General features: G+C 67.0%; 49 protein-coding genes and 1 tRNA gene (2 of these 50 cut by a window edge). 27 read left to right on the plus strand and 23 right to left on the minus strand.

All coding sequences use genetic code 11. The features are described 5' to 3' along the window. Window positions 1-259, plus strand: partial view of a ribose-phosphate diphosphokinase gene (prs, locus tag GC150_07935; GenBank protein ID MBI1384823.1) — the end only. 674 nt of this gene lie to the left of the window's left edge; 259 of the gene's 933 nt are visible here — the last part of the coding sequence; the start codon falls outside the window, past its left edge; it ends in the stop codon at window positions 257-259. 10 nt (window positions 260-269) lie between these two features. Beyond that, window positions 270-872: a DUF1989 domain-containing protein gene (locus GC150_07940; protein MBI1384824.1), complete on the plus strand. Its 603-nt coding sequence runs from the start codon at window positions 270-272 to the stop codon at window positions 870-872. A 20-nt stretch (window positions 873-892) separates the two neighbouring features. Here the strand turns inward: GC150_07940 and GC150_07945 are convergent, their stop codons facing one another. The 5 genes from GC150_07945 to GC150_07965 all read right to left on the minus strand — a co-directional run bounded on the left by GC150_07945 (window position 893) and on the right by GC150_07965 (window position 6,695). After that, window positions 893-1,366: a sensory protein TspO gene (locus tag GC150_07945; GenBank protein ID MBI1384825.1), complete on the minus strand. Its 474-nt coding sequence runs from the start codon at window positions 1,364-1,366 to the stop codon at window positions 893-895. Window positions 1,367-1,504: 138 nt separating this feature from the next. Further along, complete coding sequence (locus GC150_07950) at window positions 1,505-2,794, minus strand: MFS transporter (protein MBI1384826.1); 1,290 nt, start codon at window positions 2,792-2,794, stop codon at window positions 1,505-1,507. 64 nt (window positions 2,795-2,858) lie between these two features. After that, window positions 2,859-4,346, minus strand: coding sequence for an IMP dehydrogenase (gene guaB / locus GC150_07955; GenBank protein MBI1384827.1), 1,488 nt, complete (start codon window positions 4,344-4,346; stop codon window positions 2,859-2,861). A gap of 118 nt (window positions 4,347-4,464) precedes the next feature. Then, window positions 4,465-5,274 (minus strand): 23S rRNA methyltransferase, encoded by an 810-nt coding sequence (locus GC150_07960; GenBank protein ID MBI1384828.1) that lies wholly within the window; start codon window positions 5,272-5,274, stop codon window positions 4,465-4,467. Then, complete coding sequence (locus GC150_07965) at window positions 5,271-6,695, minus strand: Ppx/GppA family phosphatase (protein ID MBI1384829.1); 1,425 nt, start codon at window positions 6,693-6,695, stop codon at window positions 5,271-5,273. Before GC150_07965 ends, GC150_07960 begins: the two co-directional genes overlap by 4 nt. 372 nt (window positions 6,696-7,067) lie before the next feature. Here GC150_07965 and GC150_07970 point away from each other — a divergent pair. The 7 genes from GC150_07970 (at window position 7,068) to GC150_08000 (ending at window position 14,819) form a co-directional block, all read left to right on the plus strand. Beyond that, a tRNA-Gln gene (locus GC150_07970) sits at window positions 7,068-7,141 on the plus strand. A gap of 383 nt (window positions 7,142-7,524) precedes the next feature. Beyond that, window positions 7,525-9,081 (plus strand): peptide ABC transporter substrate-binding protein, encoded by a 1,557-nt coding sequence (locus GC150_07975; GenBank protein ID MBI1384830.1) that lies wholly within the window; start codon window positions 7,525-7,527, stop codon window positions 9,079-9,081. Window positions 9,082-9,087: 6 nt separating this feature from the next. Beyond that, window positions 9,088-10,044 (plus strand): ABC transporter permease subunit, encoded by a 957-nt coding sequence (locus GC150_07980; protein ID MBI1384831.1) that lies wholly within the window; start codon window positions 9,088-9,090, stop codon window positions 10,042-10,044. Further along, the gene (locus tag GC150_07985) at window positions 10,041-10,865 is read left to right on the plus strand and encodes an ABC transporter permease subunit (protein ID MBI1384832.1); all 825 of its coding nucleotides are present in this window, start codon (window positions 10,041-10,043) and stop codon (window positions 10,863-10,865) included. Before GC150_07980 ends, GC150_07985 begins: the two co-directional genes overlap by 4 nt. Beyond that, window positions 10,862-12,496, plus strand: a complete 1,635-nt coding sequence (locus GC150_07990; protein MBI1384833.1) for a nickel ABC transporter ATP-binding protein NikE — start codon at window positions 10,862-10,864, stop codon at window positions 12,494-12,496. The genes GC150_07985 and GC150_07990 overlap by 4 nt, the downstream gene beginning before the upstream one ends. An 80-nt stretch (window positions 12,497-12,576) precedes the next feature. Continuing rightward, window positions 12,577-14,109, plus strand: a complete 1,533-nt coding sequence (locus GC150_07995) for a methyltransferase (protein MBI1384834.1) — start codon at window positions 12,577-12,579, stop codon at window positions 14,107-14,109. Window positions 14,110-14,204: 95 nt separating this feature from the next. Next, entirely contained in the window at window positions 14,205-14,819 is a 615-nt protein-coding gene (locus GC150_08000) for a helix-turn-helix domain-containing protein (protein MBI1384835.1), read from the plus strand. On the opposite strand, the gene GC150_08005 is transcribed toward GC150_08000, so the two are convergent. The 4 genes from GC150_08005 to GC150_08020 form a co-directional block, all read right to left on the minus strand. Then, window positions 14,816-15,769, minus strand: coding sequence for a dihydrodipicolinate synthase family protein (locus GC150_08005; GenBank protein ID MBI1384836.1), 954 nt, complete (start codon window positions 15,767-15,769; stop codon window positions 14,816-14,818). The genes GC150_08000 and GC150_08005 overlap by 4 nt on opposite strands. An 11-nt stretch (window positions 15,770-15,780) precedes the next feature. Further along, window positions 15,781-16,953, minus strand: a complete 1,173-nt coding sequence (locus GC150_08010) for a M24 family metallopeptidase (protein MBI1384837.1) — start codon at window positions 16,951-16,953, stop codon at window positions 15,781-15,783. Between the two features lie 88 nt (window positions 16,954-17,041). Beyond that, window positions 17,042-18,214 (minus strand): ArgE/DapE family deacylase, encoded by a 1,173-nt coding sequence (locus tag GC150_08015; GenBank protein ID MBI1384838.1) that lies wholly within the window; start codon window positions 18,212-18,214, stop codon window positions 17,042-17,044. 38 nt (window positions 18,215-18,252) lie between these two features. Continuing rightward, complete coding sequence (locus tag GC150_08020; protein MBI1384839.1) at window positions 18,253-19,302, minus strand: GntR family transcriptional regulator; 1,050 nt, start codon at window positions 19,300-19,302, stop codon at window positions 18,253-18,255. Between the two features lie 147 nt (window positions 19,303-19,449). Between GC150_08020 and GC150_08025 the strand changes: the two genes are divergently transcribed. The 5 genes from GC150_08025 to GC150_08045 all read left to right on the plus strand — a co-directional run bounded on the left by GC150_08025 (window position 19,450) and on the right by GC150_08045 (window position 24,282). Beyond that, window positions 19,450-20,274 (plus strand): transporter substrate-binding domain-containing protein, encoded by an 825-nt coding sequence (locus GC150_08025; protein MBI1384840.1) that lies wholly within the window; start codon window positions 19,450-19,452, stop codon window positions 20,272-20,274. Window positions 20,275-20,521: 247 nt separating this feature from the next. Then, the gene (locus GC150_08030) at window positions 20,522-21,250 is read left to right on the plus strand and encodes an ABC transporter permease subunit (GenBank protein ID MBI1384841.1); all 729 of its coding nucleotides are present in this window, start codon (window positions 20,522-20,524) and stop codon (window positions 21,248-21,250) included. A gap of 14 nt (window positions 21,251-21,264) precedes the next feature. After that, on the plus strand, window positions 21,265-21,993 hold the full coding sequence (locus GC150_08035) for an ATP-binding cassette domain-containing protein (GenBank protein MBI1384842.1): 729 nt from the start codon (window positions 21,265-21,267) through the stop codon (window positions 21,991-21,993). Window positions 21,994-22,018: 25 nt separating this feature from the next. Then, entirely contained in the window at window positions 22,019-23,137 is a 1,119-nt protein-coding gene (locus GC150_08040; GenBank protein MBI1384843.1) for a mandelate racemase, read from the plus strand. Further along, window positions 23,134-24,282, plus strand: coding sequence for a hypothetical protein (locus GC150_08045; GenBank protein MBI1384844.1), 1,149 nt, complete (start codon window positions 23,134-23,136; stop codon window positions 24,280-24,282). The genes GC150_08040 and GC150_08045 overlap by 4 nt, the downstream gene beginning before the upstream one ends. 17 nt (window positions 24,283-24,299) lie before the next feature. Here GC150_08045 and GC150_08050 read toward each other — a convergent pair whose 3' ends face one another. Further along, window positions 24,300-25,508, minus strand: a complete 1,209-nt coding sequence (locus GC150_08050) for an acetate/propionate family kinase (GenBank protein MBI1384845.1) — start codon at window positions 25,506-25,508, stop codon at window positions 24,300-24,302. 240 nt (window positions 25,509-25,748) lie between these two features. On the opposite strand from GC150_08050, the gene GC150_08055 reads away from it, so the two are divergent. The 3 genes from GC150_08055 to GC150_08065 all read left to right on the plus strand — a co-directional run bounded on the left by GC150_08055 (window position 25,749) and on the right by GC150_08065 (window position 30,022). Next, window positions 25,749-26,699, plus strand: coding sequence for a hypothetical protein (locus tag GC150_08055; protein MBI1384846.1), 951 nt, complete (start codon window positions 25,749-25,751; stop codon window positions 26,697-26,699). A gap of 204 nt (window positions 26,700-26,903) precedes the next feature. Then, complete coding sequence (locus GC150_08060) at window positions 26,904-28,646, plus strand: type I secretion system permease/ATPase (GenBank protein ID MBI1384847.1); 1,743 nt, start codon at window positions 26,904-26,906, stop codon at window positions 28,644-28,646. Window positions 28,647-28,666: 20 nt separating this feature from the next. Further along, window positions 28,667-30,022 (plus strand): HlyD family type I secretion periplasmic adaptor subunit, encoded by a 1,356-nt coding sequence (locus GC150_08065; GenBank protein MBI1384848.1) that lies wholly within the window; start codon window positions 28,667-28,669, stop codon window positions 30,020-30,022. A 28-nt stretch (window positions 30,023-30,050) separates the two neighbouring features. On the opposite strand, the gene GC150_08070 is transcribed toward GC150_08065, so the two are convergent. After that, a complete protein-coding gene (locus tag GC150_08070) occupies window positions 30,051-31,139 on the minus strand; it encodes a carbohydrate kinase family protein (protein MBI1384849.1) in 1,089 nt (362 codons plus the stop codon). A gap of 244 nt (window positions 31,140-31,383) precedes the next feature. Here GC150_08070 and GC150_08075 point away from each other — a divergent pair, with 244 nt between their 5' ends. Next, complete coding sequence (locus tag GC150_08075; GenBank protein ID MBI1384850.1) at window positions 31,384-32,487, plus strand: mandelate racemase; 1,104 nt, start codon at window positions 31,384-31,386, stop codon at window positions 32,485-32,487. 23 nt (window positions 32,488-32,510) lie between these two features. Here GC150_08075 and GC150_08080 read toward each other — a convergent pair whose 3' ends face one another. After that, window positions 32,511-33,542 (minus strand): hypothetical protein, encoded by a 1,032-nt coding sequence (locus GC150_08080; protein ID MBI1384851.1) that lies wholly within the window; start codon window positions 33,540-33,542, stop codon window positions 32,511-32,513. Between the two features lie 35 nt (window positions 33,543-33,577). Beyond that, on the minus strand, window positions 33,578-34,480 hold the full coding sequence (locus tag GC150_08085; protein MBI1384852.1) for an enoyl-CoA hydratase/isomerase family protein: 903 nt from the start codon (window positions 34,478-34,480) through the stop codon (window positions 33,578-33,580). Here GC150_08085 and GC150_08090 point away from each other — a divergent pair. Then, window positions 34,399-35,397 carry a Rieske 2Fe-2S domain-containing protein gene (locus tag GC150_08090; GenBank protein ID MBI1384853.1) on the plus strand — a complete coding sequence of 333 codons (999 nt, stop codon included), beginning with the start codon at window positions 34,399-34,401 and terminating at the stop codon, window positions 35,395-35,397. The two genes, GC150_08085 and GC150_08090, sit on opposite strands and share 82 nt — an antisense overlap. A 42-nt stretch (window positions 35,398-35,439) precedes the next feature. Here GC150_08090 and GC150_08095 read toward each other — a convergent pair whose 3' ends face one another. Genes GC150_08095 through GC150_08110 form a run of 4 tightly spaced genes read right to left on the minus strand, consistent with a single transcriptional unit; the run spans window position 35,440 to window position 40,070 of the window. After that, on the minus strand, window positions 35,440-37,116 hold the full coding sequence (locus tag GC150_08095) for an AMP-binding protein (protein ID MBI1384854.1): 1,677 nt from the start codon (window positions 37,114-37,116) through the stop codon (window positions 35,440-35,442). Window positions 37,117-37,137: 21 nt separating this feature from the next. Further along, complete coding sequence (locus GC150_08100) at window positions 37,138-38,298, minus strand: acyl-CoA dehydrogenase (GenBank protein ID MBI1384855.1); 1,161 nt, start codon at window positions 38,296-38,298, stop codon at window positions 37,138-37,140. A 29-nt stretch (window positions 38,299-38,327) separates the two neighbouring features. After that, the gene (locus tag GC150_08105) at window positions 38,328-38,852 is read right to left on the minus strand and encodes a hypothetical protein (protein ID MBI1384856.1); all 525 of its coding nucleotides are present in this window, start codon (window positions 38,850-38,852) and stop codon (window positions 38,328-38,330) included. Window positions 38,853-38,855: 3 nt separating this feature from the next. Next, window positions 38,856-40,070: a thiolase domain-containing protein gene (locus tag GC150_08110; GenBank protein MBI1384857.1), complete on the minus strand. Its 1,215-nt coding sequence runs from the start codon at window positions 40,068-40,070 to the stop codon at window positions 38,856-38,858. Window positions 40,071-40,292: 222 nt separating this feature from the next. Between GC150_08110 and GC150_08115 the strand changes: the two genes are divergently transcribed. The 4 genes from GC150_08115 (at window position 40,293) to GC150_08130 (ending at window position 44,406) form a co-directional block, all read left to right on the plus strand. Continuing rightward, window positions 40,293-41,414: an extracellular solute-binding protein gene (locus tag GC150_08115; protein ID MBI1384858.1), complete on the plus strand. Its 1,122-nt coding sequence runs from the start codon at window positions 40,293-40,295 to the stop codon at window positions 41,412-41,414. 172 nt (window positions 41,415-41,586) lie between these two features. Next, a complete protein-coding gene (locus GC150_08120) occupies window positions 41,587-42,678 on the plus strand; it encodes an ATP-binding cassette domain-containing protein (GenBank protein MBI1384859.1) in 1,092 nt (363 codons plus the stop codon). Further along, window positions 42,671-43,615 carry an ABC transporter permease subunit gene (locus tag GC150_08125; protein ID MBI1384860.1) on the plus strand — a complete coding sequence of 315 codons (945 nt, stop codon included), beginning with the start codon at window positions 42,671-42,673 and terminating at the stop codon, window positions 43,613-43,615. The genes GC150_08120 and GC150_08125 overlap by 8 nt, the downstream gene beginning before the upstream one ends. Further along, the gene (locus tag GC150_08130) at window positions 43,612-44,406 is read left to right on the plus strand and encodes an ABC transporter permease subunit (GenBank protein MBI1384861.1); all 795 of its coding nucleotides are present in this window, start codon (window positions 43,612-43,614) and stop codon (window positions 44,404-44,406) included. Before GC150_08125 ends, GC150_08130 begins: the two co-directional genes overlap by 4 nt. A gap of 66 nt (window positions 44,407-44,472) precedes the next feature. Here GC150_08130 and mgtE read toward each other — a convergent pair whose 3' ends face one another. Then, on the minus strand, window positions 44,473-45,864 hold the full coding sequence (gene mgtE, locus GC150_08135) for a magnesium transporter (GenBank protein ID MBI1384862.1): 1,392 nt from the start codon (window positions 45,862-45,864) through the stop codon (window positions 44,473-44,475). Between the two features lie 232 nt (window positions 45,865-46,096). Here mgtE and GC150_08140 point away from each other — a divergent pair, with 232 nt between their 5' ends. Further along, window positions 46,097-48,310, plus strand: coding sequence for a polysaccharide deacetylase family protein (locus GC150_08140; protein MBI1384863.1), 2,214 nt, complete (start codon window positions 46,097-46,099; stop codon window positions 48,308-48,310). A gap of 115 nt (window positions 48,311-48,425) precedes the next feature. On the opposite strand, the gene GC150_08145 is transcribed toward GC150_08140, so the two are convergent. Continuing rightward, window positions 48,426-49,670 carry a beta-ketoacyl-ACP synthase II gene (locus GC150_08145; protein MBI1384864.1) on the minus strand — a complete coding sequence of 415 codons (1,245 nt, stop codon included), beginning with the start codon at window positions 49,668-49,670 and terminating at the stop codon, window positions 48,426-48,428. A 92-nt stretch (window positions 49,671-49,762) separates the two neighbouring features. After that, complete coding sequence (locus GC150_08150; GenBank protein MBI1384865.1) at window positions 49,763-50,026, minus strand: acyl carrier protein; 264 nt, start codon at window positions 50,024-50,026, stop codon at window positions 49,763-49,765. A gap of 356 nt (window positions 50,027-50,382) precedes the next feature. On the opposite strand from GC150_08150, the gene GC150_08155 reads away from it, so the two are divergent. The 3 genes from GC150_08155 (at window position 50,383) to GC150_08165 (ending at window position 53,147) form a co-directional block, all read left to right on the plus strand. Next, window positions 50,383-52,119, plus strand: a complete 1,737-nt coding sequence (locus tag GC150_08155) for an AMP-binding protein (GenBank protein MBI1384866.1) — start codon at window positions 50,383-50,385, stop codon at window positions 52,117-52,119. Window positions 52,120-52,195: 76 nt separating this feature from the next. Continuing rightward, entirely contained in the window at window positions 52,196-52,633 is a 438-nt protein-coding gene (locus GC150_08160; protein ID MBI1384867.1) for a MerR family transcriptional regulator, read from the plus strand. A gap of 76 nt (window positions 52,634-52,709) precedes the next feature. Next, window positions 52,710-53,147 (plus strand): DUF4399 domain-containing protein, encoded by a 438-nt coding sequence (locus GC150_08165; GenBank protein ID MBI1384868.1) that lies wholly within the window; start codon window positions 52,710-52,712, stop codon window positions 53,145-53,147. Between the two features lie 59 nt (window positions 53,148-53,206). On the opposite strand, the gene GC150_08170 is transcribed toward GC150_08165, so the two are convergent. The 3 genes from GC150_08170 to GC150_08180 form a co-directional block, all read right to left on the minus strand. Beyond that, the gene (locus GC150_08170) at window positions 53,207-54,490 is read right to left on the minus strand and encodes an acetyl-CoA C-acetyltransferase (protein MBI1384869.1); all 1,284 of its coding nucleotides are present in this window, start codon (window positions 54,488-54,490) and stop codon (window positions 53,207-53,209) included. Between the two features lie 79 nt (window positions 54,491-54,569). Beyond that, complete coding sequence (locus GC150_08175; protein ID MBI1384870.1) at window positions 54,570-56,603, minus strand: 3-hydroxyacyl-CoA dehydrogenase; 2,034 nt, start codon at window positions 56,601-56,603, stop codon at window positions 54,570-54,572. A gap of 72 nt (window positions 56,604-56,675) precedes the next feature. After that, window positions 56,676-57,671 carry the 3' end of an acyl-CoA dehydrogenase gene (locus GC150_08180; protein MBI1384871.1) on the minus strand. 1,509 nt of this gene lie beyond the right edge of the window, so 996 of the gene's 2,505 nt are visible here — the last part of the coding sequence; its start codon lies beyond the right edge, outside the window; it ends in the stop codon at window positions 56,676-56,678.

The following is a 57,671-nucleotide window of genomic DNA, read 5'->3' on the forward strand; positions in this document are numbered from 1 at the left end:
GATCAACGCCGCCATCGCCCTCATGGAGCGGGGCGCCCTCAGCGTGATGGGCTACATCACGCACGGCGTTCTTTCGGGTGAGGCCCTGAAAAGGATCGAGAAGTCGCCACTCGATCCGCTCGTCGTCACCGATTCGATCTATTCGAGCGAACCGCGCGAGCTGCCGGCCAACCTGCGTTTCCTCTCCATCTCTGCCCTGATGGGCGAGGCCATCCAGCGCACCGCCAACGAAGAGTCGGTCTCCAGCCTCTTCGACTAGGAGGTGCGCCATGGCCGAGCCGGCCCGGATCGATCAGGTGATACCGCCACGCGGGCATTGGAGTTCGGTCATCGAGGCCGGCGAAGTGCTCACCATCGTCGATCTCGAAGGTCAGCAGGCGGTCGATTTCCTGGTCTACGGGGCGGACGATCCGCTCGAGCGCTACCACGCGCCGAACACCTTGAAGGCCGCGGGCACGGTGATGCTGACCACCGGGCACGTGCTCTATTCCGATATCGCCCGCCCGCTCATGACGATCGTCGAGGACAGCTTCGGAGGTCACGACACGATCGGCGGTTGCTGCTCGGCGCCCAGCAACCGGATGCTCTATGGCACCGCCAACACGGGCTGTCGGGAAAACTTCCTTTCCGCACTTTCGGCCCATGGCCTCGGTCGGCGCGACATCGTGCCCAACGTCAATTGGTTCATGCGGGTGCCGGTCGGGGCGGCAGGGGATGCGGCGATCGCGCTCGGGGCATCCAAACCCGGTGATCGCGTGCGCCTGCGGGCCGACCAGAAAGTGATCGCCGTACTCTCGAACTGCCCGCAGGTGCTCAACCCCTGCAACAACTTCAACCCGACCGCGATCCGCGTCCTCGTCGGCTCGGAGTGAGTTGCAGGGATCGATGTCGCTCAGGGATTGAGGCGCACGATCTCGCTGTTGAGGCAAATCGCAAAGCTCACCCAGACCCAGTAGGGAACATAGAGCCAGCTCGCGAGGCGCGAATGCCGCCAGCTCGCGAACTGGAATGCGCCGATCACGGCCCACAGGACCCAGAGTTCGGCGAGCGCGAGCGTCATCAGGCGCTGGTCGAAGAAGAGATAGACCCAATAGGGATTGAGGACGAGCTGGGCGACCCAGAACAGCACCGCCCAGGACCCGGGCGAGCGGATCACGACGAGCCAGCCGGCAAGCGCACTCAAAACATAGAGTACCGGCCAGACGATGCCGAAGGCAGCGGGGTTCGGCATCCACGACGGCTTGACGAGAGCATCGTACCAGTCGCTCGCGCCGCCGGCAGGGCCGAGCATCGCGGCGAAGTAGGCCGAAGCCAGGGTCAGAGCAAAAAAGACGATGAACCACAGTATGTTGGCGAGTGTGCGCATGTCGTTCTCCCAGCGCGCCGGCCGGCGCGATCGGCGTGCGTCGCCGGAGTCGATTAGCACAGCGATGATCGGCTCACAGCTCGCGAGGAACGCGATACTCTGATTCCCTTGCAGCACATTTGCAGGGATCACGCACCGCTACGACCGGCGCTCGAGCACGGTGATGAAGAACCCGTCGGTCGCGGTTCGCGCCGGCGTCAGCAGCAGGCCATCGTGCGGACGCGGCCAGGCCGAAGGCGCCGCCCCGGCCATCGCACGCCACGCCCCTTCCAGGGGCAGCGGCGTGAACGTCGGATGCCGTTCGAGGAATGCCGCGATCCGCCCCTCGTTCTCCTCGCCAAGCACCGAGCAGGTGATGTAGCAGAGCCGACCGCCCGGCCGCACATGGCGGGCCGCCTCGGCTAGGATGGACGACTGCTCGGCGAGCCGCGCCGCGAGCGCTTCCGGCGTCAGGCGCCACTTGGCATCCGGCCGGCGACGCCAGACACCAGAACCGGTGCAGGGCGCGTCCACCACGACCCGGTGCATCCGGCCCGCGAGATCATCGAGGGCGCCATCGCCCGGCGCCCGCACCTGGACGTTGCGCGCCCCAGCGCGTTGGAGGCGTTCGTAGATGGGTTGCAGGCGCAGGCGATCGCTGTCATAGGCGAAAATCTGGCCTTTATTCTCCATGGCGGCAGCGAGCGCGAGGGTCTTGCCGCCGCCCCCGGCGCAAAGGTCGAGAACCTGCATGCCCGGCAATGCCTCGACAAGGGCCGCCACCGCCTGCGAACCCTGGTCCTGAACCTCGAAGTGGCCACGCTGGAAACCGGCCTCGGCCTGGACATTCGGTGTGCGGCCGCCGCCGTCCGGTGGCGCGATGCGAATGGCGGTCGAGACCAGGCCAGCGGGCGCGGCGCCGAAGCGCTCGAGAGTGCGCAGCACCTTTTCGGGTGTGCTCTTCAACGTATTGCAGCGCAGATCGAGCGGCGCGCGACGCGCCAGAGCCTCGCCCTCGGCGGACGCAGCAGCGCCGAACGCTTCAGTAAAGGCCGGCCAGAGCCAGCCCGGCACGTTGGCCCTCTCGTGATCGGCGATATGGAGCGGTTCCGTCGGCTCGAGGGCGCGCTGTTCACCCGCCGACAATGGCTCCGGGGCATGGTCAGTGCCAATGCACAAGGCGGCGATCGCCCCGACATCGAGGCCCCAGGTGTCGCGCAATGTCGCGAGCACCAACGCGCGGGGACTGTCGCTGCCCATACGGGCGGCCGCCGAGAGCCTGCGCCGCAAGGCATCGTAGACGAGATTGCCGATGGCGGAGCGGTCGCCAGCGCCGGCGAAGCGGTGCGCCCGGCCCCAGTCGGCGAGTGCGATCGCAGCCGGACGGTGGCGGTCGGCGACCTCCGCGAGGACCTCGATGGCAGCCGCGATGCGGCCGGCGGGTTTCATCTCTCGACCGCTCCGGGAGGCAACAGGGTTGTAGGGGCCGCGCGCGGGTGCAACGCCGAGCTGCTCAACTGACACCCGGATAGTTCGGACTTTCGCGGGTGATCGCGACGTCGTGGACGTGGCTCTCCCTCAGCGAGGCCGAGGAGATCCGAATGAAGCGTGCTTTTTCGTGCATTTGCCCGATGTTGGCGGCGCCGACATAGCCCATCGACGAGCGCAGGCCACCGACCAGCTGATGCAGAACGCTGCCGACCGGTCCCTTGTAGGGGACCTGCCCCTCGATGCCCTCGGGCACCAGCTTGAGCTCGTCCGAGACCTCCTTCTGGAAGTAGCGATCCGCCGAGCCGCGTGCCATGGCGCCGACCGAGCCCATCCCGCGATAGGCCTTGTAGGAGCGTCCGTGGTGCAAATAGACCTCGCCCGGGCTCTCGTCCGTGCCGGCGAGGAGCGAGCCGATCATGACCGCGTCGGCGCCTGCCGCGATCGCCTTGGCGAGATCGCCCGAAAACTTGATGCCGCCGTCGGCGATGACCGGAACGCCGGCCGCGCGTGCCACCGAGACGGCCTCGAGGATGGCTGTCAATTGCGGAACGCCGACGCCGGCGACAATGCGCGTCGTACAGATGGAGCCGGGCCCGATGCCAACCTTGACCGCATCGGCGCCGGCATCGATGAGCGCCTTGGTTCCTTCCGCGGTCGCCACGTTGCCCGCCATCACCTGGGTCGCGTTCGACAGACGCTTGATCGCCTCGACGGTCGCGAGCACGCGCGAGGAATGGCCGTGGGCGGTGTCGACGACGATGAGGTCCGTGCCTGCGTCGATCAAGCGGCGGGAGCGCTCGAGGCCGTCTTCCCCGACGGTGGTGGCGGCGGCGACGCGCAGCCGGCCCTGCTCGTCCTTGCAGGCATTGGGGTTGAGGGCCGCCTTCTCGATGTCCTTGACGGTGATGAGGCCGATGCAGCGGAAATCGTCGTCGACCACCAGCAGCTTCTCGATGCGGTGCTTGTGCAGGAGGCGTTGCGCCTCCTCGCTGTCGACCCCTTCGCGCACGGTCACCAGATTCTCGTGCGTCATGAGCTCGGAAACCGGCTGCTCGAGGCGGCTCGCAAAGCGTACATCGCGGTTGGTGAGAATGCCGACGAGGCGGCCGCGCCGCTTGGGATCGACCACGGGGATGCCCGAGATGTGGTTCTCCTGCATCATGGCGAGGGCATCGGCGAGGGTGGCATCCGGCGCGATGGTCAGGGGATCGATGACCATCCCGCTCTCGAACTTCTTGACCTGACTGACCTGGGCCGCCTGCTTTTCAGGGCTGAGATTGCGATGGACGACGCCGATCCCGCCGGCCTGGGCCATGGCGATGGCAAGGCGCGCCTCGGTCACGGTATCCATCGCGGACGAGATGATCGGAATGTTGACGGCGATGGTGCGGGTCACCCGCGAAGCGACGTTGGCCTCGCCGGGCATGACGTCGGAGGGGCCGGGCCGCAACAGAACATCGTCGAAGGTCAGCCCCATCGAGCCATCGAGGCCTCGCAGTGTATCGCTCATGGTGCGATCTCCTCTTGCCGGATGCCGACGCCCGGAGCCACTGCCGTGCGTGGCCCAAATACACGCGATCCATGGCTGCTGGCAATCTTGCCCCGCGCGCACCCCACGAGACGGTTACTCAAGCGGCTGTTTCGCCACTGCCTTCCAGAGCCGGCCCGCGAAAACCTGTGGCCAGGACATAGAGCTCGGCCGAATCGGCCCTGCTGGATGGCGGCTTGACGTGGCGCACGGTCCGGAAATGCCGTTTCATCGTTGCCAACAGTTCGCCTTCCGTGCCCCCCTGCAGCACCTTGGCGAGAAAAAAGCCGCCCGGCGCGAGAATTTGCAGGGCGAACGCGAGCGCAACCTCGCAGAGCGCCATGATGCGCAGGTGATCGGTGGCGCGGTGGCCGGTGGCGGGAGCGGCCATGTCCGTCAGCACCCCATCGGCCCGCTCGCCCCCGAGCGCGTCCAGGAGCGCCCGTTCGGCCCCGTCGGCCATGAAATCCATGGTCAGGATCGTGACACCCGGGATCGGCTCCATCGGCGAGATGTCGAGGGCGATCACCCGCCCCGCCCCCGCCTCCCCATCTGCCCCGGTGCCAGCGGCCGCCACGCGCGCGGCCGCCACCACACTCCAGCCACCCGGCGCGGCCCCGAGGTCGACTATGCGCATGCCCGGCTTCAAGAGGCGATGACGCTCGTCGATCTGCATGAGCTTGTATGCGGCGCGCGAGCGCAACCCCTCACGCTGGGCAGCCTCGACATAAGGGTCGTTGAGCTGGCGCTCGAGCCAGAGCTTGGACGAGAGCTTTCGCCCGCGTGCCGACTTGACGCGTGTCGTCAGCTGGCGGTTCGCGCCACTGGCCGCGCCTCGACCCGAGGTCTTGCCGGTGCCCTTGGCCGGCCCCTTGCCCCGGCCACCGCCGGCCCCACCCGCCGCGTTCATCTTCCGCCTCCACGGCGCGAGCGGCGGCGGCGTTGCTCGATGTTGAAGAGACCGTCCTCACTCATCAGGGTGGTCAGTATGCCCTCCCGAAGCCCGCGATCCGCCACCCGGAGGCGCTCGGCGGGCCACATCCGCAAAAGGGCCTCGAGGATGGCGCAGCCCGCCATCACGAGGTCCGCACGATCGCGGCCAATGCACGGCTGGGCGATGCGCTCGCCGTGGGTCATGTCGACCAGGGCGCTCGAGACGCGCGCAACGTCGGCAACGTTCATCCAATAGCCGTCGACGCGCTGGCGCTCGTAGCGCGGCAGCCCCATGTGCACACCGGCGACGGTGGTGACCGTACCGGAGGTGCCGAGGTGGTGGAAGCGGGCGCCGGCCAAGCGCCGACGAAGCTCGTGATCGCGCTCGAACGGCTCGAGCATGGCGAGGACGTCGCCAACCATCTCCTCGAACACGGGCCGCGTCACCGGGCGATCGACGTAGCGCTCGGCCAGCGTGACGACGCCGACGGGAAGCGACGTCCAGGCGGCGATGCTGTCCTGCAATGCATGGCGCAGGGCTGGACCGCGACGCTCGCGCGCCGCGCCGCCGGCGACCCCGTCCGATAGATCGAGCCAGATGATTTCCGTGGAGCCGCCGCCGATGTCGAAGACGAGCGCCCAGTCGCATCCCGCATCGATCAACGAGGCACAGCCAGAGACCGCCAGCCGGGCCTCGGCCTCGCGCGAGAGGATTTCGAGACGCAGCCCGGTCTCCTCGGCGACCCGTTCAATGAAAGCTTCGCCGTTGACCGCGATCCGGCATGCCTCGGTCGCCACCAGACGAGCGCGGCGGACACCACGGCGTTCGAGCTTGTCCGAACAGATCCGGAGCGCCTCGATCGTGCGTCGCATTGCCTCGTCCGAGAGGAACCGGCTCTGGGCGACGCCCTCGCCAAGGCGAATGACCCGCGAAAAGGCGTCGATCACGTAGAAGCCGCGACGGGTCGGTCGAGCAACGAGGAGGCGGCAGTTGTTCGTGCCGAGGTCGAGAGCACCATAGAGGTGCTCGGCCTCGGGCAATCGGGGCCCCGACCTGCGAAAGGTTGGCGAGCCGGCTAGGGGTTCGGCGGGCTTGGAGGCGGCGGGGCCGGAGGGGCCGGTTTCAGCGCGGTGAGCGGAACCGGTCGGCAAGGAACGCGACTGGGGCGAAAGAGCCTCGGCCTGCACGTCATTCTGGGGGGGTGGCGGGGCAGCGATGCTCGCTCCATTCTCTGCCTCGGGTGCACGGGAGCGCCCATTGCCGCGTCGGCGGCCGCGACGCCGTCTTTTCCTTCGCCCCTCGCCTGCCCCCTCCGCGCCCGCCTGCCTCGCGTCGCCGCGCCCCGCCCCGAGAGGAGGGCCGCCCGTGAGGCCGGCCGGGGGAGCGCCATCGCCCATCCCTTGCACTTCACATCATCCTCGGCACCTGGAATCCATTCCCTCGGGGATGGGCGGCAAGCCGCGTCATCAGGCGCTGCAAATCGAAGTCTTGGCATGAGAATAACAAAACCGAGGCCGCGGTAAAGCACGCGATCGCAGCACCCACAGGGCGGGCACCGCGCCGGTCTCGAGCAGGCTGCAATGTGTGGTGCGGAACGATGGGGCGACCGGGGGACGCGCTGGAGCGCAAGCGCGAGGCGCGCTGGGGCGCGGCGCTTGAAGTCGGCAGCGAATGTGGCTAAGAGCAGGGGTCCTACCATGGACTGTCGTTCCTGCGGGCCATCGAGGCCGGGCGCGACGGTGGCGACCACCGCGTCGGAATGCCGATGCTGGGGAATAGGTTAATGGTAGACCAGCGGACTCTGACTCCGTTAGTCCTGGTTCGAGTCCAGGTTCCCCAGCCAAACACCCATCGCCAAACGTCGCACACTCGAGTGCCGGCGGCCAGCCGACGCCGCCGATGGGCGAACGTGTTCTCCGAACCTCTCCCAGAGGCGCCTTGCACCCTGCGCCATTGCCACCGAACCAGGGGGCCATGCCAGCGGCTTTGACCACACGAACCCTGTCGCGACCCCGACGAGCAGGTGCCCTGCAGTGCATCCAACGCACCCGGAGAACGATTCTTCGCTCGCGGAGGCCCAACTTGGCATTGCCAAACTGAATTGCCGGGGTTTACTCTGACGCAATTATGTTCCGGACGCACAACCCTCCGCCTGCCACACAGGCCGGTGCCGTGCCCGGCGCGAGACCTTTCAGTACCGTCGACCGTCGCTTGGGAGAGAACGCAATGTCGGGTCAATACACAGGTCTGCCACTCGGGCGGCGCACGCTGCTCAAAGGCGCCTTCGCCGCCGGGCTGGTTTCGGCGACAGGGTTCGCCTCAGCGCGCGCGGCCAGCCCCAAGAAGGGAGGCAAAATCGTCATTGCGACGATCGGCGGGGCGGCGAGCGACACACTCGATCCGCGCACCATCACGTCGATCGGTCACGGCGTCATGGGCTTCACGCTCGGCAACTGCCTGACCGAGATCGGGCGGAACAACGCCCTGGTCGGCGAACTGGCCGAAAGCTGGGAGCACTCCGCCAATGCGACCGTCTGGAAATTCCAGCTGCGCAAGGGCGTGACCTTCCACAGCGGCAAGTCGATGACGTCGGAGGATGTCGTCTACTCCCTCAACCTGCATCGCGGCGAGGCCTCGACGTCCGGGGCGAAAGGCCTGCTGAGCGGGATTTCCGACATCGCGGCCGACGGCCCGAACGCCATCGTCATCACCATGAGCGGGCCGAACGCGGACGTGCCGCAGCTGCTCTCGGATTTCCATCTCCTCATCGTTCCGGCGGGGACCACCGACTTTGCCGCCGCAGATTTCACCGGTCCTTACAAGTTGCAGCGCTTCGAGCCGGGCGACCGGCTGCATGCCGTGCGCAACCCCAATTATTGGAAGGCGGATGCCGCGCACGTCGATGAGGTCGAGATCCTGTTCGTTGCCGATGTCACGGCGCGCACCAGCGGGCTGCTGACCGGCGAAATTCACATTGCCGGACGGATGGATCCGAAATCGGTTGGTCTCGTCAATGCGGCACCAGGGGTCCATGTCGAAGCGCATCCCGGACCCGGCCATCGGCCGCTGCTGATGGCCTGCGACCGCGCTCCTTTCGACAACCTCGACCTGCGCCTCGCGGTGAAATACTCCCTCGACAGGGTGGAAATCCTCGACAAGGTGATGGCCGGCCTCGGCTCGATCGCAAACGACCACCCCATCCCGCCGTTCGATCCGTTCCATGCGGCCGACATCCCGCAGCGCTCGTTCGACCCGGACAAGGCGAAGTTCCACTTGAAGAAATCCGGCTTCGACGGCGTGCTGCCACTCAGCACTTCGAACGTCGTCTTTTCCGGCGCCGAGACCATGGCGGCGCTCTTCCAGCAGTCCGCCGCCAAGGCGGGGCTCAAGGTCGAAATCATCCGCGAGCCGTCCGACGGCTTCTGGAAGAACGTCTGGCTCAAGAAGCCATTCGTCGGCGGCTCGTGGGGCGGACGGGCGACGGCGGACATCATGCTCTCGACCGCCTACAAGTCCGATGCCCCCTGGAACGACACGCACTGGAAGCGCGCCGACTTCGACGCGAAACTGGCAGCAGCGCGCGGCGAAACCGACTTTGCCAAGCGCAAAGCGATCTACCACGACCTGCAGGTGATGATCCACGAGGACGGCGGCGCGGCGATCCCGTTCTTCAACAACAACGTCGATGGCCTGCGTGACACGGTGAAGGGTTATTATCCCTCCGGCGCTTACGAGCTTTCGGGCATGCGCGTTTCCGAACGCGTCTGGCTGGATGACGCGTAAGCGGGCATGAGGCAACTCATCGGACCGGTGCCGCGAAGGCTGCTGGCGGGCGTGGCGACGCTGTTCCTCGTCTCCATCATCGTCTTCGTCGGCACCGAGATCCTGCCGGGCGATCTTGCCGATGCGATCCTCGGCCAGCAGGCGACACCGGAGGCGGTGGCGGCGCTGCGCGAGCAGCTCGGCCTCGACCGGCCGGCCTACCAGCGGTATCTCGACTGGCTCGGCGGGGTCCTCACCGGTGACCTCGGGCGCTCGCTGGCCAGCGGGCGCGAAGTCTCGGAGCTGATCTCGGGGCGGCTCGAGCGCTCGCTGCTGCTGGCGGCGGTCGCGGCGGCCATCGCCATTCCCCTCTCGATCGGGCTCGGGCTGCTGGCCGCCCTCTATGAGGACCGGCCGGCCGACAAGGGGATCTCGATCGTCACGCTGGCACTCGTCTCGGCGCCCGACTTCCTCATCGGCTACCTGCTGCTCTCGGTGCTGGCGGTGCAGTTCGGCTGGTTTCCCGCGCTCTCGCGGCTGACGGACACGATGAGCCTTGGCCAGCAGTTGCACGCCATCGCCCTGCCGTGCCTCACGCTGTCGCTCGTCGTCACGGCGCACACGATGCGCCTCACGCGCACCGCGGTGCTCTCGGTCATGAACCAACCCTACGTGGAGATGGCCGAACTCAAGGGCGCGAGCCGACGGCGGGTCATCCTCCATCACGCGCTGCCGAACGCGCTCTCGCCGATCATCAGCATCGTGATGCTGACGCTCGCCTATCTCGTCGTCGGCATCGTGGTCGTGGAGGCGGTCTTCAACTACTCGGGCATGGGGCGTCTGATGGTCGATGCCGTGGCAAAGCGCGACATGCCGATCGTGCAAGCCTGCGGGCTCATCTTCGCCTCCATCTACGTCGTCCTCAACATGCTCGCCGACGTCTTTGCCATTCTGACGAACCCGCGCCGGAGGCGGCCCAAATGAGGAGGCTCTGGCGCCAGTTCGATCGCTCGGCCCGGATCGGCGGAACGATCGTGGTCACCTTCCTGGCGGTCGCATTCCTCGGGCCAATGCTCTCGCCCTATGGCGAGTTCGAGATCGTCGGCTCGGTCTGGGAGGGGCCGAGCGCGCGACACTGGCTCGGCACCGACAGCGTCGGGCGCGATATGCTGACGCGGATCCTGGCCGGGGGCCAGCTGACGGCGATCGTCTCGTTCCTTGCGACCACTGGCGCCTTCCTGATCGGCTGCCCGCTCGGCATCGCGGCGGCCGTGCTCGGGGGCTGGTTCGACGTGATCGCGAGCCGCCTCGTCGATGCACTGATGGCATTCCCGACCCTCATCCTCGCGTTGATCGTGCTCTCGGCGCTCGGGACGAGCCTGCCCGTGCTGGTGCTGGTCATGGCCGCGCTCGCCTCGACGGTGGTGTTCCGCCTGACGCGAGCGGTCGCGGCCGACATCGTGGCGATGGACTACGTGGAGGTCGCACGGCTCCGGGGCGAGGGGATGGGCTGGTTCCTGCTGCGCGAAGTGCTGCCGAACGCGGCGCCGACCCTCATCGCGGAGTTCGGCCTCAGGTTCGTCTTCGCGGCCATCACGATTTCCTCCCTTTCATTCCTCGGTCTCGGCGTTCAACCGCCCTATGCCGATCTCGGCGGCATGGTGAAGGAGAACGCGCTCGCCATCACATTCGGGCGTTGGGCGCCGATCATGCCGGCGTTGGCCCTCGCCATTCTCGCGGTCGGCGTCAATCTGGTCGTCGATGGGCTCCTCAAGCGCAACGCCAACCTCGATATCCGCCAATGAGCGAACCGCTGCTGGAGATCAGGAGGCTCGTCGTCGAGGCGCTGACGCGGGATGCGGACGGCGGCGCGCACTGGCGCCCGATCCTCAAGGGTGTCGATCTTGCCGTCGCAAAGGGGGAAGTCGTCGGCCTCATCGGGGAGAGTGGCGCGGGCAAGTCGACGCTCGGTATCGCGGCGATGGGCTATACCCGGCGCGGCTGCCGCTTTGCCGGGGGAAAGGTGCGGTTCGGCGGGCGCGACGTGCTGACGGCCGGCGACGACGTCCTGCGGGGCCTGCGGGGGCGAAAAGTCGCCTATGTCGCCCAGAGCGCCGCTGCGGCCTTCAACCCCGCCCACCAGTTGCTCGACCAGGTGCTCGAGGTCACGCGCATCCATGGCGGCCTCGAGCGCAAGGCCGCGACGGCGCGCGCGCTGACGCTCTTCGAGCGGCTCGGGCTGCCCGATCCCGCGCGCTTCGGGGAGCGCTACCCGCACGAGGTCTCCGGAGGACAATTGCAGCGCGCCATGACCGCCATGGCGCTCGCCGGCGAGCCGGACCTCGTCGTCTTCGACGAACCGACCACCGCGCTCGACGTGACCACCCAGATCGACGTGCTCGCCATCGTCAAGGATGTGATCCGCGATCTCGGAACCGCGGCCATCTACATCAGCCACGATCTCGCGGTGGTCGTGCAGATCGCGGACCGCATCAAGGTCATGCGTCACGGGGCCGAAGTCGAGGAGCAGCCGACCGCGAAACTGCTCGAGCAACCGCGCGAGGGCTACACGCGCGAACTCCTCTCGGCGCGCCGGCACTCGCGCCCCGAGGCACGGGCAAGCGTCGGCCCGCTGCTCGTGGAAGCGCGCGGCGTCACCGCCGGCTATGGCCGTCTCGACGTGCTCCACGATGTCGGTTTCTCGCTGCGCTCGGGAGCAAATCTCGCGGTCGTCGGGGAGTCGGGGAGCGGGAAATCGACCCTCGCGCGCGTGCTGATGGGGCTGCTCAGACCTCGCGTCGGGACCGTGCTCTACAAGGGCGAGGTCGTTGCCGCCCGCCTCGGCGAGCGACCCCGCGATCTCAAGCGCCGGATGCAGCTGATCCATCAACAGCCGGACATGGCCTTGAACCCGCGCCAGACGGTGGAGGAGATCGTCGGCCGGCCGGCGCGCCTCTTCCACGGGCTCACGGCGGGCGCGCTCGCCCAGCGCGTGCGCGAACTGTTGGCCATGGTCGATCTTCCTGTCGAGATCGCGCACCGCTATCCGGGCCAGCTCTCGGGCGGTCAGAAGCAGCGCGTCTGCATCGCCCGCGCGATCGCGGCCGATCCAGAACTGATCATCTGCGACGAGGTGACCTCGGCGCTCGACCCGCTCGTGGCTGGAGAAATCATTCGCCTCCTGATGCGACTGCAGGAGCGGATCGGGGTGTCCTACATCTTCATCACCCACGACATCGATCTCGCGCGTGGCATTGCCGACGATGTGCTCGTCATGCGGCATGGCCGGGTCGTCGAGCATGGTCCGCGCGAGGTTATCTTTTCGCCTCCCTTTGCCGACTACACGCACCTGCTGGTCACCTCGACGCCCGAGATGCGGCCGGGCTGGTTGGAGGACGTGCAGCGCGAACGCCGGATGGCGTCAGCGGGGCACTAGCCATGAGTGCTTCGTAGAGGTAAATATATTTGACGTCACGCAACAGCCGCTGAGAGGCGGCCATCCTGGAGGGTCGAGACATGGGGCGCCGTGAAGGTCGGGCGCGTCAGCGCCGTGATACCACCGAGGGGCTGGGCCAGTTGGCGTGGCGCGAGGTGCGCAATCCCCACCCGCCAATCGAGATCCTCGACCCGGATCAATTGGACGCCATCCACGACACCTCGATGCGTGTCCTTTCCGAGATCGGCATCAGGGTGCTCGAGGGCGAAGCCCGCAGCCTCCTGCGCGCGGCCGGAGCGATGGTGGACGAAGCCAGTATGATGGTCCGCTTCGATCCCGGCCTTGTCGAAGAGATGGTCGGCTGGGCGCCGTCCGAGGTGACGTTGCACGCCCGCAATCCCGCCCGCAACGTGACGCTCGGGGGCAACCGGATCGTCTTTTCTTCCGTGATGTGCCCGTCGTTCGCCAATGATCTCGATCGCGGCCGACGGGCCGGGACCTTCGATGAAATGCTCGATTTCGTGCGCGTCGTGCAGGCCCTCAACGTGGTGCACCAGGCAGGCGGCGGCGGCTTCGAGCCACTCGACCTGCCGGCCGAGACCAGGCATCTCGATGTCGCCTACGCCCACGCCAAGCTGACCGACAAGACCTGGAAGGCCTGGTGCAACGGACGCGAGCGGGCGCGCGATGCCATCGCCATGGCCGGCCTGCTGATGGGCTGGAGCGAGGAGGAGATGGCGCGGCGCCCAGTGCTGACCGCCCCGATCAACACCAACTCGCCTTTGCAGATCGACATCCCAATGGCCGAGGGCATCATCGAGATGGCGCGGGTCGGGCAGCCCCTCGTCATCACGCCGTTCACGATGGCAGGCGCCATGAGCCCGGCCACCGAGGCCGGTGCACTCGTCGTGCAGAACTCCGAGGCGCTCGCGGGCTGCGTCCTGGCGCAGGCGGTGCGCAAGGGCGCGCCCGTCGTCTACGGCGCTTTCACCACCAATGTCGACATGCGTTCGGGCTCGCCCGCCTTCGGCACGCCGGTATTCGCCAAGGCGACCTGGGCGTCCGGACAACTGGCACGCCGCTATGGCCTGCCGTTCCGCTCGTCCAACAACACGGCCGCCAATCTGGTGGACGCACAGGCCGCCTACGAAAGCCAGATGTGTCTCTGGAGCGCGATCACGGCGCACGCCAACATCATTTTCGCGGCCGCCGGCTGGTTGGAAGGCGGGCTCTCGGGCTCGTTCGAGAAGCTGATCCTCGATGCCGAGATGCTGCAGATCCTGGTCAAGACCCTGGAACCCATCCAGGTGGACGAGGACACCATGGGATTCGCCGCGATCAAGGAGGTCGGCCCGGGCGGGCATTTCTTCGGTTCGTCACACACGCTCGCGCGCTACGAGCGCGCCTTCTACAGCCCGATGCTCAGTGATCGTCGGAATTACGAGACCTGGAGCGAGGAGGGACGCGAGAGCACGGCCATGATGGCCAACAGGCTCTGGAAGCAGTTGCTCGAGGAGTTCGAGGAGCCGCCGCTCGATGTCGCCGTCGACGAGGCGTTGCGTGACTACGTGGCGCGCCGCAAGCACGAGATCCTCGGACGCAGCGCGGCCTGAGCCCACTATCACGGCAGGCGAGCGCGGCAAACGGTAAGCCGGGTTGCCATGCGGCGGCTCGGCCGATATTGCGGGCTGGTGTCGTGCATGGCCGGATGCGGCCGACAGGGGCGGAAATCCCGAAGGTGTCGGAAATCGAGGACGAAACCATCAACGCGCTCGTCGGGCGTGCGATCCGCGGCTTCCGCGAGGAGCGATCGCTGACGATCCGTCGCTTGTCGGAGGTCTCGCGCGTTTCACCGGGCATGATCTCGCGGATCGAGGGCGGGCGCGTTTCACCATCGCTCTCGACCCTCAAGGCGCTCGCTGACGCCCTCGGCATGCCGCTCGCCAACCTCTTCCAGCATACCGCCGGCATCGCGGACATCTCGTACGTCAAGGCGGGGGGAGGGCTGCCCTCGCGGCGCTACCACGCCGACCACGAGCACGATTTCAGGCTTCTCGGTCATCACCGCGACGATGCCGTGCAATTCGAGCCTGCAATCGTGACGATCGAGCGCCGGGACGGGGACCGGCACCCCTTCTATCTCAGTCGGGGCTTCGTCTTCATCTACGTTCTGGAAGGCGAAGCCGTCTATGGCTACGGCGACGACAGGTTCGAGGTCGGGCGCGGCGACAGCGTCAGTTTCGATGCCTCCGTCCGGCACGGGTTCGTCGAACTGCTGACCCCGTCGCTGACGTTCCTCAGCGTTTTTGCCAAGCGGAACTAGTCGGGAAGGGTTCGGACCGGCTGGCTCGCTCGGCCGCTCGCGGGCAATCCCGACATCCCTTCCGGCATGCTCTGCATCACCGCCGCCAACCGTTCACGCTCGGCCGCCGTCAGATCGGGCAGCGGTCGGCGAACGCTCCCGCCGCGCCAGCCCCGCAACTGCATCGCCGCCTTGACGGTCTGCGGCTGGCCGAACTCCCTGGCGAGAGCCCGGTAGGGATACCAGCCGCGATGCAATTGGCCGGCGCGGCGCGCGTCGCCGTCGGCCATGCCATCATAAATTTCCCTAATGAGTTCCGGCAGCGCGCAGCTGTTGGTGGAACTCAGGCCGTCGAAGCCGGCTGCGAGCGGGGCCAGCATGGCGAGGTCCGAAGCGGCCAGCACCCTGATCCGGCCGACGAGGTTGGCGGCGATGCGATCTACCACGGTCGGTGACAGATCGCCCTGCTTCAGCGCGACGATACCGTCGAGGTCGGCGAGTTGCTCGAGGAGGGCGGGCGGCAGGGTCGGGCCGACGCCGGGCGCGTTGTATATCATGACGCCGAGGGGCGAGTGACGTGTCAAGCGTCGGAAAAACTCGACGACATGGCCATCGGTCACCTCGGACACATAGGGGGGCGTAACCATCGCCAGCCCCCCCAAACCTGCGGCCAGTTCCGTCAACTCCTCGACCACCCGCTGATCGGAGTGCGCGGTGCAGAGCAACACCGGGACACGGTCGCCGACCACCTCCATGGCGCGGCGGAAAAGGAGGGCGCGCTCCTCGACCGTCTGGACCGCGAACTCGCCATAGGTCCCACCAATGAGAATTCCATCGTAACCGAAACCGATCGCCCGCTCGATCGCTTCGGCCAGCGCATCGAGGAGCATATCGCCTTCGGCCCCGAACGGGGTCACCGTGATATTGAACAGACCCCGAACGCGCGCCCGCACCTCATCTCGATCCCGCATGGCCTCATCCTTCAAACGATCAGCATGTCGCGCGAAAGACCGCTGAGTTCGCGGCACCCCTCATCCTCGACGACCGCGGTGGCGCTGACGCCGACCGTGAATTTCCCGTAGATCCGCAGGGCTGGGGGCAAATGGAAGACCATCCCCTTCTCGATCGGCACGTCGATGCCCGAATAAAGACTCAACACATTTCCCTCTCCCCAATCCGGCGCGAAGGAAATGCCGATGCTGTAGCCCGTGCGCTTCTTGAAGTTCTCGGTGTAGCCGTAGCGATCGATCACGCCCTGGCAGGCCTCGTGGACCTCGGCGCACGTCTTTCCGGGGCGCAGTGCCGCAAGCGCCGCATCGAGCGCCTCGATGCAGCAGTCCATCATGCGCAGTGCCACATCGTCTGGTCTGCCGATCCAGGCGCTACGCATGAGGGTGGCATGATAGCGGTCGTGGCAGGCAGCCAGTTCGAGGAAGACGGGATCGCCGGGGCCGATGATCCGCCGGCGCCAGGTGCCATGGGGAACGCCGGAACGTTCGCCGCTCGACATTAGCGGCTCCATACCGACATATTCGCTCCCGGCCGCGATGGCGGCGCCCATCATGGCGGCAACGACATCGTTTTCGCTCGCGCCGACACGCACCGCCGCAAGGCCCGCGCTCATGCCGGCATCCGTATAACGCGCCGCCGTCTCGATCTTGCCGATCTCGGCGGGCGACTTCACCGCGCGCAGGCGCTCGACAACGCCGGCTCCGTTGCCAAGCTCCCCGCAGCTGGCGACAAGCGCCTTGTAGATCGCTATAGGAAGGAACCAGCCGCGCTCGTCGATGGCAAGGCGCCGGCCGCGCCAGCCGAGTGCATCGATGGCATTGACGGTCTCGGCCACCGGATCGGCGTTGTCGAGGTAGGGGCGAATATTCGTCAAATGGGAGTTGGCGACGAGATTGTTCAACTCGAGCTGGCGAACGATGAACACGGGCTCCCCGTCGACCGGAAGCAGCAGCGCCTGGTAGGTGTAGTAGCCGGGCGTCTGCTGACCCGTGAGGTAGTATATGTTCTCCGGGCCCGTAATGATCATCACATCGATGCCGCGCGCCGCGAGGCCCTCTCTGGCGCGGGCCATACGCGCGTCGAATTCCGACTTCGGAAAGGTCGCCTCCTTACCGGAGGCGACGACGGCGCCGGATACTCCCATGGCATTTCCCTTCCATTGTTGCGTTTGCCGGCTCGCCCGGCGGACGCGCCAGACGCCGAGAGCATGGAGCCCCGCGTCGGCCCGCCGTTCAGCCCTGGTAGTCTTTCTTTGCCCCGAGCATAGCTTGCGCGATGTCGCGATAGATGAGCGCCGAGCGCGTCAATTCCTCGACGGGAACGAACTCGTCCGGCTTGTGGGCAACCGCGAGCGCGCCAGGCCCAACGACCACACCCTCGGCACCCAGTGAGCGAAAATGGACGAGGTCGCATCCGCCCTGGAAGCCGCCGATCGAGGACTGGGGATTGCCGTGATGCCGGCAGGCGCCAACCGACGCCTCGACGATCGGATGGTCGCGAGCGGTCTCGGAAGCCGACCCCGTCGTCGGCCGGAAGCCAACGATGCCAGCGGTCGTGCCGGCTTCGCGCGCCGCCTCCTCGACGAGCCGGCGCAGGCCATCGAGCACGCGCTCCTCCTCCTCGCCCGGCACCATCCGACGGTCGAGGACGAACTCGCAGGCATCGGGCACGACGTTGTCGGCGACCCCGGCACTCGCGCGAACGACGGTGAGGCTGGCCGAGCCGACGAGATCGTGGGTTCGGGCACGCACCTTCTCGTGCTCGGCAACGATGCGCTCGAGCAAGGGAACAGAGCGCAGGATCGCGTTGACGCCGAGGTCCGGCATGCCCGAATGCGACGAGATGCCGTCGACGCGAACGATGGGGCGCAGGCTGCCCTTGTGTGCGGTCACGGTGCTGCACCCGGTCGGCTCGCCGATGACGCAATAGTCGATCGGGGCGGCGGTCCGGGCATAGGTTTTTGCGCCCTCGCTGCCGACCTCCTCGTCCGCGACGAAGACGCCGATCAGGGTTCCCGACCAGCGCTCCCGATCGGCAGCGAGCAGGCGAAGGGTTTCGAGCATCGCGGCGAGCGGGCCCTTGGCGTCGCAGGCACCGCGGCCATAGAGGCAGCCATCCTGCTCGACCAGCTTGAAGGGATCGCGCGACCAGCCGGAACCGGCAGGCACGACGTCGATGTGCGTGTTGAAGGCGAAGGACGGGCCCGGTCCGTTCGCGAGCACCCCGACAACGTTCGTGCGGCCCGCGCCGCAGTCGAGAAAATCAACCGCGAACCCCATCGACGACAGAATCTCGCCGATGTAGCGCGCGGCCTCGACCTCGCGACCCGGCGGGTTCTGCGTGTCGAAGGCCACGAGCCGGGCGAGTTGCATCTTCATACGCGCGATGTCTGGTGTCGACGTCATTTCGGCCTCGCGGCGAGAGGGAGTTGGCGGGGGACGCGTCAGGATTGAGGCATGCCGGTACGGGACCGGTGAGCGTGGGATGCGGCAACGCGTGGACGGAAAGCCATGGCATTCTGAAGATGGGTCCTGATGAGGCGTGAGGCCTTCCTCAGATCGTCCGCCTCGAGCGCGGCGATGATCGCGAGGTGCTCGTGACACCAGGTCTGCACACGTCGCATATTGTTGTAGTCCCTGTACTCCATCAGCTGGCGCAAGCGGTTCTGCTGAACGACTGCGGAGTGGAAATAAAAGTTGCCGGAGGCCTCTGCGATCATCTCGTGGAAATCGGCATCGATGCGATATGCCATGCGATTGGTGCGCTCGCCGATGGGCATGGCGAGAAACGCATCGTGGAGATCGCGCGCCCGCGCGAGCACACCGCAGGAGATCGAAAAGCCCTCGAGGAGCGGTATTTCCGGTTCGATGGCGAGGCGGAAGGCGTAACTGGCATCGCTGGCTTCCGGTGTCAGGAGGGCCGGGTTGAAGCGGAACCGGCCGCGCCCATGGGCCTCGACCACACCCTCGGCCTGGAGGTCGCGGAGGACCTTGTTGGAGAGGCGCTGGCTCACTGCATAGCGGCTGGCAAGCTCGCCAGCCCTGAACTCGGAGGCGAGGAAGCCACCGAGACGGTCGCCGACGATGCGATCGAAGAGCGCCGCCGCATCCGTCACCGGCATCTCGATCGCAGGCTCGAAGAGGTCGCCGGACGACGTGATGAGGAAATAACCTTTGTTGGGCCGCCATTCCACGATTCCTGCATCGCGCAGCGCGGCCAGCATACGGCGGACGGGCGTGCGGGACACGCCGAGACGATCGGCAAGGTCCTGCTCGCGAAGGTGGTCACCGGCGACGAGACCGGAGTTCTTGATGTAACCGATGAGCCGACCACGCAGGGATGAGTAGCCGAACTCGCCCCTGCTGCCCGCCTGCTCGAACACGTCCGTTGCTCCTGTCTCAAGCAATTCCTGATGGCTCCCAGGCGAATGCCTGGTCACCCGGTGGCCGGCCCGACCTGCCTTGGGGAACGGCACCGCGCCGGCAAACTGCATGATATTTGGTCTTCCATTGTACCCAAGTGCTGATAGGATACAATCGCGAAGTTGGGAGCCGCTGCGTCAAGCCGCGTCTCCCTGTGCGAACGGGCCGCCTTGCGGGTGACGGCCACGCGCGCTGTTGTCGTGTGATGGAGGAAAGACATGCGTCTGAAGCACTTCCTGGCACTTGCCGGCGGTCTCGCCGCCTTCTGCGCCGTGGCGCCGGCGGCATCGGCGGCCGAGGTGGCCGCCCCGGGCAAACTCGTCGAGAGCGGCCGGTTGACCTACGGAACGGCTGCCACCTTCCGACCGTTCGAGTACACGGTCGATGGCAAGCTGGTCGGCTTCGACATCGAGCTCGGCGCGCACATGGCCAAGCTCATGGGACTGGAGCCCAACCCCATGCCAATGGATTTCAAGGGCCTCATTCCCGCGCTCCAGTCCGGACGGATGGACCTCATCAATTCAGCCATGTACATCAAGCCGGAGCGGGCCGAGCAGGTCGATTTCGTTCCCTACATGCGGGTCGGCAACGAGGTCATCGTGCGCAAGGGCAATCCCCGTGGCGTGAATTCCAGGGACGACCTCTGCGGCGCCAAGGTCGCCGTCACACTCGGCGGGATCCAGGAGAATTACGCTCGCGAGGATGACGCCAAGTGCAAGGCCGCCGGCAAGACCGGAGTGGAAGTCATGACGTTCCCGACCGCGCAGGACAGCGCTCTCGCGGTCCGCACCGGCCGCGCCGATGCCTTCTACAATTCCACCCCCGGGGCAATCGTTCAGGTTGCCGAGGCGCCGGATGCCTACGAGATCGTCGGCACGACGTTCGCTGCCGATACGCTCATCGGCTTTGCCGTGCAGAAGGGAAATACCGACATGAAGGCGGCTGTCGAAGCGGCACTGAAGGCCGCCGTCGCGGACGGCACATACGCCACGCTCATGAAAAAGTACAATCTTCCCGAGGCGGTGTCGCTGTTCAACAACTAGCCATCCTTGGAGCCGCTCGCGCCAGCGGCATCAACGCGATGCCGAGGCGACCGTGCCCCGCTTCTCCGGTGGTGGCGCGTTGAGGGAAACGAAAGGGCGGGCGGCACGGTCGACAGGACCCGCCGCCCGCCCGACGGGCGGGGGTCTAGCAACCGGGCGTGCCCGACAGTCGATCCGTGTTCGACAGTCGCTGCGCGGGCGGCGTCAGGTTGCGATCAGAATTCGATCTGGAGCGATATTTGGACCGATGGACGCGCTGACCCTGATCCTGCAATACATAACATCCGCGAGCTTCTTCAAAGCAGCGATGTTCACGCTGTTCCTGACGATCATGGCGGTGCTGCTCGGAATCTTGTTCGGCCTCATCGTGGCGATCGCACAAGAATCCAAGATAAAACTCCTTCAACCGTTCGTCGTCGGTTACCTTTGGCTGTTCCGGGGCACACCCGTTCTCTTCCAGATCATATTCATCTACAATGTGCTGCCGCAATTCGGCATCCTGCTCTCGGGGTTCACATGCGCCATCCTGGCGCTCTCGCTCAACGAGTCCGCGTACATGTCGGAGATCCTGCGCTCCGGGCTCCAGGCGGTCGGACGCGGCCAGCGCATGGCCGGGCGGGCGCTCGGAATGCGTGATTCCCAGGTGATGACGCACGTCGTTCTGCCGCAGGCGCTGCGCATCGTCATCCCTCCGATCGGCAACCAGTTCATCGGGATGCTCAAGACATCCGCCCTCGTTTCGGTGATCGCGGTCGAGGAGCTGCTGCTGGTGGCCAACCAGACGGCAAGCGCGAATTTCCGCTACCTCGAGGCGCTGTCCGCCGCCGGGATCTATTATCTCATCTTCACCACCATCTTCATGATGCTGCAGTCCCGGATCGAGGTCTGGGCCCGAGGCAAACGAGGCCGGCGTGGGCGCGGCGCGAGGGCGGCAGGTTCCGAAACTCAAAAGGCGGCGGTCGGGAGTGCATCATGACAACGGCGACGCCGATCATCCGGGTCAAGGGCCTCAACAAGAGCTTTTCCCACCTCAACGTCCTCAAGGACATCTCGATCGACTTCAAGTCGGGCGAGACCGTCGTCATCATCGGACCGTCGGGATCGGGAAAGTCGACGCTGCTGCGCTGTCTCAACCTCCTCGAGGTGCCCGAGTCGGGAACCATCGAGTTCGACGGCAAACCCATCGACGCGCACCGCAAGGACGCCCACCTCGTGCGCCGCCAGCTCGGCATGGTGTTCCAGAATTTCGAGCTCTTCCAACACCTCACCGCACTGCAGAACATCATGCTGGCGCAGCGCGTGGTTCTGCAGGCCAGCGCCAGCGATGCGGAGGCCGTGGCGCGCGAGATGCTGAACAAGGTGCACATCCCCGAAAAGGCCGACAGCTATCCGGACGAACTGTCCGGAGGGCAACAGCAGCGTGTCGCTATCGCCCGTGCGCTCGCCATGAAGCCGAGGCTGATGCTCTATGACGAACCGACTTCGGCGCTCGATCCCGAGATGATAAAGGAGGTTCTCGACGTCATCCGCGAGTTGTCTGGCGAGGGCATGACCTCGATCGTCGTCACGCACGAGATGGGTTTCGCGCGCAGCGTCGCCGATCGCATCATCTTCATGGACGAAGGCCAGATCGTGGAGGACGCGTTGCCGGAAAAATTCTTCTCCGAAGCAGCCAAACCACGCACGGCGCGCTTCCTCAACCAGATCCTCCACCATTGAGACCCCCCATGCCGAGCCCCCGCTCATGAGCGCCAATCCGCGTCCGAGCGTCGCCCTCGGGGCCCGGTGGCTCAGCTACGAAGCAGGCTATGGGGTTCATACCGCGACGTCGGGGCCGATCGGCGGGCTTCGGGCCGTCTATCTGACGCTCGACTACGGGGATGTTCGCGGGCAAGGAGAGGTCAGAACCAACATCGCCTATCTCAACGGGCTCGATCAGGCAGAGATCGAGAAGGAAATCGCGGACAAGGTTCCCCGTGTCCGGCTCACGGATCGGCCGGGCGAGGATCGGGCCGGGCTCGACGCCCGGCTCGGCACTGCGTCCACGGGCGTGCGCCTTCTCCTCGAACTGGCGCTCGCCGACGCGGAGGCAAAACGGGCTGCAACGTCGGTCGCGGGGATGATGGGGGCGGAACCGGGACCGCTCGCCTCGACGACCAACCAGACGTTGTTCCTATCCACCAACGAGGCCATGCTCGAGCGTGCCCGCGCCTACCTCGAGCGCGGCTTCCGTCAGCTCAAGCTGCGGATGGGGCGTGGTACACCCGAGGGCGACATCGCGCGTCTCGAACTCCTACGCTCGAGCTTCGGCGATGAGGTGGTGCTTTCGGCCGACCTCAACGGGACGTGGAGCCGGGAGGATGCGCGCCGCTGGATGCCTGCGCTCTGCGACCTCGCGCTCGACTACATCGAGCAGCCGCTGACGGGCGACGACCACGAGGGTCTCATCGCGCTCGCGCGGTCATTCGATCTGCCGGTCATGCTGGACGAGAGCATCCTCGACATCGAGACCTGCCGCGTGCTGACGGCGCGCGAGCCACGGTTCATGGTCCACCTGAAGCTGGCCAAGCTCGGCGGCCTCGACCGTCTCGCCGAAGCGGTCCGGGTGGCGCGAGGAAATGGCGCGCGGATCATGATCGGTCAGATGAACGAGGGGGTTCTGGCAACAGCCGCGACGCTGGCGGCGGCCGTCGCGCTGGCACCCGAGCGAGCGGAGCTTTATGGCGCCGACAGGCTCGCGGACGACCCGTTCGAGGGCATGACGTACCACGCGGGGACGGTGGCAGTTGCCGGCGCGTTCGGTTTCGGCGTCACCCAGCGGCGAGAGATTCCATCCCTCGTTGCGGGAGAAGGCCTGCGATGACTTCCGCGCCGAGCATTCTGCTCACCGATGAGCCGCCTCGTATCGGCCTGCGCTATGCGGTTCTGGGAGCGCTCGCTGCATCGATCGCGCCTGCCGCCCGCTGTGTAGCCGTGGTTGGCCCGCCACCCGAGGAGAGTGTGCACGCGCGCCAGCACGTGACGCCGGTCGGCAGAAGGGAGGAGAATGGAATTCTCTGGCTCGAACGTGCCGGGGTCGCCTGGCGGCGCGGCGATCGTGCGCAGCGGCTCGAGGTCGAAGGGAGCACGCGCACCGTCTCGCTTTCCACCATCTGGATCGGCAGCCAGGCCGTTCTCACAGACGAGGCGAAGCGCGTTCTTGCCCATCTCGATGCGGACCGTCATGGGCGCCTTGCACTGCGGGCCGCGACAGATGCCCCGGCGTGGCTGAGAAACACGTCCCGATCGACGCCGGTTCCCGGCGCGCGGCGAACCAGCGTCACGGTCATCAGCAACGAGCAACGCCTGCCGTCGATCTATGGGGCGGTGCATGCGGCGCTCGGGGATGCCGCGGACGCCCTCGGCATCGACCTCGAGATTTCGGTTGCCGGCGCCATACCTCCGGATGCCTGCGACGGCGTCGTGCTGCCCGGCGGGGCGGAGATGAACCAGGTGCGGCTGCTCGGCGAGGCCGTCCGGGTTGCAGGGGAACGTAATTTGCCGGTGTTGGGGCTGTGCCTCGGCATGCAGAGCATGGTCCTTCACGCGCTGCGCACCGTGCCGGGGCTCGAACAGGCCGAACTTGCCGAGACGCATCCCGATGCGCCGTTGCACGCTTTCGTGCCGATCGTCTCAGGAGACGGGCGGAGGGTTGCCAGGCTGGGTGATCGCATGGTCTCGGCGCACCCGGCAAGCCGCCTCTTTGCCATGCTTCAGCGCCATGGGCTCGCGACAGAGTGGCGCGAACGCATGAACCACAGTTTCCAGGCCAATCCGAAACTGCTCGGGCACCTCGAGACGACCGGCATTTCGCTCCTCTCGATCGACGTCGAGAGCGGCTCCCTCGATCTCGTGGCGAACGAGAGCCGGAACTTCCTCGTCGGCGCGGAGGGCCATCCCGAGCTGAACTCGACACCGCACCGCCCACATCCGCTGATAATGGCCTTCCTCATCGCGGCTTCCGGTTGACGCGCATCGACGCCGCTTTACGCGCCCCCGCTCACGTCGCACCCGATGGCCCGCAGACCCGCGCGCGCCAGAACGCGCTCCTCGTCGGTTTCGAGCACCAGCACCGTGACGGGCGCACCGGCCTGCGACAAACGCGTCATTCCACCGGCATTGGCCGAGGCATCCAGCGCGATGCCGAGCCAGCCGAGCGGCTCGCAGACGCGGGCGCGGATCTCGGGGGCGTTCTCCCCGATGCCACCCGTGAAGACCAGGACATCGAGACCACCGAGGCAGGCCACGAGCGCGCCGATCTCCTTTCGGACGCTGTGAACGAAGAGTTCGACGGCATGCGCCGCGCCGGGCTCCGGGCTCGCCAGCAGGTCGCGCATGTCGCCACTGACACCCGAAACCCCGAAGAGACCGGAGCGGTGGTAGAGAAGATCGAGGATCTCCTCGACCGAGCGGCCTTCCTCGCGGACGAGATAGGGCACGAGACCGGGATCCAGGCGACCGCATCGCCGCCCCATCGGCAGGCCGTCGAGGGCGGTCAGCCCCATGGTGGTCGCAATGCTGCGACCACCCGAGACGGCACAGAGGCTGGCGCCGTGCCCAAGGTGCGCGATGACGACGCGCCCCTCGGCCGCGGCTCCGACGTGGCTGGCGAGAACGCTCACGATGTGCTCGTAGGACAGACCGTGAAACCCGAAGCGGCGCAGACCCCGCTCGAAACAGTCCGGTGGCAGCGCGAAGGTCTGCTCCACCCATGGCATCGTTCGGTGGAAGGTCGTGTCGAAACAGGCGATCTGCGGCAGGTGCGGCCAGCGAGCGGCAACGAGGCGCATCGCCTCGATGTTGTGCGGCTGATGCTCGGGCGCGAGTGGGCTCAAGGTCTCGAGGTGATCCAGCACGGCGGGCTCGATGCGCGTCGGGGCATCGTAGCGCCCGCCATCGTGAACGACACGGTGCGCCACGACCGCGAACGGGGCGACCGGTCCGGGCCTCATCTCGAGCCAATCCAGAGCGGACTCGAGGGCCTCGGCGTGGCGGATGCCGGCACCGGTCGGACTCAATGACCGGAGCATGAGGCTGGCTCCGGCGGCATCGCGCACACTGAGGCGAGCCGCTCCCTGAATGTTGTCCACCTTACCCGCGAACAAGACTTCCGGTTCACCACCCTCGACCGCGCGGTAGACCGCGAACTTGACGCTCGACGAGCCGACATTGACCGTCAGGACTTCTCTCGCCACGGTTCCTCCCCGTTCTGTCGCCAGCCGCCGCTTCAGTCATGGTAGCGCCCGGGCGACCAAGCCAATAGCGGGTCCGAGGCGCCTTTCGAGCGTTTGGTGCCCGAAGGATGCGTCAACTCCATGAAGGCCGACCACGGCCGACGTCGATTTTTCGGGTTACCGAAGGATTAAGCCAGCCACTGCGTCGTTCTCACTGCAAGCCGGAACCCAACCCGGCGGGTCAAGAAAGTGGAGACGAGCATGGCACGCATCATCGGAAACGACGACGCCAACATCATCACCGGTACGGCGCTCGCCGACCAACTCTTCGGGCGCAGCGGCGACGACATCCTGCGCGGCCTCGGGGGCAATGACTGGCTCTATGGCGAGGCCGGAAGCGACAAGCTCTACGGCGGCATCGGTATCGACCGGCTCTACGGCGGTGGCGAGGACGACTTCCTCTACGGCGAAGACGGCACAGACTACCTCTATGGTGAGGCCGGCAACGACTTCCTCTCCGGCGGCAACGGCAACGACTTCCTCTATGGCGGCGGCGAGGACGACAAGCTGCGCGGCGATGCCGGCAACGACTTCCTCGACGGCGGCGACGGCAACGACGACATGCGTGGCGGCACCGGCAACGACAAGCTCTACGGCCGCGACGGCAATGACGACATGTTCGGCGAGGCGGGCGATGACCGGCTCGAGGGCGGCGATGGCAACGACACGATCGACGGCGGCGACGGCGTCGACACCATCTTCGGCGGCAAGGACAACGACACGATCCGCGGCGGCAACGGCAAGGACGTCATCTATGGCGGCGACGACAACGACGACATCGCCGGCGGCAACCACGATGACCTCCTCTACGGTCAGCATGGCAACGACGTGATGCGCGGCAACTCCGGCAACGACAAGCTATATGGCGGGGATGGCGACGACACGATGTATGGCGGCCTCGGCAACGACCTGCTCAACGGCGGCGCGAGCGATGATACCGCCGTGTTCCTCGGCAGCCTGCAGCAGTACACCTTCAGCCTCGGCGCCAACAACAGCGTCATCATCCGCCATGTCGGTGGGACCAAGCTGGACGGCACGGACACCGCGATCAGCATCGAGCAGTTCGACTTCACGAACCGCGACCTGTCGATCTCCGACGTGCTCAAACTCGTCGGCCAGAACCCGGCCGACTACGACAGCATCCTGAACTGAGAATTCTCCTCCCGTCGATCATGAGCCGATCGGGAGGACGAGTGCGGGCGGCGAACGCCGCCCGCCGGGGGCGAGGAAAGGGTGGGCCGAGTGACGCCTCGGCCAGGGCAGGCCCGCCCTTTCCTTCCCGACCGAGCGGCCGAGGCCGCGACCAATCCCATCCAACCCCCAAGGGAGCCCTGGTTGCAAGCCGGAGGCAACGTCATGTCGCGCAAGACCGAAGCCAAGCCCCAGGATGCCGTTGGTCAGGCAATCGGCCATCTTCGCCGGGCGCTGGCGCCCGTGATCGGTTTCAGCTTCCTCATAAATCTCCTCATTCTGATCGTTCCGCTCTATACGCTGCAGGTCTACGACCGAGTCGTCACGTCCGGCCATCTCGAGACACTGCTCGCCCTCTCGCTGATCGCGTTGGTGGCGCTGGTCGCGGCCGGCATCCTCGATGCAGCCCGCAGTGCCATGGCGAGTCAATGCGCGACCTGGCTCGATGCCGGCCTTGCTCCGGTCGTGCTCGATGCCGCGATCCGAGCCCGCAAGGCGGGCGAGAGTGGTGGCGCCCGGGCCCTCGCCGAACTCGGGGCGGTCAGAAGCTTCATTGCGAGCCCGGCGGTCGCCAGCATTCTCGATGCGCCGTGGTCGCTCATTTTCATCACTCTCACCTGGCTGCTCGATCCGCTGCTCGGTTTGCTGGCGGTCGCCGGCGCGCTTACACTATTTCTCCTCGGCCTTGCCCAGGAGATCGGCATGCGAGCTATGGAGAAGCGCAACGCCGAGGCCGAGGCCGAACTCGGGGACGTCGCGGAAGGCTCGGTCCGGAACGCCGAAACCATCCTGGCGATGGGCATGGGCAGCGACATCGCGCGCACCTGGCGCGCGCGTCACGACGCGGTGCTCGAGGACAGCCGGCGCATCCTGATGATAGGAGCGGTGCTCGGCGCGCTCTCGCGCAGCACCCGGCTGGCGCTGCAAGCGGGCGCGATCGGGCTCGGCGCCTATCTCGTGATCGCCGGAACACTGACGGCCGGAGAGATGATCGCGGCCTCGATCATGATCGGTCGGGCGCTCGGTCCACTCGAAGGGATCGTCGTGGCATGGCGCCAGTTCTCCGGCGCACGGGTTCGCTTGCGGCGCATTCGCGATTTGCTGGCGCGACATCCGCAAGAGGCGCGGCGGACAGCACTCGGCGAGCCCCGGGGTGAACTCGCACTCGACGACGTCAGTCTCTTCCCCGGCGGTGGCGGTCCGGCCATCCTCAACCAGGTTTCCCTCTCGGTCCGACCGGGCGAGATTCTCTCGGTCCTCGGGCCTTCGGGGGCTGGTAAGACCTCGCTGCTGCGCTGCATGGCGGGCATCCAGGAACCGAGCTACGGCTCGGTGCGCCTCGACGGGGCGCGGCTCGCAGACTGGGGCTGCGGGAGGATCGGGCAGCACGTCGGATATCTCTCCCAGGAGATCGAGCTGTTCGATGCCACGATCGCCGAGAACATCGCGCGGCTCGGCGAGGGCGACGATGCCGAGATCGTCGAGGCGGCCCGCAGGGCCGGCGCTCACGAAATGATCCTCTCTCTGCCGCAAGGCTACGAGACGGCCATCGGGAGCACTGGGGTCCGTCTCGCGGCCGGTCAGCGCCAGTTGATCGGGCTGGCCCGCGCTCTCTACCGGCGGCCCTGCCTGGTACTGCTCGACGAGCCGAATGCCAATCTCGACCAGCGCGGGGAAGTGGCGCTGGCGCGGGCGGTGCGGGAGGCGGCGGCCGGCGGGGCTAGCGTGGTCGTCTGCGGACACCGTCCCTCGACGATCGACCTCGGGACGCGAGTGATCGCACTCGGCGAGGGACGTGTCGTGGCGAGCGGGACGCGCGAAGAGATGAAAACCAGGCTCCGTGGCGCGCGCCGGAGGATCGGCAATGGCCGGAACGAACCATCGCTCGCGGTGGTCAGAGAAGCCTGAAACACGGAGCGAGGAGGACGATGATGCGCGGGCCGGAGCGAAGGACGACAATCGAGCATGAAGCGGCGCTCGAGCCATTGTTCAACAATGAATGGGCAGGGCGCGACCTCGCCAAGGCGACGCGGGGCGCGCGCTGGCTGGGGTTCCTGGTCGGCGCCGGGGCAATCGCGGCATTCGTCCTCTGGGGCGGCTTCGTGCCGCTGGCCGGAGGCGTGGTTGCCGAGGGTGTGCTGCGCGCCGAGGGTGGCACGCGGGTCGTCCAGCATCTGGAAGGCGGTGTCGTCGCAATGGTCCAGGTGCGCGAGGGTGAGCGCGTCGCGGCCGGACAACCTCTACTCACCCTGGCGAAGGTGGACGCGGTCGCCGATCGTGACCGGCTCCGCCTCGCGCTCATCGACCTCGAGGCGCGCGAGGCGCGGCTCGTTGCCGAGGAGGCCGGTCGCGAGAACCTCGAATTTCCCGCCGCACTGAGGGAAGAGGCGGACGCGGCGCCTTTCGTTTCCATCCAATCCGCCCTCTTTGCCGCTCGCAAGGCGGCACTCCATGCCCAGGTGAGCGCGCTCGAGGAGCGGGGGCGTCAGCTGACCGACACGCTGCGGGCGCTCGAGGCGCGGCTTGTGAGCGTGGAGGGTCAGCTCGACGTGATGCGCGAGGAAGCCGCCGACAAGGAAAAACTCCTCGCACGCGGTCTCGCCCGGAAGCCCGAGGTGCTGAGCCTCAGGCGCTCACTGATCGAGCTCGAGGGACGGGCGGCCGAGTTGCTGGCACAGCGCTCGATCGGGGCGGGCGAGCGGGCCGAGGTGGAGATGCGGCTCGCAGCGCTGCGATCTGAACGCCAGAGCGAGATCAACAAGGAACTCGCGGACGTGCGCACCAGCCTTGCGGGAGCCCGCGAGCAGCACCGCGCCCGCGCCGACGTCGTGGCCCGCGCCGTCGTCACCGCGCCGATCGAGGGGCATGTCGTCAACTTGCGCGTGATGACGCCGGGCAGCGTCGTCAGACCGGGTGATGTGCTGCTCGAGATCGTACCTCGTGGCGAGGAACTCCTCGTTGAAGCGCGCGTTGCCATCAACGACGTCGACAACGTGCAGCCGGGCCTTGCGGTGGTCGTCTCCCTGCCGGGTTACCCCGCGACGACGCCGCGGCTGTCGGGGACCGTGCGCCACGTCTCGGCGGACCGCATCGAGGATGCCCAGGCCCGCACCGCCTACTATGTCGCCGAGGTCGCACTGGCCGCGGACGAAAACCGGGCGGGCGTCGAATTGCGCTCCGGAATGGCGGCGCAGGTGCTGATCGTCACCGGCGAGCGCACCATGGCGCGCTACCTTTTCGATCCCTTCATTCGCGCCCTCGAGCGTGGCATGCGCGAAAGCTGAACCGGGACGGAGAGCGGACCGCCGCGCCTCAGCATGGCCAGGCGCGCACCGCCGGCTCGCCGCTGCCGGCGCGCGCTGCGATCTCCTCGCGCGAGAGCAGCCCCGACTGGGTATCGACGTGGCCGATCACGCTGGCGGCGTTGTGACTGGCGGCGACGAGCGCCTCGCCAGCCCCTCGGCCTTCGGCCAGCATCACCGAAAGGGTTGCAGCGAATGCGTCGCCCGCCCCGGCGGTGCCCATCACCGGCACGCTCACGGTCGCACAGTAGGACAGCTCGCCCGGGCGTGAGAGGTAGGCGCCGCGCCCACCGTCGGTGACGGCGACGGAGTGCACGCCGGAGGCGTGCATGGCCGCCATGAAACCGGCGAGGGTCAGTTCGAACCCGCCCGAGGAAAGACCGCGCGCGAGCAGCGGCGGGGGCGTTTCACCGGGTTCGAGGGTCACCGTTGCGCCTCCCTCGCCGAACCGTGCCACCAGAGCGGGGACGAGGACGTCGGCCTCGCTGCGGTTGATGGTGAGGAGATCGAGGTGAGGCAGGCTCTCGAGAAAGGCCCCGCCGCGCGCTGAAAGCTGGCGCAGGCCCGGGTTGGCGGCGACGAATGCCCCGGCCTTGCGAGCCCGCGAGACGATGTCCGGAAAGCAGTCCGCCGACTGGTTCGACAATGAGGAGACATAAACGAGGTCGACTGCGAGACCGTCGGCGGTGACGTCGCAGGCCTCGAGGAGCGTGTTGGCACCGCGGAAGGTGAAGATCGCGGCATCGCGCTCGTGGGAGGAGATCATCACCGAGGCGCCCGTCGGCGCGCGCGCGTCACGCACCACCCAGCGCGTCGAGACGCCTTCGCTCATCAGGCGCTGGAGCACGATTTCGGCGCGGGCATCGCGCCCGAGCTTGACCAGGGTCGAAACGTCGAGCCCGAGGCGCGCCATGGCGACCGCGACGTTGACCGCGCCGCCGCCGACATGGGCCGAAATCTCGAGGGCCTCGGTCTTGCGCCCTTCCTCGAGCAGGAGGAAGGCCGTGTCGGCATTGCGCATCGTCATGCGCTCGATGCGTTCGCTCTCGACGATCGCAATCGTGTCGACCATGGCTCCGCCGATGGTGATCGCCCGCATCGCGACTTGCCTCCCTCGCTTCCCCGCAACCGGTTTGGTCATCCGGCCCGGGTGCCTTATGCCAGCGAAACGGACGGACCGCCAAGCCGGCTGGTCCGCAACCCCGGCTTGCGGCCATACAAAGCCGCCACCGCGCCGGTCGCGATGCGTGATTGCCCTCGACGCCGAGTGGCGGTCGTGGCAATCGGTGGCGCGCGCCAGCCCGTCAGCCCACAGCACAACCCCGTTTCGAGGGCCAAGACCGATGAAGATCACCGCGATCCGCGCCTACCAGGTCGATCTGCCGCTCGAGGAAGGGCGCTACAGCTGGTCGAACGACAATGCGGTCGACGTCTTCGATGCGACCGTGGTCGAGGTCGTGACCGATGCCGGCATCACCGGCTACGGAGAATGCACACCGCTCGGGCCGGCCTATCTTCCGGCCTATGCCAAGGGGGTCAGGACCGGTATCGCGGAAATCGCGCCACGGCTCATCGGCCTCGATCCGACCGAACTCGGCGTTCTCAACCGGCGCATGGACGAGGCGCTGCGGGGCCACCCCTACGTCAAGTCGGCGATCGACGTCGCCTGCTGGGACATTCTCGGCAAGGTCGCGGGGCTGCCGGTCCACCGTCTCCTCGGCGGGAGCCAGACCGATGGCATCAAGCTCTACAGGGCGATCTCGCAGGAGAGCCCCGAGGCGATGGCCCGCAAGGTCGAGCGCTACCGCGGTGAGGGCTACACGAAGTTCCAGCTCAAGGTCGGCGGCAACGCGGACGAGGACATCGCGCGCATTCGCGCCTGCCGCGCCGTACTCGGCAAGGGCGACATCCTCATCGCCGACAGCAACACCGGCTGGACCATGCACGAGGCGGCGCGCGTGGTGAAGGCGGTCGACGACATCGACGTCTACATCGAGCAGCCCTGCCGGACCTATGCCGAATGTCTCGCAGTCAGGCGCCGCACGGCGCTGCCGTTCGTCCTCGACGAGATCATCGATGGGGTCGAGACGCTGATGCGTGGTGTGGGCGACCTCGCCATGGACGTCATCAACCTCAAGATTTCCAAGGTCGGCGGCCTCACCAAGGCGCGTCAAATGCGCGATCTCTGCGTCACTTGCGGCGTCGCCATGACGATCGAGGACACCTGGGGGGGCGACATCGTGACGGCGGCGATCGCGCATCTTTCACAGTCGACGCCGGAGGAGTTCCTGTTCTCGGCGACCGACTTCAACAGCTATGGCACCAAGGACATCGCCCGGGGCGCGCCGAAGCGCATCGACGGTGTGATGCGGGCTTCGGATGCGCCGGGGCTCGGCGTGGAACCGATCATGGAGGCGCTCGGCAAACCGATCGTCACTGTCGGCTGAACCCCACGCAAATCCGAGCGGGCTCAGACCAGCTCCGGTTCGGCAAGGCCTAGGCTGGCGGCGGATGCGGTAAGCGCGCGCAGGATTTCACGATCCACGGGGATGCCCTCCTGGCGGCGGCGCGCGCGCAGATCGGACTCGCGCTCACCCGGGATTTCGACGCGCGCGAACCCCGGCGCCGGAGGGCAGTTGCGCAATTCCTCGAGGCAGCCTTCGCTGGCCGCGCGAGCCTCGCCAGGGGGGCGGAACCGCGAAAGGTCGACGGCGATCAGGCACCAGTTGAGCCCGTCACGCGCATCGGCCGCGATCGCCTCGCCGACGAGTTCGGCGAGAAGGGCGAGACCGTAGCCCTTGGGTCCGGCCATCGGCAGCAGCCCGCCGCCCGCGAAATAGTCCTTCGGGTCGGTGGTCGGCCTGCCGGCGGCATCGACGATCAGGCCCGGCGGCAATTGTTCGCCCTTGGCGAGTGCCGCATAGACCTTGCCGCCGGCGCCGGCCGAGGTGGCGAAGTCGACGGCCACCGGCCCGCGCTCGCCTCCAGGCGCGGCGAGGGCGTAGGGGTTGGTCGGCAGCACCGCGCGCGCGCCACCGTAGGGCACAACCTGCCGCCAGTCGGCTCGTGAACCGCCGCCGAGGAGGATGGCAAGGCAACCGCCGTCGGCGGCCCGCTCGACGAAGGCGCCGATGCGACCGGTGTGGGAGACATTGGCGATGCCGACGGCCGCAACGCCCACGCTCCGGGCCGCTTCGAGCGCGGTATCCGTGGCGAGCCGCATGGCCGGGATGCCGAGGTTGTTGCCGCCATCGACGAGCGGGCCGCCACCGGGGGCGTTCTTCAGGATCGGTTCGGCGTGCGGCACGAGGCGGCCAGCGCGTGCCTGCTCGAGGTATTGCGAGAGGCGGAAGGTGCCGTGGGAGGTGACCCCGCAGAGGTCGGCATCGACCAGGTGGCCGGCGATCTCGGCGGCGAGCGCGGGCGGCTCGCCCATGGCCTCGAGGAAGCGGGATGAGAATTCCAGCAGCCGCCCCGGGGCGATGACGATCTCACGCTGCATGACCCTATGCTCCCGATGGCGCGCCTCGACGCCTCCTAATCGTTGCGCTCGCCGCCTGCGAGACGGGCGTCGCGCCAGGCGAGCGCGGCCTTGAGGCCATCACGCCGGGTGATCTCACGGAAGGCGCGGCGCGAGGGAGTGTCGAGGCACTCGATCTGGACCGCGAGATCGAGATTGGCGCGCATCGCCTCGCGCAGTCCCATGATCTCGAAGGTACGGTTGATCGCCTCCTTGGTCAGGCGGACGGCGTCGGGATCGAGGCTGGCGATGCGGCGGGCGAGCGCCAGCGCGGCCGTGCGGTGCTCGCCCTTCGGCACGACACGGTTGACGAGACCGATCTCGGCGGCGCGCTCGGCGGTCACCTTGTCGTCGGCCGAGAGCAGCAGTTCCTTGGCGTGCTTGGGGCCGACGAGCCAGGGCATCATCATCGCCGTGATGACGCTGCCAAAGAGAAGCTCCGGCTCGCCGACGATGGTGCCCTCCTCGGCGATCGTCACGTCGCAGCACATGGCGAGTTCGAAGCCGGCTGCGACGCAGTGCCCGTGGATGGCGGCGATGGTGGGCTTTGGGCAATCCCAGAAGCGGAGAAGAAATGCAAGGTCGCCGCCGAGCACGCCCCGCCAGCCCTCGATCCCAGAGGTGCCGCCGACGGCATCGTCCTTCAGGTCCATGCCCGAGCAGAACGCTCGCCCGGCGCCCGCGAGAACGATGGCACCGACCATGTCGTCGGTCTCGAGGCGGTCCAGGACTTCGGAAAGCTCGCGCTTCATGACGGCGTCGATGGCGTTGAGCCGCTTCGGTCGGTTGAGCGTCAACACGGCAACGCCGTCCGAAATCTCGAGCCGGATCGTCTTCAATGCCCCCACCGGCCACACTCCCCTTGCCGTTCGCGCGCCCGCGAGTGTGTCGCGCCTCCGCCTCGGGCGCAAGGCCCGCATGCCGCGGGCGGATGGCAAGGAGGTTGAGTTCGGGCAGACCCGAGGTTGCGCGCGGGGAGGAAAGGTGGTTCCCTTGGGCATTGGCCATCATGCCGGGAGGTTTCGCCATGACGAATTCGAACCTCGTCGAGGCCGGCGTCTATGAACGTCGGGTTCCCGTCTCGGAAGCCCGGATCTGGGAAAACGTGTTCGATTTCGAGCATTTGCCCTGGCTGCACAGATCGTCGTTCTCCTCGCTCACCTGCCTCGAGAAGGGCGATTGGGGCTGGCGGGCGGAATTGCGCCAGACAGCGGCGCCCGAACGCATCTCCATCATGGAGATCAAGGTCGAGCGCGAGGCGCGGCGCTACGTCTCGCGGATCCTCTCCGGCTTCGGGGAGGGAACGGAAATCTGGACCCACCTCATGCCGGTCGATGCCCGCCAGACCGACATCCGGGTCGCGTTCAACCTGCCCATCGCGGATCGCGCCAAGGCAGCGCGCATCGGCGAGGCCTATAAACAGCTCTATGCCAACCTCTGGGACGAAGACCTCGAAATGATGCTGGCGCGCCAGAACTATCTGGACCGCCGGCCACGCGCCGATACCGCGGTGCGCGTGCTCGGCTCTCCCGCCGACGTACGCGGCAAGCTGCCGATGACGGTGACGCTCGGCGAGGAGCGCTTCCGCATCGTCGAGGCGGACGGACGGCTCCTGGCGTTCTCGTGCATCTGCCCGCACATGCAGGGCCGGCTCGACGAAGGCGATCTCGAGGGCACCGTCGTCACTTGCCCATGGCATGGCTATCAGTTCGATATCGCGAGCGGACGCGATGTCAGCGGGCACGACCTGCGTCTCAGACCGGCGCCCGAGGTGGTGATCGACGAGGCGCGCGACGAGGTACGCCTCGAATGGCCGGTGCGGGAAGACCGCACCTGAAGATCGCAGGTCCGCGACCGACCGGTGACCGCAAAGCCGGTCTCAGGAGCCCTCCGCCTCGCGCCGCTCGCGTTCCATTCGGCGCAATTCGGAGCGCGAGACCTTGCCGCTTCGTGTCGTCGGCAGTTCGGAGACGAACTCGAAGGCACGGGGCTGCTTGTAGGGACCGATACGCTCCTTGACGTGGCGTGCGAGTTCCTCGGCGAGCGCGTCGGACGGGGCATGGCCGGCGGCCAGGAGCACGAACGCCTTGACGATCTGACCGCGCTCGGGATCGGGCACGCCGATGACGCCCGAATCCGCGACGGCCGGATGATATTGGAGAGCCTCCTCGATCTCGGCCGGACCGATGCGGAAGCCGGCACTCTTGATGAGGTCGTCGTTGCGGCCGCGATACCAGAAATATCCATCCTCGTCCTCGACCGCGAGATCGCGCGTCCGGACGAGACCACCGGGGAGCCGCATGTCGGCGGTCAGACCGGGCTCGCCCCAATAGCCGAGAAAGAGCGTCGGATCGTCGTCCGTCACGCAGACCTCGCCGACGTCGCCGCGCGCCACCGGGGTGCCATCCTCGGCGACGAGCACCACCCTGTGCCCCGGATACTCCCAGCCCATCGACCCGGGTTTGACCGGACGAAGGCGCTGGCAGTTGCCGATCATCTGGTTGACCTCGGAGAGACCATAACCCTCGTTGCAGACGACGCCGAGCTGCTCGGCAAGCCCCCTGTGCGTGTCGCCCGGCAGCGGCTCGCCGCCCGTGAAGAAGACCCGCAGGGACAGGTCGAAGCGGGCGCGCGGATTGGGCACCTGGAGGAGGCGCTTCAGGGCGGTCGGGGTGAGGAGCGAATGGGTGACGCCGTGGCGCGCCATGAGATCGAGCGCCCATTCCGGATCGAAGCGGTGCTCACTGACGACGAGACGATGACCATAGGTCAGGGCGGGAAAGACGACGTCGTTGAGCCCGCCGATCCAGGCCCAGTCGGCCCCGGTCCACATGACAGCGCCGGGTTCGCGCAATTCCAGCTGATAGAAGAGTTCGAGCGTTGCATTGAGCGCCGGCAGGATGCGGTGGCCGTGCAGGATGCCCTTCGGCCGGCCGGTCGAGCCCGAGGTGTAGATGAGGAGCGCGCCATCCTCGGGGCCGGTATCGGCGACGGCGGTGTGCGGCTCGGCGCGCGCCATGGCGTGCGCGAGCCCGATCTCGCCGGCCTGCGTATCGCCGGCAACGAGAACATGCTCGAGGCGGGAAAAACCGGCGCGCAGAGGGCGTTGTGGCTGCCAGAGCGCATCGGTCGTCACGATGACGCGGGCGCCACTGTTGTCGAGGATATGGGCGATCGTGTCGGGGCCGCTCAAGGCCGAGATCGTCGCCGCGATGGCGCCGAGTTTGTAGGTGGCAAGATGCGCGACGATCGTCTCGGGCCGCTGGGCGCTGTGGATCGCGACACGGTCGCCGAAGCCGACGCCGAGCGAGACGAGCGCCCCGGCGAGGCGGCAGGCGCGCTCCTCGAGTTCGCGGTAGCTGATCGCCGTCACTTGCCCGTCGCCCGCCTCCAAGAGGAGAGCCGGACGGTCGGCGAGTGGCCCGCGCGCGTTCCGGCCGACCAGCACTTCGGCCATGTTCAGGCGAGGAGGGATCGAAATCCTGTAGCGGCCACTCGCCGGCTCGCGCGTGAAGGCCTCGCGGGACAGGGTGCCCTGCGGAATGGTCCAGGTCATGCGAACAATCCCCTCAATTCTTCAGCGTCCGAGATCGCGCAGCAGTGCCTTGGCGAGGATCATGCGCTGAATCTCGCTGGTTCCATCCCAGATTCGCTCGACGCGGGCGTCGCGCCAGATGCGGCCGACCGGGAAATTCGCCATGACACCCATGCCACCCAGGATCTGCACCGCACGGTCGGCGATGCGCCCGAGCGCCTCGGTCGCCGCGATCTTGGCGGCCGCCGCATCCTCGAGGGTGAAACGACCGACGGAGGCTTTCCAGGCCGCCTCGAGGGTGAGCAGTTCGGCCATCCTGAGGTCGAGCGCCATGTCGGCCACCATGAAGGAGACGCCCTGGTTGTCGGCGATCGGGCGGCCGAACTGGCGGCGGTTCGCGGCATGCACACTGGCGATTTCGTAGGCCCGCCGGGCCCGGCCGAGGCACATGGCGGCGACCTGGAGGCGGGTGGCGGCAAGCCAGGTGTTGGCGACCTTGAGCCCCTTGTGCTCGGCGCCGAGGATGGCGCGCGCCGGAACACGGCAATCCTGGAATTCCAGGATCATGTTGTTGTAGCCGGAGTGGCAAATCGAATCGTAGCCCTTGCGCACGGTGAGTCCCGGCGTCGCCTTGTCGACGAGGAACGTCGTGATGAGCCGGCGGCGGCCGCGCGGGCCATCCTCGGCGCCGCTCGCCGCCCAGAGGATGATATAATCGGCGATGTCGGCGCGACTGATGAAGTGCTTGAGGCCGTTGATCACGTAGTCGTCGCCATCCCTGCGGGCCTCGGTGCGCATGGCACGCAGATCGGATCCCGCCTCCGGCTCGGTCAGCGCCAGGCACTCGAGCCGCTCGCCGCGCACCGTCGGGCGCAAATATGCTTCCACCTGCCACCCCTCGCAAGCGCGCAGGATGTTGCTCGGGCGCGCAACGAGGTTCTGGAGACCATAGGAAGCGCGACCGAGCTCGCGATCGACGAGGTTGCAGGTGAATGGATCGAGACCGCCGCCGCCGTGTTCCTCGGGCATGTTGACAGCGTACAATCCGGCGCGCGTTGCCTCGGTTCGAATCTCCTCGATCAACTCGCGCGGCACGTGGCCGAGGCGCTCGACGGCGTCCTCGTGCGGATAGAGGACACGTTCGACGAAGGCGCGCGTCGTGCGGACGATCTCTTCCTGCTCGTGCGACAGCTCGAAGTGCATGCTGATATCCCCTGCCCTGCCGGGCTTGGCTAACGGGCGGGCTCGAACCAGAAAAGCTCCATGGGATGGCCGACCTCGCCCTCGGCCCAGACGACCTCGAGATCGAGGCCATGGACGAGGCGTGCGGGATCGCCGTAGTTGCGGATGCGCTGGAGCAGACTCGTCGCGGCCCCCTCGAGGCGCACGTAGCCGAGAACCAAGTCGTCGGTGCCGCCGTCGGTGGTGGCGGTGTAGGCGCTGCGCACGGCGGCCTCGAGCACGCCGCGGCCAGGCAACTCGACCCAGTTCGTCACGCTCCAATCCTGCGGGCAGACGGTGCGCGGCGGCATCCAGGTGTTGCCGCAGGCCGGGCACCGCGTCGCCATCAGGCGTCGCTGCTCGAGTTCGAGGAAGAAGCGCGAAAGCTTGCCGAGGGAGTGATTGAAGCGGAACTCGAGCGGCATGTCGATCAATTCGACGGAGCGGAAATCACGCCACTCGTCGCTCCCGCCGTCCCCGCCGGATGGAGGTTCGGCGACGAACGAGCGCACCTTGCGTTTGACCGTCGCGGTCATGCTTTACTCCTCACGCTCGAAGATCGTCACCACGTTGAAGCTCGAGGTGCCGCCGTGGATGTCCATGAGGCCGCGGCGCGCGTTCACGACCTGGCGCTCGGGCGGGCATTCGCCGCGCAACTGGCGGAGCACCTCGACCGCCTGGGCGAGGCCCATGGCACCGGGCGGGGCGCCCTGCCCGATGAGCCCGCCGGAGGTGTTGGTCGCGATGGCGCCGCCGAGATCGAAGACGCCAGCCGCCGCGAGCGGTCCGCTCTCGCCGTCGCGGCAGAAGCCGAGAGCCTCGTAGGCCTGAAGCTCGGCGCCCGTATAGGTGTCGGCAACCTCCGCAACATCGATTTGGCGCAGCGGATCGTCGATGCCGGCCATGGCGTAGGCGGCGCGCGCCGCCTCGCGCTTGGCGCGAAAATGCGCGAGCCCGGGGTAGGGCGTCGGGCGATCGCCAAGGCGCACGCGCTCGGTGCCGCAACCGGTGCCGGTGAAGCGCACGCGCGGGCGGTCGCGATAGGCGCGCGAATTCTTGCGCGCCCAGCTCGCTCGCGCGATCACCAGCGCAGCGGCGCCGTCGGCGAGGATCGCGCAGTCGAGGCGCTTGTAGGGCGCGACGGCGAGCGGGGAGGCGAGCACGTCGTCGACAGTGATGCGCATGGGCAGGGCCGCACACGGGTTGGAGCAGGCATTGCGGTGGTTCTTGACCGAGACCGTCGCCATCTGCTCCTCGGTGGTGCCGTAAAGGCGCATGTGCTCGCGCATCATCAGCGCGTAGTAGGCCATGAAAAACCCTCCCGCCGCCATCTCGAAATCGACGTCGCCGGAAAGGGCATAGACCTGACGCACGGTGGAGGCGGAGACCTGGCGGCCGACGGCATCGACGCCGAGCACGAGAATGGCCTCGCAGAGACCACTCGCGACATAGGCGTAGGCCGTTCTGAGCGCACCGCCGCCCGTGCCACCGCCCGCCTCGATGCGGATCGAGGGGCGCGGATTGAGACCGAGCTGGTCCTGCACGACCTGACCGAGGGTGAGCTGGCGGGCGAGTATTTCGCTCTCGTAGGCGACGAGTGTGTGATCGATCGCGAAAGGATCGATTCCCGCATCGGCGACGGCGGCACGCGCGGCCTCGATCACCCAGTCGACTGGTGTTCCGTCCGGACGCTCCTTGGCGAACGCCGAAAGCCCCCCGCCGATCACGACGACGTGGTCATCGTTCAAAGGCATATGTCCGGCTCCCAACCTCGCGCCATCGTGGCGCCCTCCCCACCAGGTCGTCAAGCCCACCGGCGATCGCCGACCGGCAGGACGCCGCGGGCCAGCTCCAAGCCGCGATCGGGGCAAAGATTAGGTTGTACGGACATCGTTGTCGATGCTTATATATCGATGAGCGGCGCAACGAGAAGACAGAGGCCGCGGTTCGGGAAACGTCGAGAAAGGAATTAAATCATGCGTACGAGGATCAGCCGCCGCGACGCGCTCAAAGGTGGCGCGAGCGCCGCCGCCGTGCTCGCCTTTCCGAGCATCGCCCGCGGCGCCAAGCCTTACGAGGGCAAAACTCTCTCCGTATTCACCTATGCGGGATCCTACGAGTCGACGATCAAGACGCACCTCGTGCCGGCGTTCGAGGAACGCACGGGCGCGCGCGTTCGGCTCGATGCCGGCTGGTGGGACATGCTGCCCAAGCTCAAGGCGTCGCCCCCCGGTGAGCCGGTCTACGACGTCGTCATCACCGATCCGACGCAGGGCTTTCCCTCCATCAAGGAAGGCCTCTTCACGCAGATGGATCCTGCCAATGTGCCGAACGCCAAGAAAAGCCCGGTCGGCATGCAGGAGAACTGGATTCAGAAGGAGAATTGGGGTGCCAACCTCGCCGGCTCGGCCATGGTGATGGGTTTCCACACCGAGGCGGTGAGCGACGTGCCGATGCACTGGCACGATCTCCTGCGGGCCGATCTCAAGGGCAAGCTGTCGATGTACGACGCGCCCTACCAGTCGCTCTATGCCTTTGCTCAGATCAAAGCCGGGCAGGCCGGCAATCCGGGCGGGGGTGCGGCCGAACTCGCCAAGAGCGTCGACGACGTGCTCGCTTTCGCCAAGGAGAACAGGGAAATCATTCGCCTCTGGTGGACGTCGACCGGCGACTTCATGGGTAAGCTGCTCGCCAAGGAGATCGCGGGCGGTGTCGTGCACTCGACCGGTCCTTTCGGCGCCGAGGACGAGGGCAAGCCCGTCAAATCGGTTCTGCCGAGCGAGGGCACGGCGATGGTGCACCTCTTCTGGACCTTGACGAAGGGGTCCAAGAACAAGCGCCTCGCCGAGGAGTGGATCAACGAAGCCCTCGCCGACGATTTCATGGTGAAGTGGGGGACGGCCGGCAAGCTCGCGGTGCCGAACCTCGCGGCGGCCGGCCGCGCAGCCACCGAGAGCCCCTTCTACAAGCGGTTCCTGCCGACCGACGCCGAGAGCTGGTCGAAGATCGAATTCTATCCCTACGACACCTATTTCGCCGGCAACAACTGGGAGAAGATCAACGACTTCTGGACGCGCGAGGTGCTCCGCAAGAGCTGACGCGACGGCGACATCAGGCCGCCGGCGCCCTGCGAGGAATGTGGGGCGCCGGGGCAGCGATCCGCAGGCCCACCGATGAACCTTGCGATCTGCACGCGCGGCCGGCGCCTGCCGCGTCCGTGACGCAAGGTAGGGATCGAAAAATTCGACAGGCTCGGAAACAGGCTCGGCAATGGCAGCACGCATTCGCGTCGAGAATCTCATCAAGCGATACGGCGCGGCGACGGCTGTCGACGGTGTCTCGTTCGAGGTCGGAGAGGGAGAGCTGGTGGCGCTGCTCGGCCCTTCCGGATGTGGCAAGACAACGACATTGCGGTGCATCGGCGGCTATGAGACGCCAACCAGCGGCACCATCGAGATCGCCGGACGCTCGGTCACGGAACTGCCCATCCACAAACGCGACATCGGGATGGTATTCCAGAGCTACGCGCTCTTTCCGCACAAGAGCGTGGAGGACAATGTCGGCTTCGCGCTGAAAATGCGGGGCGTGCCGAAGCCGGAGCGCAAGGCACGCACGGCCGAGGCACTCGAACTGGTCGACATGTCCGGCTACGGCACGCGCTATCCCGGCCAACTTTCAGGCGGCCAACGCCAGCGCGTCGCGCTCGCTCGCGCGCTCATCCATCGCCCCGCGATCCTGCTGCTCGATGAGCCGCTCGCCAATCTCGACCGCAAGCTGCGCGAAACGATGCGCGTCGAGATCAAATTGATCCAGGAAAAAGTCGGCATCAGCGCCCTCTTCGTCACGCACGATCAGGAGGAGGCGCTGGTGATGGCGGATCGGATCGCGGTGATGGAGGGCGGGCGCATCCACCAGCTCGGCACGCCGGGCGAAATCTACAACCACCCGGCGACCTCGTTCGTTGCCCGATTCATCGGGGAGACGAATTTTCTCGAGGGACGACTGGAGGGGGACGCCGACGGGCTCGCGGGCCGCGGCCTCGGACGGATCGACATGGGCGATGGCGTCGGCTTCGTGGCGAGCCGGCGGGCCGGCGCCGCTACCGGCGACAAGGCCGCCATTTCCATCCGCCCGGAACGCATCGAAATCGGCGAGCGCGCGCCGGCCGGGGCCGCGAACGTTTCGGCCGGTGAGGTCGTCTTCGTCACCTATCTCGGCTCGAGTGTCAGTTACCGGGTGCGAACGAGGGCAAATCTCGTGCTGCATGTCAGCAAGCCACTGACCAGTGAGCATCCGACATTCGAGGCGGGCAGCCGGGTCGAGACGTGGTGGCCGCCGGAGCGGGGGAGCATCATTGCCTGACCGGGCTGACATCATGCGGCAGGGGCCGCTTGCGCGGGCGCTCGACGGAGGCCGCGCGCTCGTCTCCGGCCTCGCGCGCCGGCCGGCGCTGCTGCTGCTCGCGCCGGCGGTCCTCTTCCTCGTCACGTTCCTGTGTTTTCCCGCCCTCGGGCTTTTGCGCATCAGTCTGGCGGCGAACCCGGGCGGCACGGGCTATGGCGAGGGCACACCGTTCTATCAGCCAGGGACCTGGACACTCGACAACTACGTCCGCTTTTTCTCCGACCCCTATTTCCGCCAGCTCGGGCTCTTCACCATCGAGTTCGGTCTCATCGTCTGCGTGGTCTCGACACTCGTATCCTACGCGCTCGCCTATCAAATCTATCGCTCCCCGCCGTGGCTCAAGAGTGTTCTCCTCCTCGTCGTCATCCTTCCGAAATTCACCAACGTGCTGGTTCTGATGTACGGGCTGCTGGTGGTGTTCGGCACGAGTGGCCTCGTCAACAGCCTGCTCATGGGGCTCGGGCTCATCTCGGAGCCGCTCCCGCTCCTTTTCAATCTCTTCGGGGTGGTGCTCGGCGAGACGGTACTGGTGATGCCGTACTGCGTCCTCCTGATGGTCGCCAACCTGCACGCCATCGACAGCGCACTCGTCGATGCGGCGGAAGGGCTCGGCGCCAGCCGCGCACGGGCCTTCCTCGAAGTCACGCTGCCGCTCTCGATGCCGTCCATCTCGGCCTCGGTGCTGCTTTCTTTCATGTGGGGAGCGGGGGCCTTCGCGGCTCCATACCTCCTCGGCAAGCCGGAACTCTATCCGCTCGCGATCGAGGTCGATCAGCAGGTCAACTGGCGGCTCAACTGGGCCATGGGGGCGGCGGTCGCGTTCGTGCTCATGGCGATCATCATGGTGGTGATGGTGCTGTTGCAGATCATCCAACGCAAGGACAACGCCGCATGACCGCCCGGCTCGCCTGGCTGCTGCTCGTCGTCTTCAACCTCGTGACCATCGCGGTCCTGCTGGTGCCGTTGGTGGTCTCTGTCCTCGTCTCGTTCAATCCGTCGGAACACATCGGCATCCCGGACACCTTCTCGCTCAAGTGGTACCGGGAGTTCTTCGGCGACTGGCAGTGGACCGATGCGCTGCGCTCGAGCCTCTATGTCGCCTTCCTGACGATCGTCATCTCGCTGCCGGTCGGCATGCTGGCGGCGATCGCTTTCACGCGCTATGGCCTCAAGTGGGCCGGCGCGCTCAACCTCGCGATCATGCTGCCGCTGTTCATTCCGCCCGTCGTCATCGGCCTTGGCTCGCTCACCTTCCATCGCTGGATCGGGATCTGGGGAACGCACTTTTCCGTCGCGGCGGCGCACGCGCTCTGGGCGATCCCTCTCGTTTTCGTCGTCCTTCGCACGACGCTCAAGGGCGTCGATCGCTCGCTCGAGGAGGCCGCGGCTGGGCTCGGCGCCAGCCCGCTCGTGGTCTTTCGCGAGGTGACGCTGCCGCTGACCGCGACCGGCGTTCTCGTCGGGGCGCTCTTTGCCTTCATCATCTCGATCAACGAATTCATCATGGCGCTGTTCCTCGGGACGGCCGAGGTCAAGACGCTGCCGGTCGCCATCTGGCCGAAGATCCGCTACCTGCTGACGCCGATCGTGGCGGCGGCCTCGAGCGTCATCATCGTCATCACGGTGCTGCTGCTCGTCATCTGCGCGCGCCTCATGAACATCCGCCGGCTGGTCGAGATGAAATGAGGCGATGGGCGAAGGGGTGTCGTCGCCATTGCCCCGGTCGAGACTTACCGGTCAAGCGTTGCCGGCTCAGACGAGAACCAGGGTTGCAAGGCCAAGGAAAGCAAAAAACCCGATCACGTCCGTGACCGTCGTCACGAATACGCTCGAGGCGATGGCCGGGTCGGCCCCGAGGCGTTCGAGGGCCATGGGTATCAGGATGCCGGCGATGCCGGCAACCAGCATGTTGACCAGCATGGCCGCAGCGATGACGAGGCCGAGCTGATTGGACCCGAACCAGACGATCGCGACGCCGGCCATGATGGCGGCAAAGAGTAGCCCGTTGAGCAATCCAACGACGGCCTCGCGCCAGACGATGCGCCGGGCATTGACGACACTCAGCTCCTTGGTCGCGAGCGCGCGCACCGCGACGGTCATCGTCTGCGTCGCGGCGTTGCCCCCCATCGAGGCGACGATCGGCATCAGCACCGCCAGCGCGACCATCTGCTCGATGGTCGCATCGAAAAGGCCGATCACCAGCGAGGCGAGGACTGCCGTCGCGAGGTTCACGAGGAGCCAAGCGAATCGGCCACGGGCAATGCGGATGACGGTATCGGAAATGGATTCGTCGCCGACGCCGCCGAGCGCCTTGATGTCCTCCTCGGCCTCGCTCTGGATCACTTCCATGACATCGTCGGCGGTGACGACACCGATGAGCCGGCCGTTCTCGTCGACGACCGGCGCCGAGTAGAGGTCGTACCGCTCGAACTGACGGGCGACCTGCTCCTGGTCGAGACCGACCTCGAGGCTCGAGACGTCGTCGTCCATCAGTTCCTGGATGCGGACCGGGCGTTTGGTGCGCAACAGACGGTCGAGCCGGACGGTACCGAGCAGGTGGAAAGTCGGGTCGACCACGTAGATCTCGGTGAACGTCTCCGGCAGGTCCTCGGTATCGCGCATATGGTCGATGGTGTGGCCGACCGTCCAATAGGGAGGCACCGCGATGAACTCCGTCTGCATGAGACGGCCGGCGCTCTCTTCAGGATATTGCAGGCTGCGCTCGATCTGGGCGCGATCGCTCTCGGGAACCTGCGCCAGAACGTCGCTCTGGTCGTCCGCGTCTAGACCGTCCAGCAGGTAGACGGCGTCGTCGGAATCGAGTTCGCGCACAGCGGCGGCGAGTTGATCGTTGGGCAGGTCCTCGACGATCTGGTCGCGGACCGTTTCATCGAGTTCGGCATAGACGTCGAAGTCGAGATGCTCGCCGAGCGTCGAAAAGAGGCGGACGCGCTGGTCCGGCTCCAGGTGTTCCACCAGATCGGCAAGGTCGGCGGCGTGCAACTCTTCGACGGCGGCGCGCAAGCGATCGAGATCGCCGGCCTCGAGGAGGTCGCCAATGCGTGCGACGAAACGGCTGGTAACCGGGCTTTCCTCGGTCGCCGGGCGCACGCTATCGCTGGCGGGGGGCGTTGCCTCGTCCATTGCCGGTGACCCCGTCGACTGTGCTACAGTAGGCCCGCGCCGCACCAGGACGGGGCAATCGGGCGCACTTTGCGTCCCGACGCTCCGCAAGGCTGGCGTCGGGCAGCCGGGGCGACACGTGCGCCGAACGCGACAGTTTTGCAAGAATTTGCGGTGCAATATCCGTGAAATTCTTGCCACCGGGCAACGGGTCGGTGATTCTCACGCGCGCTGCGCCCACCAAGAGGCTTAGATGATGATCAGAGCTTTCTCGCTTCTCGCTCTCGTGGCGACGATCGCGTCACCTGGAGTCGCGGATGCGTGCACTCCCAAGCGCGGGGCCGTACAGATGGGCCGAACCGTGGTGCTGGACACCAGCCAGCCCAGCCACCACGGCTCGATCAACCACGGCGAGACCGGCATCCTGAAAAAGGGCGAGGTGATCATCACCTTCGACGACGGCCCTATCCCTCAGCGCACGCGCCCGATCCTCGACAGCCTCGATCGCCACTGCGTGAAGGCCACGTTCTTTGCGGTGGGCCGCATGGCCATGGCCTATCCGGACACGCTGCGCGAAGTGGTGCGGCGGGGCCACACGCTGGCCGGGCACACCTGGAGCCACGCGAACCTCGGACGCACCGGCCTTTCCGGCGGCCGCAACGAGGTGGAGCGCGGATTTGCGGCGCTCGAGGCGATCACGGGGCGGCCGGCCTCGTCCCTCTTTCGCTTTCCCTACCTTTCGACCTCTCGCGTGCTGCTCGCCGAGCTGACCAAAGCCAACGTCGGCTCCATCTCCGTCGACGTGGTCAGCGGTGACACCGACGGCTACAGCGCCGAAAAGATGCTGCGCGTCACGATGGAGCGCCTCAGGGCGCGCGGCAACGGCATCCTGCTGTTCCACGACATCAAGAAGGAGACCGTGCGGGCCGTCCCGATGATCCTCGATGCGCTCGCCGCCGAGGGCTACAAGGTGGTCCACCTCAAGACCCGCGCGCCCTATCAAGCCCGTGCGGACCTCGTCGCCGAGTACCGCCGCATCCTCGACAAGCGGGCGCCGCTGGTCGCCGATGCCGGAGTGAGCCGGCCGACGCCGACCGTGGCGTTGCCGGTACGCCGGACCACCGTTGCCGCGGTGGCCGAGACCACCGGCGGCGGCTCGTTCTTCTCTTTCGCCTCGGCGAGCATCGCGAGCGAGGGTAGCGAGAGAGCCAAATTGGCACTCGATCGGGAATCGCGCGAGCTGCCAGCGCCGACACGCGCAAGGCCGAAGCCCGGCGAGGTTGCGCGGACCGAAGAAGGCACCGCGGAGGCGGGGACCACCGCCGCCACGGCAACATCCACCGAAGGAACACAAGCCGAGCCAAGCCGTGTCGCGGCGCTCGCGCCGACCGCACCCACGATCACCGACCTACCAGCGCGGCGCCAGCAGACCGCGGCCGCCAGTCCGGCTCGCGTCGATCAGGAGCCCATCGTCGGCTCGCTGCCGCGGCGACGCCCAGCTTCGCCCGACGACCCCTCGTCCGGCATCAAGGCCAACAAGCCGGACGAAGCGGCGGACCGGATGCCCCCGCCCGTGGCGACCGATGCCGACGCCAAACCCGAGTTCGCGGTGGCTCCCGTGGCACCGGCAGCTGCGGCAAAGCACACGCCCGAGGCCGGGTCCGAGGCAACCAACGAGATGCCCGGGATCGAACGCAAGCGGCCCGCAATAGTGCTCGGAAGCCCGACCCTCGAGGTCGCCAAGCCGGCGGACGAAATGCCTGCGGAACCGCTCTCACATGCTAGCGTTCCGGAAAGCGCCGCTCCCTCGGTCGCGACGACACCCGCCGGCAGCACGCCGACCATCGCCGGAGCGCCCGTTGCCGGCGCCAGCGAGGTGGTGCGCTCGGCGAGCGCGCCGGCCACGGCGGGCGCCACGACGTCGGCCACCGAAGGCGCGGCGGCACCAGCCGCTGCGAGTGGTCCCGGTGCACCCGGCGCGGTCGCCCGCAAACCGGCGGGCATCGGCACCGCGGATCCGATGGCGGGGGCCTCCAAGAAGCCGGCTGCCGCGGCGGTGGCACAACCGCCCCGTCAGCAGGGTGCCGGCGAGCGTGTCACCACGGCGCGGCGGACACCCGCCACGACCAATGCCGCGCTGCCCCGAAACGCCCAGCGCGGTGTGAGCGCCGCGACGGCGCCGCAGCCGACGGCACCGGACGTGGCAACGACGCGTGCCGCGAAGGCGACGGCGGCCTTGCGGCGCAAGCGGGCGGAGGCCCTGCGGCGAGCCGCGCTTCAAGCTGAACAGGAGCAACTTCGCCGGGCTTCGGCCGCGATCGAGGCGCGCAGGCGCGCCGCGGCCGCAGCCGCCCAGGCGGAACTGGCCAAGCCGCCGGTCGCATCGGCCCCCGCGTCCGCACCGACGGGCGGCGGCCAGACCGAATTGCAGAAGATCTGGCAGCGCGAGCCGTTCAGGACGCGCTAGGAGCGCCGCAATCGATCGTGCTGCAACGGGCGCACGGCCTCAGGCCGGCGCCCTGACAGCGCGCGGGCGGGCCACGGGGATCGCGCCAACCGCCTCGGCCTTCAACCTGCTGGCCTCAGACGGGAGCGGGACCGAAGGCGAGGACGGCATTCAGCCCACCGAAGGCAAAGGAGTTCGACAGCGCGTGCGTCACCTGCCGCCGGCGCCCGACGTTCGGCGTGTAGTCGAGATCGCACTGCGGATCGGCCTCCGCGAGGTTGATGGTCGCGGGCACGAAGCCCTCGGCGATCGCCTTGAGGCAGGCCACCGCCTCGATGCCACCGCCGGCACCCAGCAGATGACCGTGCATCGATTTCGTCGATGATACCGACAAATCCATCGCCGCCGGGCCGAAGACCTCGCGGATGGCACGGGTCTCGTTCAGATCGTTGACGGTCGTCGCGGTGCCATGCGCATTGACGTACTGGACGTCGGACGGGGCGAGGCCCGCGTCGGCGAGGGCGAGGCGCATGGCCTCCTTGGGCCCCTCGATGTCCGGGTTGACCATGTCCTTGGCATCGGAGGTCATGCCGAAGCCGAGCACCTCGCCGAGGATCGTCGCGCCGCGCGCCTTGGCGCGCTCGAGTTCCTCGAGCACGAGGAGGCCGGCGCCTTCCGCCAACACCGTGCCGTTGCGCTTCTTGGAAAACGGAAAGCAGCCCTCGGGCGAGAGCACACGCATCGCCTGCCAGGCGCGCATGGTTCCGAAGTTGAGGACCGACTCCGAGGCCCCTCCGATACCAACGTCGACGAGGCCATCGCGAATGAAGCCGAAGAGGAGGCCGATAGCGTGAGCAGCCGTCGAACAGGCGCTGACGGTGCCGAAAGTCGGCCCCTTGATGCCATACTCGATGCCGACGTGCGCGGCCGCCGACGAGCCGATGATGCGCAGCAGGGTCAGCGGGTGGGTCGCCTTCTTCTTCAGGATGAAGAGGTCCCGATAGGCCGTCTCGAACGTCACCAGGCCGCCGGCGCCGGACCCGATGATGCAGGCCGCGCGATGACCGTCCTCGAGTGGCCCCTCGAGGCCGGCCATGGAGAACGCCTCCATGGCGGCGACGCCAGCGAAATGCGAATAGCGGTCGGCGTGGGGCAGGACCTTGTCACGCTTCAGCGCCTGGAAGGTCGGCTTGGGGTCGAAATCCTTCACTTCACCGGCGATGGTGATGTAGAGGTCCTCGGTGTCGAAGTTGGTAATGGGGCCGATGCCGCAGGCCCCGGCCTGCATGGCCTGCCAATAGTTCTCGACGCCAACACCGATCGGGCTGACGACGCCCATGCCGGTGACCACGACGCGCCGCCGTGCCCTGTTCGATGTCATGCCGGCCTCCTCGGATTGCGAGACGCTGCCCGCCCCACCACGCCGCCCTGGGGGACGGAGCGCTACCGGAGCGACCGGCTCCCGTCATTCAACTAGGCGGCGGCGCCGCCAGGACTTTCGACGAGGGCCCGAACACGCTCCACCACACTGCCAACGGTCTTGAAGTCCTCGACTTCCTCGTTGGCGTTGTAGGGGATCTCGATCTGGAAGGTGTCCTCGAGGTCGAACACGATCATGGCGAGGTCGAGCGACTCGATCTCCAGCTCGTCGAGCTTGGTCTCCATGGTGATGTTCTTGTCCGGCGCCTTCATGTGCTTTCGCAGGATCTCGACGATCTTCGTGGCTACGTCGTCCATTGCCAGCTCCTCGATCAACAGTGCCGAAGGCACCTGCCGCCATCCCCGCGCCGCCGCGCGCCGCGCCAACGGCGCCCGCCGTCACTGCTGGTGCTAAAGCGCGCGGCACCGGTGGGCAAGGACTGTGCGCCGATATACCCAAATTTGGACCCTGTCGAGGTGGCGCTGAAGACCGGCGCGGCGCCGCGCACTGACTGGAGGCCGGCTGGGTGACCTAGACTTTTGGACTAGATTGACGCAAAGGTTAGGTTCTGGCGCGCCATGGCCCGCCGGCAGCCGGCGCAGTGCGAAATCCGCATGCCCGACGATCGGCGAGCAAAGAGCAAATAAACCGTGCGCGGGTGGGAGGACGAAGCATGAACGACTCTGCAAGCGGCAACGCGCCCGGTCCCGGTGCCGCCAGCACCGCGACGATGCCGTGGCTCGCTCACTATCCGGCCAGTGTCGAGTGGAAGGCACCGCTCGCGCAGCACCCCATGCACGAGTTGCTCGAGCACGCCGCTCGCCGGTTCCCCAAGAACACCTGCACGAACTTCCTCGGTGCGACGATCACCTACGAGGACATGCTCCGGCATTCGGACAAGGCGGCCAAGGGACTGGCGGCGGCCGGCGTCACCAGGGGCACGAAGGTCGGCCTCTTCCTGCCGAACTCGCCGACCTTCATCGCCTACTACTATGCCATCCTCAAGCTCGGCGCCGTGGTCGTGAATTACAATCCGCTCTATACGGTCGAGGAACTCGCCTACCAGGTCAAGGACAGCGAAACCGAGATCATGGTGACACTCGACCTCGCCGTCCTGTTCGGGAAGGTCGCCGAACTCATCGAGACCGGGGCGCTGAAGCGGGCCGTCATCGCGCATTTTCCCGCCCTGCTGCCAGGCTTGAAATCGGCGCTCTTCAAGCTTCTCAAGAGCAAGGACCTCGCCCGCCCCCGTACCTCGGCCGTGGCCGATCGCCTGCTCTTCGACGACGCCCTGACGGACAACGACGGAAAGCTTTCCCCGGTTGCAATCGATCCAGCCAACGACATCGCCGTGCTGCAGTACACGGGCGGCACGACGGGGACGCCGAAGGGCGCGATGCTGACGCACGCCAACCTTTCCGCGAACATCTCGCAGATGACGCACTGGGCGCCGGACCTCGTCGACGGAAAGGAAAAGGTGTTCGGGGCGCTGCCGTTCTTTCACGTCTTCGCGATGACGACGGTGATGAACTTCGGAATTGCGCGGGCGGCCGAGATCGTGATGATGCCGCGGTTCATGCTCGACGATGGCCTCAAGCTCATCGCCAAGACGCGCCCGAGCATCATGCCGGGTGTGCCGACACTCTACAACGCGCTGATGAACCATCCGAAAATCAAAAACTACGACCTCAGCTCGCTCAAGATGTGCATCTCCGGCGGGGCGCCGCTGCCGATCGAGGTCAAGCGCGGCTTCGAGGCGATGACCGGCTGCAAGCTGGTGGAGGGATACGGCCTTTCGGAGACCTCGCCGGTGGCCACCTGCAATCCGATCGGCGGCATCGTAAAGGAGGGCTCCATCGGGCAGCCTGTTCCGGGAACCAAAATAACGATCCGCGAGATCGGGAACTCCGCGAACATCCTGGCGATCGGGGAGAAGGGGGAGATCTGTATCGAGGGGCCGCAGGTCATGAAGGGCTACTGGAAGCGCCCCGACGAGACAGCGGACGTCATGGTGGGGGCGGCGCTGCGGACGGGCGACGTCGGCTACATGGACGAACAGGGCTTCACGTTCATCGTCGACCGCCTCAAGGACCTCATCATCTGCTCGGGCTACAACGTCTATCCGCGCCGCGTGGAAGAGGCGATCTATGAGTTCCCGGCAGTCGAGGAGGTGACAGTCATCGGCATTCCGGACGACTACCGGGGCGAGGCGCCGAAGGCCTTCATAAAGCTTCGCAAGGGCAAGACCGCAACCACGGAAGAAATCCTGAAATTCCTCGAGAAGAAGCTCTCCAAGATCGAGATGCCGGCGGAGATCGAGTTCCGCGACGAACTGCCCAAGACGATGATCGGAAAACTCTCCAAGAAGGAGTTGAAACAGGAGGAGGCCGGGCGACGCACCAGGAGTTGAGCCGAAGAGGCAAGGGGCGCCTCGGCGCGCCGACACCAGCGGACACGAGCAGCAAAAAGCATACACCGAGCAGGACATGAGCAAGTCGAGCGAGCCCCGTGCGCCAGCGGGGCCTGCGGACGCTCACGAGGAGCGCTACAGCATCGGCCAACTCGCCGACGACCTCAGCGTGACGACACGGGCGATCCGTTTCTATGAATCCCGCGGCCTGCTCTCACCGGGCCGGCAATCGGGCGCGCGCTTCTACGGGCGGCGGGACAGGGCACGCCTCATGCTCATCCTGCGCGGCAAGCGCCTCGGGTTCACGCTGGAGGAAATCGGGGAATTCCTCGATCTCTACGATGCCGACCCGACCCAGAAGTTGCAGCTGCAGCATCTGCTCGCAAAGGTCGATGCGGCGATCGCCGACCTCGGGAGCAAACTGGCCGATATCACGCGCACACTCGGCGAACTCGAGGACGTGCGCACCAAGGTCGTCGAAGCGCTGCACGAGCCGGATCAGGCTGCCCGGTAGGCGAGGCGCGAGGCGATCCGCACGGCAGCGGAACTGCAATTGCCGACCAGGTGGAACCAGGGAAAGGAACCGGAACATGCGTGCATGGCAACGAATTCTCGGTCTCAGCCTGATCCTGACGGGTGCAGCGGCACTCACCGCGACCGCCGACGACAGGACGCCGGCGCCCGAGGGCGCAAGCGTCTACTTCATCGGACTGGCCGACGGAGATACCGTGACAAGCCCGCTCGTCATCCGTTTCGGGCTCAAGGGCATGGGAGTGGCACCGGCCGGTGTCGAGAAGGAAAAGACCGGGCACCATCATCTCATCATCGATGAGACGGTCGAGGGAGACGAACTGCTCGAATCCCTGCCCGCCGACGACAATCACAAGCATTTCGGCGGAGGTCAGACGGAGGCGACGATCACCCTCGCCTCGGGCCGACACACACTGCAGCTCGTGGTCGGCGACCACAACCACATCCCGCACAATCCACCGATCATGTCGGAACGGATCACGATAACCGTGAAATGACCTCAGTTGCGGGCGACCGCCGCCGCTCGCAGCGGCGGCGGCTGCGCTTCCTGCCGCCTTCAGCCCGCCGCCTCCATGATCGCGGCAACGCCCATGCCGCCTGCCGTGCACACCGATATGAGTCCGCGACCGGAGCCCTTGGCGGCCAGCAGTTTGGCGAGCACGGCGATGATTCGCCCGCCGGTCGCCGCGAAGGGATGACCGACGGCAACGCTCGAGCCCTTGACATTGAGCCGCGCGCGATCGATCGCGCCGAGCGGGGCGGACCTGCCTAGCGTCTCGCGGCAGAATTTCTCGTCCTCCCACGCCTTCAGAGTGCACAGCACCTGGGCGGCGAACGCCTCGTGGATCTCGTAGAAATCGAAGTCCTGGAGGGACAGGCCGGTGCGCTCGAGCAGCCGGGCGACGGCGATCGTAGGCGCCATCAGGAGGCCTTTGCCGGCGACGAAATCGATCCCCGCATGCTGGCCGGCAGAGAGGTAGGCGAGCACCGGCAGGCCGCGTGCCTTGGCCCAGGCCTCGCTGGCGAGAAGGACAGCGGAGGCACCATCGGTGAGCGGCGTCGAATTGGCGGCGGTCAGCGTGCCTTTTTCTCCACGCTCGAAGACCGGTTTCAGTTCGGCGAGCCGCTCGAGCGAGATGTCGTCGCGTAGGTTGTTGTCCCGTGTCACGCCGGCGCAAGGAACGAGCAAATCGTCCATGAAACCATCACGGTAGGCGGCGCTCGCCTTGGTATGACTTTCGAAGGCGAGGAGGTCCTGTTCTTCGCGCCCAATGCCCCACTCCTGCGCCATCAACTCGCAGTGCTGGCCCATCGAAAGTCCGGTGCGCGGCTCGCCGTTACTGGGCGGCTCGGGCGCCAACTCGCCGAAACCGAAGCCCTTCAGGGCGCGCATTTTCGCGCCGAAGCCCTTGGCCCGCTGCAGGGCGATGAGGCGCTGTGCGAAGCGGCGCTGGAAGACGATCGGGGCATCGCTCGTGGTGTCGGTGCCGCAGGCGATCGCGCACTCGATCTCTCCCGTGGCGATTTTCGCCATCGAGCCGAGCGCGGCCTGGAGGCTCGTGCCGCAGGCCTGCATCAGCGTGACGCCCGGCGTTCCGGGATCGAGGGAGGTCGAGAGAACCGCCTCGCGCGTCAGGTTCCAGTCCTTGGCGTGGCCGATGATGGCGCCGCCGACTACCTCGTCGATGAGTTCACCCGAGAGCGAAAAGCGCTCGACGAGGCCCTCGAGGGAAACCGCGAGCATGTCGAGGTTCGAGAGATCGCCATAAAGCGAATTCGAGCGGCAGAACGGAATACGCATGCCACCGACGACGGCGACGCGCCGCAGTTCTCTTTGCATCGTCCTCAACGCCCCGCCTCCGTTCCCTCAGCTCCCGTGCCGCCCTCGTACCGCAACCTGCCGCAGTCCGCCCGAGGCTTCATGCGGCCTCCGAGCGAATCCGGGCGTGGCGCCAGTCGCCGGTCGCCCGGTAGTGCAGCGGTCCGCCACGGAAAGGAGCAAAACCAGTGCCGAAGACGACGCCGGCATCGACCATGTCGCCGTCCGCAACCACACCCTCCTCGAGGCACTTCTCGCACTCGTCGATGAGCGGAGCGATCAATTCGCGTCCCAGCACCTGGAGTTCGGCGGTCTCGAAGTCGATCTTTCCCTTCTTCGGCTTGCCGTCCTTCCAGACGTAGAAGCCCTCGCCCGTCTTCTTGCCGAGCTTGCCGGCCGCGACGAGCCGAGCGGCCTTCGATTCCGGTCCGCCCGTCTCGAGGCCGAGGATCTCGCCGACGTGCATGCAGATGTCGAGCCCGACCTGATCGGCAAGTTCGAGCGGGCCCATCGGCATGCCGAAAACGCGGGCGGCCTCGTCGATGCGCTCGCGCTCGTCGCCCCGCTCGAAGCGCTGCATGGCGCCGAGCATGTATGGGGCGAGGACACGGTTGACGAGGAACCCCGGCGTCGACTTCGTGACGAGGGGGAATTTCCCGATCGCCGTCACGAAGGCGCAGCCCCGCCCGATGTCGACGTCGCGCGAGAGCGGGCTGCGCACCACCTCGACGAGGGGGAGCTGGGGAACCGGGTTGAAGAAGTGGAGCCCGATCAGGCGCGCGGGGTCGACAAGGCCGGCGGCGATCTTCTCGATCGGCAGCGAAGATGTGTTGCTCGCCATGATGGCGCCGGGCTTCATGCGCGGCTCGAGGGAGGCGAACAGCTGTTGCTTGGGCTCGAGGCGCTCGACGATCGCCTCTATGACGACGTCGGCGCGCTCGACGCCGTTGCCCGCGCCATCGAGTTCGAGGCGGGACTCGGCGGCCTTGCGCTCGCCGGAGCGACGGAAGCGCTTGGCGAAATGGGCGTAGGCGCGCGTGCGGGCGGCCTCGAGCGCATCGCTCGAGAGATCCTGGAGCGTTACGGCCAGTCCCTGTGCCACGCAGTGGGCGGCAATGTCGGCCCCCATCGTACCGGCGCCGATGACGTGCACTCGGCGAACCGGCTCGGCGGACTTGGGGGCCTGTTCCTTGAGGAGTTCGGACAGGCGGAAAACGCGGCGGAGCGCGCGCGCCTGGGGGCTCACCATCAACGGGGCGAAGGCTCGCGTCTCGGCCGCCTTCATGCGGGTGAGATCACCACCGAACTGCTCGAACAGATCGATGAGGGCGAAGGGCGCCGGATAATGCTCCTTGCGCGCCTTCTCGGCGGTCGCTGCCCGCATGCGCTTGACCAGCATGCCGCGGATCGGCGACTGGCGCATCAGCGCGTGCAGGCGCTTTTCCCGCCGCGGGCGGATGCCGCGAAGGATCGCCTTGCGGGCCGCCCAGCGCAGCCGGTCGGGACTGGCAACGAGCTGATCGACCAGCCCCATGGCACGGGCGGCCTCGGGGCGGAGCATGCGCCCCGTCAGCATCATCTCCATGGCTGCCGGGGCACCTGCGAGGCGGATCGAGCGGACAGTGCCATTGAGACCCGGAAAAATGCCGAGCTTGACCTCCGGCAGCCCGAGGCGAGTCGTCTCGGCACGGTCGGCGATGCGGTATTGGCAGGCCATCGCGAGTTCCAGGCCGCCGCCGAGGCAGTAACCCGAGATCGCCGCGACGATCGGCACGCGCGAGCGTTCGATCCGATCGAGCTCTGCGGTCGCCCGGGAAACTTCGTGGGCAACGGCGGTCTCACTCGAATAACCGTCGAACTCGCGGATATCGGCGCCGGAAATGAAGCTGCGCGGCTTGGCGGACGCGATGACGAGCCCCTTGACGCGGCCCGTGCCGGCTGTCTCATCGAGGTTGGCGAGGATGAGGGCGAGTTCCTCCGTCGGACGCCGGCCGAGCGTGTTGGCGCTTTCGCCCGCGCGATCGAAGATCGCCCAGGCGATGCCGTCCATGTCGATATAATAACGCCAGTCCTGCAATTCGCCGATCGGATGCTCGAAGGCCCCAAGCGGGTCCCAGCGTGCCTTGGTCGACATAATTCCTCCCCGCTACGGGCGTCCCTGCCCGCCGTCCCGTCGTCGCATCCGGCCGGACATGCACCGCCCCGGCTACTCGGCAGCCTTCACGATACCGGCACCCGGCCTCGCTTCGCCATGGCCATAGGCGGGCACCAGTTCGGCCGGCGTGAACTGGTCGACGGCGATGACCCGTTGGACGAGACCGTCGACCTCGCGCAGTTGCTCGCCCTCCGCGCCCGTGAGGATGGCCTTGGCAACCGCCTCGGCGATCCAGTCGTGCCCGTGGAAGCGACGCACCTTGCCCTCGCGGATCGCCTTTTCGAGTTTGCGCTCGACGGCTTCAGCGGCCACCACCTTCGGCAGCGCGATCTCGAGCAGGCCCATGGGATCGCTCGCGCTCGTCGAGATGAAAATGTCGCGGGTCAGGCGGTCGCGCACGGCGCCCGGCTCCAGCACGAGACTCGCGACATGCCGGCCGAGCGTATCGGCGGCCGGGCGGTAGGCCCCGCCCATGGTGAAAGCGCAGAGCCGCATCAACCAGCGCGCGGGGGCGACTGGGAAATTCTCGACTGCCCCATAGAGCTGCTCCTCGAAGCGGTCGAGACAGTTCTGGGCGCAGAGCGCGACGATGGCACGGTCGACCTCGGGTCGGCCGTCGTCCTCGTAGCGCTTGAGGACGCAGGAGAGGAGATAGAGCTCGCTCAGCGCGTCGGCCATCCGCCCGGTGATGCGCTGGCGCGACTTCAGGCCGCCGCCGAGAAGCGCCACGGAAAGATCGGCGACGAGGGCGAAGTTCCGGCTCGCGCGGGCGAGCTGGCGATACCAGTGGGCGTGCTCGCCAGCGCCTTCGGGAGCCGAAAGGAAGCGCCCACCCGTCAGGTTGTTCCAGAGGCTGGCCGCGACGTTCGAAACGGCAAAGGAGACGTGCGAGAGGAACGCCTTCTCGAAGGCGGCAAGGCCCTTGGTGCCGTCCGCTTCCTGGAGAGCGGAGATTTCCGCGTAGAGGTAGGGGTGACTGCGCAGGGCGCCCTGGGCGAAGGTGATGAGCGAACGCGTCAGGATGTTCGCTCCTTCGACCGTGATGCC

This window comes from Hyphomicrobiales bacterium (assembly GCA_016125495.1).
GTDB lineage: Bacteria > Pseudomonadota > Alphaproteobacteria > Rhizobiales > RI-29 > RI-29.

Coding starts and splice junctions, on each gene's coding strand:
- GC150_07940 (MBI1384824.1), top strand. CDS start 270: ATGGCCGAGCCGGCCCGGATCGATCAGGTGATACCGCCACGCGGGCAT.
- GC150_07945 (MBI1384825.1), bottom strand. CDS start 1,366: ATGCGCACACTCGCCAACATACTGTGGTTCATCGTCTTTTTTGCTCTG.
- GC150_07950 (MBI1384826.1), bottom strand. CDS start 2,794: ATGAAACCCGCCGGCCGCATCGCGGCTGCCATCGAGGTCCTCGCGGAG.
- guaB (MBI1384827.1), bottom strand. CDS start 4,346: ATGAGCGATACACTGCGAGGCCTCGATGGCTCGATGGGGCTGACCTTC.
- GC150_07960 (MBI1384828.1), bottom strand. CDS start 5,274: ATGAACGCGGCGGGTGGGGCCGGCGGTGGCCGGGGCAAGGGGCCGGCC.
- GC150_07965 (MBI1384829.1), bottom strand. CDS start 6,695: ATGGGCGATGGCGCTCCCCCGGCCGGCCTCACGGGCGGCCCTCCTCTC.
- GC150_07975 (MBI1384830.1), top strand. CDS start 7,525: ATGTCGGGTCAATACACAGGTCTGCCACTCGGGCGGCGCACGCTGCTC.
- GC150_07980 (MBI1384831.1), top strand. CDS start 9,088: ATGAGGCAACTCATCGGACCGGTGCCGCGAAGGCTGCTGGCGGGCGTG.
- GC150_07985 (MBI1384832.1), top strand. CDS start 10,041: ATGAGGAGGCTCTGGCGCCAGTTCGATCGCTCGGCCCGGATCGGCGGA.
- GC150_07990 (MBI1384833.1), top strand. CDS start 10,862: ATGAGCGAACCGCTGCTGGAGATCAGGAGGCTCGTCGTCGAGGCGCTG.
- GC150_07995 (MBI1384834.1), top strand. CDS start 12,577: ATGGGGCGCCGTGAAGGTCGGGCGCGTCAGCGCCGTGATACCACCGAG.
- GC150_08000 (MBI1384835.1), top strand. CDS start 14,205: ATGCGGCCGACAGGGGCGGAAATCCCGAAGGTGTCGGAAATCGAGGAC.
- GC150_08005 (MBI1384836.1), bottom strand. CDS start 15,769: ATGCGGGATCGAGATGAGGTGCGGGCGCGCGTTCGGGGTCTGTTCAAT.
- GC150_08010 (MBI1384837.1), bottom strand. CDS start 16,953: ATGGGAGTATCCGGCGCCGTCGTCGCCTCCGGTAAGGAGGCGACCTTT.
- GC150_08015 (MBI1384838.1), bottom strand. CDS start 18,214: ATGACGTCGACACCAGACATCGCGCGTATGAAGATGCAACTCGCCCGG.
- GC150_08020 (MBI1384839.1), bottom strand. CDS start 19,302: ATGCAGTTTGCCGGCGCGGTGCCGTTCCCCAAGGCAGGTCGGGCCGGC.
- GC150_08025 (MBI1384840.1), top strand. CDS start 19,450: ATGCGTCTGAAGCACTTCCTGGCACTTGCCGGCGGTCTCGCCGCCTTC.
- GC150_08030 (MBI1384841.1), top strand. CDS start 20,522: ATGGACGCGCTGACCCTGATCCTGCAATACATAACATCCGCGAGCTTC.
- GC150_08040 (MBI1384843.1), top strand. CDS start 22,019: ATGAGCGCCAATCCGCGTCCGAGCGTCGCCCTCGGGGCCCGGTGGCTC.
- GC150_08045 (MBI1384844.1), top strand. CDS start 23,134: ATGACTTCCGCGCCGAGCATTCTGCTCACCGATGAGCCGCCTCGTATC.
- GC150_08055 (MBI1384846.1), top strand. CDS start 25,749: ATGGCACGCATCATCGGAAACGACGACGCCAACATCATCACCGGTACG.
- GC150_08060 (MBI1384847.1), top strand. CDS start 26,904: ATGTCGCGCAAGACCGAAGCCAAGCCCCAGGATGCCGTTGGTCAGGCA.
- GC150_08065 (MBI1384848.1), top strand. CDS start 28,667: ATGATGCGCGGGCCGGAGCGAAGGACGACAATCGAGCATGAAGCGGCG.
- GC150_08070 (MBI1384849.1), bottom strand. CDS start 31,139: ATGCGGGCGATCACCATCGGCGGAGCCATGGTCGACACGATTGCGATC.
- GC150_08075 (MBI1384850.1), top strand. CDS start 31,384: ATGAAGATCACCGCGATCCGCGCCTACCAGGTCGATCTGCCGCTCGAG.
- GC150_08080 (MBI1384851.1), bottom strand. CDS start 33,542: ATGCAGCGTGAGATCGTCATCGCCCCGGGGCGGCTGCTGGAATTCTCA.
- GC150_08090 (MBI1384853.1), top strand. CDS start 34,399: ATGCCCCCACCGGCCACACTCCCCTTGCCGTTCGCGCGCCCGCGAGTG.
- GC150_08085 (MBI1384852.1), bottom strand. CDS start 34,480: ATGCGGGCCTTGCGCCCGAGGCGGAGGCGCGACACACTCGCGGGCGCG.
- GC150_08095 (MBI1384854.1), bottom strand. CDS start 37,116: ATGACCTGGACCATTCCGCAGGGCACCCTGTCCCGCGAGGCCTTCACG.
- GC150_08100 (MBI1384855.1), bottom strand. CDS start 38,298: ATGCACTTCGAGCTGTCGCACGAGCAGGAAGAGATCGTCCGCACGACG.
- GC150_08105 (MBI1384856.1), bottom strand. CDS start 38,852: ATGACCGCGACGGTCAAACGCAAGGTGCGCTCGTTCGTCGCCGAACCT.
- GC150_08110 (MBI1384857.1), bottom strand. CDS start 40,070: ATGCCTTTGAACGATGACCACGTCGTCGTGATCGGCGGGGGGCTTTCG.
- GC150_08115 (MBI1384858.1), top strand. CDS start 40,293: ATGCGTACGAGGATCAGCCGCCGCGACGCGCTCAAAGGTGGCGCGAGC.
- GC150_08120 (MBI1384859.1), top strand. CDS start 41,587: ATGGCAGCACGCATTCGCGTCGAGAATCTCATCAAGCGATACGGCGCG.
- GC150_08130 (MBI1384861.1), top strand. CDS start 43,612: ATGACCGCCCGGCTCGCCTGGCTGCTGCTCGTCGTCTTCAACCTCGTG.
- mgtE (MBI1384862.1), bottom strand. CDS start 45,864: ATGGACGAGGCAACGCCCCCCGCCAGCGATAGCGTGCGCCCGGCGACC.
- GC150_08140 (MBI1384863.1), top strand. CDS start 46,097: ATGATGATCAGAGCTTTCTCGCTTCTCGCTCTCGTGGCGACGATCGCG.
- GC150_08145 (MBI1384864.1), bottom strand. CDS start 49,670: ATGACATCGAACAGGGCACGGCGGCGCGTCGTGGTCACCGGCATGGGC.
- GC150_08150 (MBI1384865.1), bottom strand. CDS start 50,026: ATGGACGACGTAGCCACGAAGATCGTCGAGATCCTGCGAAAGCACATG.
- GC150_08155 (MBI1384866.1), top strand. CDS start 50,383: ATGAACGACTCTGCAAGCGGCAACGCGCCCGGTCCCGGTGCCGCCAGC.
- GC150_08160 (MBI1384867.1), top strand. CDS start 52,196: ATGAGCAAGTCGAGCGAGCCCCGTGCGCCAGCGGGGCCTGCGGACGCT.
- GC150_08165 (MBI1384868.1), top strand. CDS start 52,710: ATGCGTGCATGGCAACGAATTCTCGGTCTCAGCCTGATCCTGACGGGT.
- GC150_08170 (MBI1384869.1), bottom strand. CDS start 54,490: ATGCAAAGAGAACTGCGGCGCGTCGCCGTCGTCGGTGGCATGCGTATT.
- GC150_08175 (MBI1384870.1), bottom strand. CDS start 56,603: ATGTCGACCAAGGCACGCTGGGACCCGCTTGGGGCCTTCGAGCATCCG.